The organism is Hyphomicrobiales bacterium (genome assembly GCA_030688605.1).
GTDB lineage: Bacteria > Pseudomonadota > Alphaproteobacteria > Rhizobiales > NORP267 > JAUYJB01.
The window spans coordinates 1-45,476 of sequence record JAUYJB010000060.1 but is presented as its reverse complement, the minus strand read 5'-3'; the positions used below and the strand labels follow the sequence as shown (position 1 = coordinate 45,476).

Below are 45,476 nucleotides of genomic sequence, written 5' to 3'. Positions count from 1 at the left end.
GGTGGCCTGCGTCAAGTCCGGCAGGTTGCCTAGCCCGTCCGCGATGCTCTCGAAATAGCTGTCCGCCCCGTCCACCCGCAGCGTCCGCGTGTCCGGATTGGTCGGGTCGTAGACCGCCGTCCAGCCGTCCGCCGTGGCGAGATCGAGGATTTGTTCCCAAGCGGCGGGTGGCTCGGGGGACGTGAACTCCCCGATCTTCGGCCCGCTCTTCGGTCTCCACGTTGCCATAGCGCCTCCGATGGACATGGCTAAGCCTCGCCGTGGGTCAGCGCCGTCACCTTGATGTTGCCGGTGGCGCTGGTCTGCACCTGGAGCTTCTTGCCGGCGACCGGCAGCTTCATCTTGCCGCGTGGTGTGAACTGCTGCGCGGTCCCCGCCGCCATGTAGAGCGCCAGCATGACGGTGCCGGAGGTCTCCTCCTTCACCGTCACCAGCAGGTCCGTATCGACGCTGAGGAAAAGATCATCGAGGACGATCTTCTCGCCCGATGCCGGTGCTGCGCTGATGTCAGCGGGTGTGGCGCTGGCGTCGGCGGACGCGAGCACCGTGCGCACCGTAATGTCTTGGGCGCCGGCATCCGTAACCGCACCTATCACCGTCAAACCGGCGCCAGATATTTTATTAATTGACATGGTTTCTGTTCCTTATCTGCAAAGCCGATCGAACGTTTTGATCTGGTCGGCCAGCCACCTCTTGACCGCGGGGGAAGCCTTCTGGAAGTCCCGCGGCGCCTGTTGCAGCTTCGCCTCCATGACGGCGCAGTAGCTGTCCGGCGAACTCGTGTCCGGCGGCGCCGAGCAGAGCAGCCCGGTCCCGAGGATCATCACGACGCAGAACCCGCTCATTACGCTCTTTCGCTGAAAAACTTGTCGAGCACGCCATCGACTTCCTCGTCCGACATTTCGGCGATCTGCGCCGTCACTTCGCCGGCGAGGCCGAGGGCGCGGCTCAAGGCCGCCATCTGCCTGGTGACGACCCGCGCCTCGCCCGCCTGTAAAAGCTGCTCGTTTCTAAGGAAACCCGCGGCCTTTACGGCGAACGAAAGCGCGAGCCGTACGATAGCCAGCCAGACTGCAAGCGGGATGCCCACGCTACGCCACGGGGGCCTCGACGCCCTTCTTGTTCCAGTACCACCACCAGATGAATGCGCCGACATTCAGGATGCCGCCGGCAAATCCCTGGAAGACTTCGCCGTTAACCACGGCGTCGCCGAAGACGTAACCGCCGATGGCGAAGATGAGAATGCGCAGCACTTGCTGTATGCTGTCCCAAGTAATAGCCATTTCAAAAGGTTCCTTTTCGTTACCGTTCGAGCAAAAGCTTGAGGTTGAGGGCTATGGCGCCGCGAAAGTGCCACAGTTGGTATGCCGCGGCGGCGAGCGCCGCCGTCGCGATAAACGAGCCGAGGCCGTACAGAAGCGGCTCGGGACCGGCCAGGCCGCCGATAGCGCCGCCCGCTACGGCCAGGCCGCCTATGGCGCGGCCGGCGCGCTGTTCCGAAATCCTGCGGTCCAGGGTTGCCATCGTTGCCGGGCCAACCTTACCGTCGACAACAAGGCCGTTGACGGCCTGGAAGTTGCGCACGGTCGAGGTCACCGAATACGGATATTCGGCGTCGCTTTCCCGGACGGTGGGCGTGTAGCCGACCTTCTCGAACTTCGGCATGTGCTCGTCCGGCCCCGCGGCGGAAGCAGGGGCGTAGCGGCCACGGAAGATCAAAGTCCGCTCGGCCAGGCGCCGGTTAACAAGGCCCTTGACGCGCTTGCCGCCGGCGTTCACCCATTGCATGAGGGAGACTTTCGCCTCGCCGACACGGCCGGTCTTGAGCAGCGTCACCCACGACGCGCCGTCGATCTTGCCGGTGTTGAAGTCGAACGACACGGCGCCGTCGAACACGTGCTGCTTGACCCACCCGAGCACGCGCTGGACGCGGCCCTCGTATTTCGGCAGGTCGTTGCGCAGGAGATCGAACGCCCGCTGACGGGTAATCGTCATGCCGGCCTTCGGCTTCGGCTCGCCGGCCGCCGCCGTATGGCCGACGCCGATCGTCCAGACCCCGGCAACGTCCCGGTATGCGCGGGTGACGACGCCCTCGTGATCGGCGATGAACCGAACGCCCGCTTCGCTCGTCTTCATAGACTTTCTCCATCTCCCCGCCACCGGCCAGGGCATTTAGAATAACACACCGCGGTTAGAATTTCAAACCGCTTTAGTTAGCGGTCGCCTTGGTGTCGTCGAGCCGGACAAGGAGATCGTTGAAACCGTCCTCCATTTCAATCTCGCCGATCGAGACGGCCAGGTTCTCGTAGCCTTCCGCCTCGGCGTAGTCCTCGGCCTCGCGCCAGGTGCGGGCGTGGAAGTGCACCGACTTCGGATGCTTGCCGGGCCGCGGCTTTTCAGCTGCGAATTTCATTCGCTTTTTTCGATGATTTGAAAAGCGCGGCCGACGATTAGCGGAGGGCACTTCTTTCCGATCAGCCGCTTGAGCAAAGCGCCCTCCTCCGCTTTAATCTCGACGATCCCGCCGCTGGATATTTTGACCGCCAGATCGAAACGATCTTCTTTTTCGGTTACGCTGGCGGCAAAGTCCGCCTGCTCAGTGCCGAGCAGCACGGAGTAAGCGACAGTTTTCAGCGTCAGTTCGCCGTCGCCGTCCTTGATCGGCGCGCCGTCGATGTTCAGAATTGGCGCGCTGAAGTCGATTTTCATGGCTTTACTCGCTCCTATGCCGGCGTGTGTGCCGTGGTTCCATCGAGAGCCAGCCAGACCGCTCCCGCGGTGGCCCCGTTTGCGGTTACGATGGCAGCCGTCGTCGTATTGATAACGACCTTGCCTGAGAATTTGTTCGCTGTGTTAATGGCGTTGCCAATCGCTGCGAGCGCCGCCGTAGTCGAGCGCGGCACGGCTTGCAGCCTCCCCACGACATCGCTAACGCTGCCGGCCACAGCCAGTATGTTCCCGCCCGTGGCCTCGATGTCCCCGACGTTAACTTTAAGCTTGTTCGAGGGAATGGTGGTTTGCGTCGACGATATTTGCAGTTCGCTATTATTATTCAGAACAAAAGTATATCCCGGTAAAGTACTGGAATAGGTAATATAGGTTGAGTTCAGTGCCGCGCCGTTGTTGCCCGCGAACCACTGGTCGGAAGCCGCGGAGAAGGGGTCCGCGTTGAAATATATTCTTTGGTTTGCGGCCAGGGCTATGGCCGCCTGCGCCGTTTGGAAATCGGCACCGGCCAGATCGAGACCGACATTGGCGTCGGCGACAACCTGAAAGGCCGCGTCGATAGGGACGCCGCCTACAGCCGTGTTCTGCACTCTAAACCCGAGCCAGGGCGTTTCGTATCCGGCCGTGTTCGCTCCGGTACGCTCCATATCTAAAATGAAGCCAGGGGCGGCCACATTATCGTGGCCGGCATCGGCGAGGTGAAGCTCAATGCCGGCCACGTTCACGTTTTCGGTGTTGGCGTCCACCCGGCCTCCGAGGACCGAAAGAGCATTGTGCCCAAGCCAATTCGTTACCGAGGCCCAACCCGCGTGCCTGGTGATCCCCAACGCTGCCGAATAGGCAGGTGCGTCGCCGTATCCGCTGTGGAGCTTGTAGACACGAATGGTCGGGGCGGTTGTCCGCCCGCCCCCGCTGCCGTCCAAATTCTGCTGGTACCCGGCGGCGTTCACGTGCTCGATATAGAGCGCCGTCAGTTCCGGGACGAACGTATAAACGGTCGGAGTGTCGGTGTAATCGCCGGAGGCGTTGACCTTCTTGAGCCAGAAATAAGGCTCGTCCTTGGTGCCGAAGTCGTACTGGAACCGGGGAAGATACTCGCTGGCATCATCCTTGTAAAAATCAATGCCTAGCCCAACGATGGGACGGGTGAGCGTCGGTGCGGTCGAGAGGCGATAGCCGCCAGTCGGAAAAAAGACGGGACCGGCGCCCGCCGCTTCCGCGAGATCGAGTGCGGCTTTATCGTCGGTGCCAGCGCCGGTGCCGGTACTATCCCCGACGGCGCCGAAGTCCTTGACGCTGACGATTTCCTCGACCTTCGAGCGCAGCGTGCGCGCCACGCCGCCCGTATGCGAGGGGGTGAAACTGTCCGCGAGTATTTCGGTCACGGTCTGGTCGGCCGTAGCGTTCGCCTCGATGCCGGCGAGCTTGGCGATATCGGCCGCGTCGGTGAACTTGTTGGCCGTCGCGCTGTCGTCGAGGTCGTCCGGGTCGAGCACCACGGCGCCGACTTCGCCATTGACCGACAAAACCTGATCGGTGTAGTCGAGCTTCAACCAGTTGGCGGCGTAGATCGTTGTCGATGCGTTGTCGGCGAGCGCCACAATGCGATCGTTGACGCTGAAAACAACCCCGTCCACGGTGCCGCCGGCCGATACGATCCAGCTTTCGCCGTTTTGTGCCGTGCCGCCGCCGGGGAACGTTCCCACCGAGGCGTCCCAGGAGCCCATCAGGATAACCGAAGCATCAAGCTCGTTGACCCGTGTTTCCATCGCGTCGAGATCGACGGCCTGAGTTACCGTCAGGTGCCCGACCTTGGCGCGCTCGGCGGCGGTCATGGCGACCTTCGCCGCGCCGTCGGCCATGTTGTCCATGTCGAAGGCGTCGCCGGCGACAGCCAGCGGGTCATAGGTTGCTTTCAGCATGTCGCCGACGCTCATGATGACGCCGGAACCCCACGCGCCGCCGCTCTTGGGGCCGTATATGCTCTTGGCGGCGGTGTCGATGTAGAAGTCGCCGTCGATGCCGATGCCCGCGGATGGGACGCCGGAGCCGCTGAACATAACCCGGCCGTCGCTGTAAATGATCCGGCCATCGTTGTCGTATACCAGCGCCCGGTTGGCGCGAGCGGCCGCCGTAAAGTCGAACGGATCGTCCTGCACGGCCCGGTCGGCAATCCCTTCGGCCTGCTGCATCATCAAGACAACGCGGTCGAGGGCCTTCTCAAGCTCGCTCGGGGGGACGTATTCGGTATCGCCCACGTCGACGGTCTGCGCCAGCGGCAGGTGGCGGACTATGCCGACCTTGATGCCGTCCGCCGGGGCCGTGTCGAATATGACGTTCGCACCCGCGTACTCGGCCAAAAGCTGCACGGTGTAGTTGGCGGGGTCGACAAGCTGCGGCAGCGTGTCCGTCGCCGGGTCGAACGTAAAAACGCTCAACTCGCTCGTGGCAAAGACGGGCTTGTCGAACGTGAAGTTCTCGGTAACGTCATCGCCTACGGCGGTCACGAACTCGGGGGCTGCTGCGACTGTCACGATTTTTCTCCAGTGGTCATATTATCGTACCATGTTCGACACGTCGGGTAAACGGGAAGGAGCGATCTGGCCCGGCCGCCACCAGTACCCCTGACCGGTCTGGCGCTTGAGCCGGCTTTCAGCACGGCGGAAAGACCGCTCGGCCTTCGGATCGGCCTGGCGCATCAATTGATCCCACATCGTGCTTTGCAAGGCGGCGCGCAGATACCAGATATTCGTTCCCGGCGTCCAATTCTGAGCGAACCTGACCATCTCCCTCCGCAGGTTGGTGTCCTTGCCCTGCACGGCTTCCATGAGATTGCCGGTCGTCAGGTTGTTAATGTCGGTAAAAAGCCGAGCGGGAGGGCCGGCCAGCGTCCCCCCGAGGCCCTGGCCGAAACGGTTGAGGTCGCTAAACAGGAAGTCCCCAAGCAGGGACGCTCCGCCACCCGTAAGCGCGGCCCGAAGCCAGAAGTTCGGGTCGTCCACGGGCGCCGGGTCGCGGCGCTTCAATACCTCGCGCATCTGCACGGTGAAGGCGCCCATCAGCGTCATCCCCAAAAAGAGCGCCGAAAGGTACGACAGGCGCCCTTTTATCGTGGCCCGCGACAGGCCGTGCCGGATATGGGTGTTGAACAGCGTCACCGGAAAGTTTTTGAACAGCGAAACCGACCGCATTATCGAACCGGCGAGAGTGCCGGGGCGGGTGGTCGATTGCAGGGTCATCGTCGCGCCGATCGAGGCTTCGATCGTCGACATTTTTCCCTCGTCGATAATCATCGCCATGAACTTGTCGGCGAGCTCTTGCGCCCTGGCCCCCGGCAACCCGCTGTGCGCGAGGATGTCGTCGGGCCGCAGGAAGCGGTGGCCGCCCTCGGTGATATGCACCGGCACGGCGCGCATGGCGTCCCAATCGGCGGCCTTGATGTTGTATTCCTCGAAAACGCGCTTCAACGGTACGTCGTCGAAACTCTTTCCTGCCCAATCGGCCATCGCCCCCATGAACTCGGCGGCCGTGGAAAAGCGCGACCATTGGGTGTGCGGCGACAGCAGCGAGGCACGCAGCACCACGTCGGCGACGCGCTTCGTAACCGCCGGACTGAGCATCTCAAAGCCCGAGAGCCGCGACCGGGCCATGCCGAACCGCGTTGCGTGCTCGTTGATGAAGCCGGCGCGCATCATGGAGGCGCGGTCGACGGCGTTGTTGGGGTTCATAAAACGGAAATACCAGCCCAGCGACTTCCACAGCGGCAGCCCCGCCAGGTTGCGGCGCAGGGCCTTCGTAAAGAAATCGCCCGGCATCGCCGCGAGCCACGAGGAGCCGAGCAAGGCCGAAGCCGAGATATCGCGCGCGCCCCCGACGGCCATCGCCAGCTTGGACGCGAGACCGTCTTCGGGTCCGCGGGTCTGCCCCGTCACGGCAGCATAGGCGTCCTTCAAGAAAACGTGCGCGGCCTCGGCCTCGGTTTTATAGCTCGACGTTACGCCGTGGATTTTCGGCGGCTTGCTGCCCGCCGCAATGTCGGCGTCGGCCGCGATCTTGCGCGCAAAGCCTCCAATCTGTTCGATCATGGTAACGGGGCTTGGACCGAAGGTCTGGAGCATCGCGATCCGATGCCCCATATTGTCCAGGTGCCCGATCATCGTCTCGAAGACGCCGCCGTCGCTGTACTTCTTGTGCATCTCAAGCCAGGCGCCGCTCGATTTCCAGAACAAGGTCCGATGCTTGTCCAGCGTGTTGCCCATAGCGGCGCCGCGCTTGGCGGCTTCGCCGGGTTTGATGCGCACGTCGCCGCCGGTCTTGAGGGTGCGGTACGCTTCGGAGAGGAACCGGCCGCGATCCCCCGGCGCGATGCGGCTGCCGTCCGGCCAGCGCGTCCGCTGCCAATCGAGGCTGCGGGCAGCATCGGCCGTCCATACGTCCTCGCCGGCCTTGTAAAGCTTCGCCCGGCTGGTGCGCTGCGGCAGCAGAAAATCTTCGAGTTTCGCCAAGCTGCCACCCGCGCGGTTGAAGTCCCGCACGCCGCCGTCCGTGGCGTCGATCCAGCCTTTCGCGAACTCGACCGCCGACAGATCGCCCGTGGATTTGCCGGCCGCCTCGCCGAAATGGGCGCGGTACATCTCGTGCACGATGTTGTCCAAACCGGCCTTCGGATACACCAGCCCCGCTTTCTTCGGGCTGTGTTTCTCGATGAAACCGGCGAGCGACTTCTGCAATCGGCCGATTTCGAGGTCGCGGCGCGTGGCGTAATTCAGGATGCCCGGCGACGATCCCGGCCACTGCTCGATCAGGGCGTGGGCGTTGGCTTTCAGCTTCTTGGCGCCGCCGGCTTTCAGCATCTTCCAGGTTTCGACCGACTTGCGCACATGCGCGAACCGCCGCTTCCTGGCCTCCGCCTTCTCGAGCTCGATAGCCTTGGTTGCCTGGTCAGCCGCCAGGTCCTGCGCGGAGCGCGGATCGAGGCCATCCTCCAAGTGCTCCTTGTAGAGCGCCTCATAGCGGGCGCGGGCCTCGTCGGCCTTCTTGCCCTTGATCTTCTTGGCTTCGAGAGCGCGTTCTATGCAGGCTGCCCAACTCACAAAAGGCACTCCTTCATCTGCTTGACCAGCGCATCGTCGTCGGCCAGATCATCGAGCACGTCCTTGACGGTCATGCGGGCGAACGAGGGGTTGGCCGGGTCGTCGCTCAAGGGCATCAGCAACTCCATATTCGGATCGACCGGCTCATCGAGACCGATGTCGACCAGTTCGCGCTCGCCATCGGGCGACAGCACGCGCTCGGCGGTCGGCGGGGGCTGGTCGTCGAGCGCCTTCCGCGCCTCGTCCATTATTTCCGCGTATTCCCGATCCGGGATAGCCTGCAAGGCCGACGGCTCAGACTGCGCTGGCGTCCGCAAATCGCGCATGACTTGACGCCGGTCTATGTCCCGCGATACGGGCGCGGGCACCTGCTGGCGCGCGTTCTGAATGACCTGCGCCCGCTGCGCCCGAAGATCGGAGGCGACCTGCTCGGCACCGGCGGCCCTGGCCCGCGCGGTTTCTGCGGCGCCGGCCTTCCCGATTGTCGCCCGCAAGCCGGCCCGCTCGGCTTCAAGGGCCTTGACACGCTGCTTGCGCTTCTGAGCGCCGATCTTCCGGTTGGCCTGTACTTCGTCGATCTGCGCCGCTACCGCTTCGACCTCCCGCCGCAGCGCCTCGACGTTCTTTGCCGGATCGACGGCTTGCTTCGCCGTCTCTATCTCTTGCCGCAGATCGGCCGCCTGCTTGTCGGCCACCTCGATCTTCCGGTTAAGCTCCTCGATCCGCACGCCGGCCTTGCCGACAAGACGCCCGATGGCCGGGTCGCCAGGGGCGGCTTTCGAGAGCACGTCTTGCAGCGCAACCGGACTGGCGCCGGCGAACATGGCGTCCGCGTCGCGGGAAACGAGCGCGGTGCGCGAAACGGTCGACGGCAGATCGGCCAAGGTCGTGGGCGGGGGCTCGAAACCGTTGTCGTAACGGGCGATCGTGCGGGCAAGCTCATCGTTATGAATGCCCTTGGCTACGCGGCTCTGCCCAAGCGGCGCTTCGCCGCGTATCTCCCCCGCCTCCTGTGCCACGCGCGCCGCTCGAATGGTGGGGGCCCCGCGTTTGATCTTGCCGGCCAGGGCGCGACCGCCTTTCATCAGGGTCTCGCCGGCGCCCCGGAAAGTGGCCCCGCCAACACCGGCAAAACCAATGCGCATCAGCGCCTCGCCCGGCCCGTTAGGCAGGCCGAGCAGCTTCCGGTTCTCCTGCACGCCGAGCAGTTGGTCCAGTCCCTCGATACCGGCGTTGATGCCGGCGTCGGCCGCCATGCGCGCCGCAAGGGTCTTGAGAACCCCGCCGGCGCCAACCGCGACCGTGGCGACGTTGAACGGGTCGCGGCGGGGCGTGAACATGCCGGCCATTCCGCCAGCAAAACCACCGAGGGTACCCGCCGTACCGGACAGGGCGGCGGCTTTGCCGAAGCGCTCGTGGGCGGCTTGCGACTTCTCGCGCACTTCTCCCCACATTTCGTCGTAGCTCTTGATGTCCGGGTGCTCGCGCCTGATTTGGGCCATACGCGCGAAGCGGCTGCCCATCTCGTCGATGCTTGTCTGGTCTTCCGCGCTCGGTATCTCGTCCTGGTACATCCGCGCCAAGGCCATGAACCTGTCGCGGCGCAGGGGGTTCAGCCGCTCGCCCGTCCGCTCATAAATCTTATCGAGTTCGGCGCGCTCGATGTCCTCGAAAGCGGCCTCCAGGCCATACATGCTTTCGTTGCGAATGCTGTCCTCGTAAGCGGTCGAGAAGGCTTCCGAAAAGGTCGTGCGCGCGCCAGCCGAGCCTTTCGGGCTCGGGCCGAACTCGTCCTCGCCCTGCCGCGCCAGATCGTCGAAGGTGGGCTTGCTGAAAAACGGAGCGGTCATTGCGCCCCCGATCCGAAATAGGTGCCGCCGAAACCGATGGCAGGCGCGCCGGAACTTTCGTCGCGGCCGAGCACGTCGCTGACGGCGGACTTATCGACCTGGAAAAAGTATAGGCTGTTCGGCCCGTCTGGGTTCAGCAAGGGCTCGCCGTCGGCCATGACGATGCTATAGGTGCCGGCGCCGACGGCGCGGAATTTGCCCTCGCGCGATATCTCGTCCGGCGCGGCCACGGCGCCGTCGCCGTACCGCGGCGCCCCGCCGCCGACCGAAAAACGCACCAGATCGAGCGGCGTGAGCGCGTCGAGCATGTTGTCGAACTCGTCCTCGGAGACGCCGGGCGGGAGCACGGTCGGCTCGCCATTGATTTCGGCCAGGCCCCCCTCCCGCTGGCCCGGCGCGGCGCCGAGCACGTCGCGCACCGCCTGGTTGTAAGCATCCTGGTCGAAATTCGCCACGCCCCCGAGGCCGGCGCGCTGCACGTAGAGCGCGTCCGCGGCCAGACGCGCGCCGTAAGCGGCAGCCGGCGATTGGTCGAGAGCGCCGCCCACGATCCCGGCAAACGAGGAAGCCGTGTTGGTGCCGGCGTTCGTGTCGTGAAGCGCGGCCTTGACATCCGGGTTGTCCTGGAGTTTCTGCGCGCCGCGCAAAATCTCGCGCGCCGTCTCCGGCTGCGCTTCGGACAATCCGCCGGCGAAGCCGAACAACGGAGCCTTTTCATTGATCTGCTCGAAAGCCGATTTCGCCCCGGACCCCATCGAGGCCACGTTCGCCAGCAGCGACAGCTTGTCCTCTATCGAGCCGGTGTCCATCGCGTCCTTGAAATGGGACACTTCGTCGGGCCGGAAAGGCGCCGCAGCGGCGTCGAAATACTCGGCGGCGACCGACGCCTGCCTGGCCCGGACCTGGAACGATTGCGCGTCGCTCAGTTCCCCGAGGTCGGCGATACCGGCGTCGGACGCGACGCCCATTAGGTCGCCGCCGGCGATGCGCTTGCGGCGCTCGTCGAGCATGTCGCGGGCGGTCTTCGTGCGCACCCATCCGAGTTGCGAGGGCGCCCGGTCGAATTTGTCGGCCAGCAGATGGTAAACCTCCTCGACCGTCCGAGCCCTGCCGCGCGGCCCCTCCGCGTGCAGTCCCTTTTTATAGAAGATGGAACGGTTCGCCTTGGCCGCCTCTGGCATCAAGGCCGCGGCAGATTGATCCGGGTTGCTTTCGGCCGCCGCGATCAGCTTGGCCGCGCCCCCCGCGCCAGCAAAATGCGCGATGTAAAGCTCGGCCTCGGTCACGTCGCGGCCGAGCTTGTCAACCAGATATCTCTTGTTCTGAGCGGCGAACTCCGCGGCCATGTAAGAGGCGATCTCGGGGTCTTTGCGCAGCGCCAGCATTTCCTCTTTGCTGCTCCCTTCGAGATCAACGCCTACGCGCTCGGCGACCTTCGGGATCAGAGCCATCCAAGTACCAGCGACGAACTGGTAGGGACCTACCGCCGAACTCGTCGTCGCGGCGGCATTATCGTTGCCGCCGCTCTCCAAGCGCCGGGTAGCCAGGAGGTAATTAGACGACACGACGCCGCCGACAAAGGCGCTGGCGCGCGTCGCATTCTCCGCGATGTCCGGCGGCACGCTGGCGGCATCCCGCGTCTCGTCCGCGTAGGTCCGCAGATCGGTAGTGGAAAGCCGCTTGCCTTTCTGCCGGGTGTCGTATTCAACGCGAAGCCGCGCCCACCGCTCGGCCAAGGCGGTATCGGCCGCCTGCCGCACCTTTTCGGTCGTGGAAGCAATATCGGAGGGGTCGATGTCCGCTCCTTGCGTAATGCGGTCGCGGAGCCCGGTCACGTCCGCGGCGGCTTCGTCCTTCAATATCTTGCGCAGGGACTTCTCGGCTTGCCCGCTGACCAGCACGAGACTGCCGAATGCGTCCGCCCCCATGATTTCCTTCCACTTGCCGGCAGCCAGATCGGCGCGCACGGCGGCTATGTCGTCGGGGGTCTTGGCGGCGGTGAACAAAGCCTTAAATCGCGCCGACGCGGCGGCGTTTACGAAATCGCGCTTCAAACCGTCCCGGTCGTCGGCGGGGAGCCCCAGATTGTCGATCAGCGCGATACCCTGCTCGGTAGCCTCGTCGTATTGCGTCGGGTCCAAGAGAACCGTGTTGATGCTCGTGGCAAGCCCGTCGCGCACGTCCGCGGTCTGCTTTGCCGCCGACATCTTGGCTTCCGCGGAAGCGGCGCGCCCATCGAGCGTGGCCCGCAGGCCCGCCATGCCGACCTTGAAGCGGTCCCGCGCCTCGGCGGGCACGCTGCCCGCCGTCTTCGCCTCGTACTCGTCGAACGTCTTGACAAAATCGGTTTTCAGGCCCTCGCCGCCGGCGGGGGCGTTGGCTTCCGCGGAAATCAGTTGCTCGGTCATGTCCGACCGCGCCCGCGCCAGGGCGACATCAGCCGAAGTGTTGGCCTTGCGCTCCTGCCGGGCGCGCAGGTCGTCGGACATCCCAACCAGTTTGCCGCCGATGCCCTGCAACGCGCGGCCGATGCCGGCGCCGAACGCCTCGGGGCTGGCCCGCGTCCCAGGAAGGCTCGTAAGCGGACTGCGCTGTGCGCTGTAGACTGGTATATTGCCCATTACGCTGCCCTCAATATCGACCGGCCGGCACCGACTATGGCGCCAAACGCGCCGAGAACGCCGGCCGAAGACGCGCTTTTCGCTTCCATGCGGTCGAGTTGCGCCTGATCCTTGTAGCCTGCGACACGGACGCTCGTCTGATAACGGACGGTCGCCACGTCAAGCTCGGCCTGCGTCTCGGCATCCTCGAAGACCGTCAGCACGTCGCCCTCGAAGCCGAGGCCGGCGTCGCCGTAAGCGGCGCGCAGCCGGCCGAGGTTCATCTGATTGAGCCGGCGCTGGCGGTCGCCTTCCGCCGCGCCCTGACTGCGGGCAGCGAGGGCGTTGCGATCGTTGACGGCCGCGTTGTAATTCGCGGCGTCGGCTTGAGCCTTCGCCGACTGGAGCGCGCCCGCGGCCTGTATCAGCCCCCCGACTATCGCAAGCGCCATCATTGGCTAGGTTCCTTTACCAACGCATACAGAGCGAAGTCCCGGCCGTCGGGCGAGTACCGGCGCATCCGCGCCGCCTCAAGCTCGAAGCCGAGCAGTTCAAGAAACTTCCGGTCGCCGGGGCTGTCGCACGCGGCGGCCGCCTCGATCCGGCCGCCCGGCAGAAACGGCAGCCGGCCCTTGACGGTGCGCACTACCTCCAGCATGTGCGCGCCCGCGCGGCGCGAAAAGACCGCCCACGCGACGTAGTGATCGAGCCATTTCTTCTGCAAGCCGACGCAGCCGAGCACGGCCCCGTTCTTGACGCCGGTCCAGGCAAACGGCCCCTCCAGCGAAGCGGCCACGGCCGGCGTCAGAAACCGCCCGAACTGCGCCTGATGCGGGTCGATGTCGATCAGGTCGAGATGCTTGGCGCGATATGGAAGCACGAGGATCACCTAATGGTTCTCCGTATCGACGCGCGGCATCGTGGCGATCAGCGTGAACGGGTACGCCGTGTTATTTTCGATAATGAGCCCGCCGTCGCGGTCCCACCCGGACGGGTTCGGAAGGTCGCCGACCTCGCCGGAGAAAGGCTGCAAGGGTATCTGCACCGACTGGTCGATCGTGCGGTACTGAATTGGCGTAAAGGGCTGGTCGTCGGAAGTGCCGTACTTGCCACCGAGCGCGCGGTAGAGCCGCAGGGCGAGCCGGAACACGCGCTTCATGCGGCCCCTGGCCGTGCCATCCGCGGCGCCCGCCTCAAGCGGGAGCGTGTGCAGGCGCATCGTATACGGAAGGCCGACCGTGACCTTGGAACCGGGCGACGATAGGGTAATCGTACCGCCCGAAACGGCCTGCTGCGGTACCTCCGAGCCGTCGACCAGCACGCGAACGGTCTCCCCTTCCAGATGCCAAAGCCCGGAGATCGTGGATACCGGGTCGCCGTCGTAGGTAAGCGCGCTGTCGGAAAACACCGCGTCCTCGATCGCCGTGCTGTGCGAAAACGGGTCGCCGAAATACTCGATATAGCGCCGCGTCTGCCCGTCGATCGACCGGATGACCTGCACCCACAAATCCTCCGACGTGCCGTCCGGCGACGGGATTACGGCGATATCCTTGACCGCGACGATGTTGCCGCCGAGCGAGTGAAGGTGCCATGCAATGACGTTCTGCTCGCGCTCGTAGGTCATGCCGAGCAGCGACCCATCCAGCCGCACCGCCCAATAGATACTGAACGGGTGCGCCTGATACGCCGAGCGCTCTATGCCGGGCTCCAGCAGGTGATCGGCCATTATGCTCATGTCCGGGGCCAGAAAGCCGTCCTCGGCGAACACGTAGGCGAACTCGCGAACCCGCTTGCCGGCCCGCTGCACGAACAGCGTGGAGGTCGGAGTGCGCTGCGGCCTGACCTTCTTGCTGCCGTAATCGGTCGGCCAGGCGACTTCGATGTTGAGCGCCGAAAAAGGCTCGGTAGGCGTCGCTTTTTGCAGCACGGCCTCGCCGCCGGAAGTGCCGATGGCAAGTCCCTTCCGGGTCGGTTCAAGCCAGTGAACCTCGTTGACCTGACGCTCGATAAGCGGCAGGGCGAAGCCGCTGTCCGCGACGACCGTGCCTTCGTCTTCGGACGGAGAAAATTCGTCGTAAATGCCGCTCTTGCTGCCGACGATGTAGCGCCCGCCCGCGGCCAGCATGAGGCGATCGCCGTAGAAGGCCCCGCACGACGGCCACCCGGTCTCGTCGGAATACATGCCGAGGCGCCAGCGGCGGATCGGGGTCGTGCCCGGAAGGGCGTGCCCATACAGCTTAATCGTGACAATCGTCGAGGACGTGCGGGCGACAATCTTGGCCCATCTCCACTGCTGGTCCTCGCCGAGCAGCCGGATCGGCCGCCCCACGTCGGACGCCAGGAAACCCTGATCGTCGTTTATGCCCGTGACCGCGGATGCCGTCAGGTTGAACGCGGTCTGGGTGTCGCCCGCCTGGTGCATCGCGACCTCGGCAAACTGAGCCGAATTGGTGTCGCCCCCGTCATTTGCAAACCACTCGAACCGATACTTGGCAAAAGCCGTCTTGTTGGCAAACGCGAAATACCGCCGATCGCCGGGCGACCATCCGGTCTCGCCGTGACGCTCGTCGAGTATAACCCAGACCGCACCAGTCCACCCTTGCAGCGCCCACGAGGTAGGCGAGCGGCCAACCTGCGCGCCATTTTTAGTGGCCTGCACCCAATAGGCGTCGACGACTTTTGTAGAACCGTCGAAATCGTAGTCGATCCAACCCGCCTGACCGGCAGTGGTGTCGTAATTGGTGGTCCTGTCCTTGTCAAACACCAGGTAGGCGTCCGTCTCGCCGGTGTTCGCCGTGACGATGCCGCTCGGCGCCGTGTTGGATGTCATGATCGGCGTGACGTGGCCCGTCGTCGCCGGCGTCAGCGTGGTGCCGCCGGAAACGTCCTCGGTGAGATAGGGGCCGTCCTTGAACTCGTGAAGCTCGAACTCCCAATCGGTCGCGGCGTTCCTGACCAGGTGGCGGGTCCGGTAGCCCTCATGGAACAGATAGAGCACGTCCGCGCTCTCGATATAAGTCACATCGGCCAGGGCCGCGGCGGCGTAAGGGCAGGCAATCCGGTACACGCGGGCAACCGTAGGCGCCCCGGAGAAGACCGGCAGGCCGGTGCCGTCGAAGCCCGACAACTCGAACGTGTCGTCTGTCTTGTTCGCCACGATAAAGGGCCGGTTTGCGAACTCCGAATAGGGGCCGACATCGACGAACACGACCTGATCGCCGTTCGCGAAGCCGTGACCCGCTGACGTGACGACGGCGGGGTCGTCCTGCGTCACCGCCGTGACCGCCTTCGCCGCCTCCAGCACCAGGCCGCGGTTCGTAAAGAAACGCACCCAATCGCCGTTCATCTCGATCAGGTAGCCCTGGGTCGTGCTGAACTCGAACTCGAAGAACCAGGACGGCTTGGTCTCGTCGCACACCGGCACGACGAACCGCGAGCCGCCGCGCTTCGCGACCGGACCCTGCGTCAGCGGGATGGCGTTGCGGCACTCGCGCAGCGACAGCGCCGACTTCTGCAAGTCGACGCGGCCGTGCAGATACGGGGAGGTTTCGCCGTTGTTGAAGGCGGTCTGGATGGGTGCGGCGCGAGGCATGGGGGTCAGCGCCTCACAAGCACGAAATCGTCCTCGGGCGGCTTTTGGGCCGGCTGCTCGATCGAGTTGGTGAGCTTGGCCTGCGAAACGATACGGCCGTAATCCTTGTCGATGCTTTCCTTCTTGGCGGGGCTGGTCGTGATCTTCTCGGCCAGGTTAAGCGCCAGCGAGCAAGACAGGGCCGCCGTGAACAGCGGGTCGAACTCAGAGGCGTCCACGCCGGTCCTGACATAGACGCAATCCAGGGGCGCGGGCAGGTCCGACAGGATGAACTCGCCCTCCGGCAACAGATCGGCCTCCTGGCCCGCGTCGTCCGGCGCGGCCACGAGCCGGGCGAAATCGGCCGGCTTCCGGTACTTGTGGGCGTAACCGAACTCGGGGGCGTCGATCTCGGCCGCGATCTGCACCCGCGCCTTGGCGAACGTCCAGGCGTGGGCGCGAAGCTCGGCGTCGCGGACCAGCGGGTAGAGAAAACTGCACGTCGCGGCGATACCGGCCGGATCGGTAGTGAAAGGCGGGTCGATGCTGCTGACGCGCGCCTGGCCTAGTCTCAGCAAGGCCCAATTGCAAACGTCGACAGGTGCGGTCATCGACCCGCCTTCTCTTTAGCGTTGTACCGACCCCAAGGAAGGGATCAGTCTTTGACGTAAGCGATCCACCCCGAAAGCGTAGTGCCGGCGGGGATCGTGCCCCCGGCGACCTTCGCTTGAAGGGTAAAGCCGCTCTTGCTCTCGATCTCGATCTCCTCGACGCCATTGGTGCCGGTGCCCATATAGGCGCTGGTGGCACCGGAAACGTCGAGCCCATCGAGCACGAAGTCGACAGAAGCGTTAACAGCTTCGCCGTCGACCTTCGTATAGCCGGTATGCCCGACATCGAGCGTACGGGCCGCCCCGAACGCGGCTGCGACCAGCCGCGACAAAATCGGGACGATCCGAATGCGACCGTGCGGCATTTTGACGAGATCGACCGTCGAGGCCGCGTCGCCAGCGCCGACTTGCGTGAAGTCGAAGCGAGCGAAGCGAACCTTTCCGGTTAGATCGCTGACCTTGTTTTTGACCTCCGGCACCGCCTGCGTATTGGCGATCTGGTCGGAGACCTGTGTGGTGACTGTCATAGTTCAAGTCCTTTCGTGCGATGCCACGGTTATTCGGCGCAGAGGATTTGGAAAACCTTATCCTCGTTAACCCGCGTCGCGGCCCCGGAGAAGCTCATGTGAATTTGGGTCAGATAGTTCTTGTCGGCGCGGTCGCCGATGCGAGTAACCAACCCGTTCCACTGAGCAAAATGAATGCCGGACTTGACCCAGACAGGGCACTTGCGATCGGCGTTCGCGTCCACCTCGAAACCCTCGTTGTGAACGAACTTGAAGCCGAGGAAGGTGTCGATTTCGCCGTTGACCAGGGCCTTGACCGAGTTGTAGTCGGCGCTCGTGACCGTGGTGTTGGCGAGCAGGTCGTCCAACTGAACGGCCGTGACGCCGATATACGGCTGCTCGGCCTTGAGGTCGATATGCTTCTGGAGCATAAGCCTGCGGGCCTTGCGGAGCTTCTCGATAGTCAGGCCACGGTCGGCGCCGGTCGGCAGGTTGACTTCGACCGTGTTGTTCGTGTCGTAGACTGTGGGGGTGGCGCCGTTCTTGCCGGTCTGAGCCGACGCGAAGAAGGACGGGATGATGATATCGTCGATCTTCTTGCCATAGGCCAGGCGGCCGGCCTCGGCGTAGGGCGACAGCGGACTGTCGAGCATCTTAAGCTCGTCTTCCTTGTCGACCGGGATGGCGAGCACATAGTCCGTCGGGAAGACCCACCTTTGCTTGTGGATCAACTCGTCGAATTGCGTGTCGCTGTGCCGAGTGGTTTTCTCGGAGAACTCAACGTCACCGAACTGCTTGACGACCTGCGCGGCCTCGCCGCTGTAGGCGCCCATCGAGACGTAGGGCAGGAGAACCGGCCCCATACGCCGTAGCAACATTTCCACGTTGCTCGTGTAAGAGCGATGAAAATGTGCGGGAATTTCAAAGGGTTCCATGTGAACACCCCATATTCGTGTTGAACCGAAGTTGGCTCGGGGTGTCGGTTGTGCCGGCCCGAAAAGGTCAGCGGCCCGGCAGGGCGCCGGGGTATCGCTCTAGCCCGCGTTTCCGCGGGCGAACCCTCCCGGTCGGGTGCAGGGCGGAAGGAGGCAAGGAAGCCCGCCCTGCACCCGGAGGGGGAGAGGAGATAGACCCGTCGCAACAAAGTGCGACCCATCTATTATTTCAATCGCGGTGCGAAATGTCAATCACTTTCCGCGAACGAATTTCTCGAAGGCGCCCGCGAACGCCACTATGGCCTCGGGACTGTCGCCGATCGAATGCCGCGTCGCGTTGCCGACGGCGAACTCGACGCAACTCAACCGCACGTACTCGGCCCACTTATCCGGCCCGAGGGTTCCGGCCGCCTGCTGCGCCGGGAGCCCCAAGGGTTTACTTCCTCTTGCCATATGCGACCTCCTGCAACTTGCGATAGCGGGCCGTGTTTACGGCGTGCATCGAGTCGTGTATGTCGAGCAGGCTGTCCTGGAAGCCCTTTTCCCCCTGCAACTTCGCAAGCTCGACGCGCGCCATCTCGGGCGTGCTGACCGCATCGAACCCGCCGCCGCGGTCGTCGCCCCGGAACGGCGCCTCGCCGCCGATGCGCGAGCCGATCGCGGCAAGTAACTCCAACGTGGAGGCGACGCCGTGCGAGGCGTCCAGCCGGTCGAGCATGTCCTTCGGAAGCTCCAACCCGGCCACGGCCTTCTGCCCGTTGGCAACGAACTGGTCGAACGCCCCCTTACCCTGCGCGTCGTACTTTTGGCGAAGCTGCGCGACCTGGGTGTCGGCTTCCGCTTGCTTCTCCTGCACGGCTTTCCCGCCGGCCTCGGTGACGAACTTGTTCCAGTCGTTAGCAAGCCCCTGCGCCTGGTCGGGGCGCAAACCGTGGGCGTGGAACCAGCCCTTCGCCGTACCGAGGAAACCTTCGTCGACCTTGACATCCTCGCCGAACTTGAGGTCGTAGCCCTTCGCATCGGCCGGCACGCCATTGACCTTGTTATAAAACTCGGCCAGTTGCTTGGGATCGGCGTCGGCCGCGGGCTTGACCACATAGTCGTCGCTGCCGGAATGCAAGCGGTTGAGATGGTAGTACGCTTCGCCGACCTTCTTGGGATCGTCAAACGCCTTCGCGGCCATCAGGTCGCGCACGGCCTCGTTCTCAATGCCGGCGTACCACAGCCCTGCTCTCTTGTCGCCCTCGCCCGCACCGGCGCCCTTGTCGCCAGCGCCGGCCGCACCGCCGTCGCCCGCACCAGAGCCGCCGCCTTCGCCTTCATGGAGGGCGCCGCCCCAACCATCCGAATATCGGTCATTCCACATCGTCGTCGGTCTCCATCTTGAACGCCCGCGCACGCGGGCTGTGGGAAGTGATGTTGTATTTCTGGAACAGCACGTCGGTGTCTAGCCGGGCGTGGTCGAGGATGCGGTAGAGCACTTCCTGCCGCCCGATCAGGACATCGGTAACGCGCTGGTCAGGGTGAAACGCCGTCTGCCCGAAGCGGCAGAACTGCATAAGATCTTCCAGGACGCGCCCGGCGTCCGCGTTGCCATCGTCGAAGACGCGCGCATAAGCCTGCCGCCGGCGGCTCAAAAAATCCTTGGCGCGCTTAAACGGCAAGCCCCTAGCCCTGCTTCTGGTTCGGTCCGGCAGTCTTCACGAGGCCGGCCATCGCGGGCGCCGCCTCTATCGCCTGCTGCATCTGCGCCTGCTGCGCGGCCTGTTCCTTCAATTCCGCAACCTCGTCCTCCGAGCGCATCCAGTCGGCGGGGATGGCGTTCGTCCACGCGATCGTCGGCATGGCCTTGTCCATGTTGAGATGCATCAGCGGCGTGCGGTCGCCGGTCAGTTCCACGTAGGGCGCTATGATCTGGAGCGTGCGGTTGAGGCCCACGACCTCCTCGGCCCTCTGCATCCGGGCGAGCGGGCTTTCGTACTCGACCTCGTACTCGCCCTCGGCCTCGACCAGTTCGGCCGGCATCGGCGGCAGCAACCCCTGCTCGGCGGCCAGGTCAAGCTCCCGCTCGATCATCGGCCCGGCGCAATCGACTTGCTGGCGGCCGGCGGTCGGGGCGAGCAGAATGCCTTTCTCGCGGACACGCTCCAAAACCTCGGTCGCCGTCATCTGCGGCGTCTCGACGAGGATTTGGAAAAGCGTGACAAGGAACAGATCGTCGATGTCCTTGCGCTCAAGCTGCATCAACTCCAAGCCGACATCGACGCGGGCGTTCTGCCCAAACTCGTGCACGAGCTTCTGCCCGGACGGCGACACGCCGCCGGCGACGAAGTGGCCGGGGCGCAGGCTGAACTTGTCGATCACGCCATCGTCGGCCCCGAGAATGATCGGCTGCACAGCGCGGTGCCCCTGCATCAGCAGGACGCGCTTCTCCTCGTTGAGGGTCTTGATGGCCGGCAGCGCCAGCATGGCGGGCGAGCGGCCGTAGACCTCGCCGGGGCCGGTGACGTAGCGGTTGATCGGAATAGGCCAGGTGCGGTACCCGCCTGTCTCGACCACGTACTTGCTTTCGACGCAGACATATTCCGACGTGAACGGCATCCCCCGATGGTCGAGCGCCCGGCGGTCGCGGGCCTCGTTCGGCATGATGACGTGAATGAACTCGAAGGTCGGCCGCTCGCTACGCTGCCCGACCGGCTTCTCGTATTCCCTCTTGACCGCCTGAGGCAGCTTGTCGAGGTTGCCGTCGGGGGCGAACATCTCGACCGCCTGCCTGGCGGTATAGAAAAACGACCGAATGGCTGTCGTGATCCGGCCCTGATAGTCGGCCATGAAATAGATGCGGCCAAGGTGGATTGGCGTATAACGGAACCCGCGCTCGCCTTTTTCGCGCGGTTTTTCGACCCGGAACTGCCCGGTGCCGAAGGCGCCCATCGACGTGTAGCTTTCGTGCTGGATCGTGGGGTAGTTGGCTTTGGTGGAGTAGCGCAGCCGGAACAGCGTGTCGGTAATGTCGTCGAAATACTGCCGAACCGGCAGCGACTTCATCAGCGTCTTGTCGCTGGCGCGTAGCCGGTGCCAGCGCGAATTGCGCGGCGTGCTGATGCTTTCCATGACCGCCGCGAACCGCTCCAGCCCCTTAGCCGGCCCGGCATCGAGGATACGGTCGGTGCGCTTGCTGCCCTCCGGCAGCGGATGGCCGAAGAAATCGCCCATCTGGCGCGGCAGAATGCGCTCGGCGATCTCCAGGCAGTGCGCGTCGAGTTCCGAGCGCATCGACTTCGCCTGGTTGTAAAGCTGCACGAGCCGATAGCCGCGAGTATCCTGCGGCGTCGTGCCCTGCGCGGCGGAGGTCGCATAAGCCATGTAGCCCTCAAAACCCCGTCAGATAGGTCGTGGACAGCAGCCGCGAACGCAGCAAGGCGCGCGGGGCCTTCCAAACGAGGCGCAATAAACACTCGACCCGGTAGGCCAGGGTGCGCTCGTATTCGGCCTTCGCCGCCGCTCGGTATTGCGCCGCTATGCGCCGGCGGCGCACCGACATGAAGCGTTCCGTGCCGTCCATTACAGCCCCAGCAGCTTCGCGGTCGTCGTGAGCGGGTCCGGCAGGCCCATGCCGCCGGCGCGCACCGTGGACTGATAGCCGCCGGATTGTGCGGCCAGGAGCCGGGCGGACGTAGTGGCGGCGGCGGCCGCCTTCTTGTCCTCGGCCCGCGGCGCGGGCGGCAGGGGGGTCGGTTTGGCTTTCGAGCCGCCGAAAATAGACATCTTCCCGCCTTCCTAAAAATATCGCGATAGGATTATCCTACCACGTTGAACACGTCGTAGTCCACATCTTTCGCCACCGTCTGCCGGCGCAGGCGGTGGGACGCAAGATCGGTGCGGCCGACGCGCCGCGCGAACGTGAGGGCCAGGGCGTCCGCGTCGTCAGGGCTATGAAGGCCGCGGCGGCGCATGTCCCTCTTGCTTTCGATATAAAGCTGCATTTTCAGTGTGTGATCGTAGTGGGGGCCGATCAAGTCGCTAAACAGCCTCTCGTCATCGGGCAGCGCGCCACCCTCGATCATCCACTGCTTCATGTCCGCCCACATCTCCGCTTTCTTATCGCGGAACTTCAACCTGTTGTCCGCGGGCGGCCCGGCGTTGACCGGAATAATCCTGTACCCCAATTGCCGCAAGATGTCGGCAACACCTTTTCCGACGCCGATCTCGTCGACAAACACGGCGTCCGGGTTCCAGGCGTCTATCGCCTCGGCGACCTTCGTGGCCACCGCGATGCTATCGCCGGTGTCCAGGCGAATAGGCGGGATCGAGCGCGCGTCGAGGCCCTTGCGGAAGCGGATGACCGTCAGGTCCCCTCCCCCGACCGCCACGTCGACGCCGGCGATAAGAGGCGCCCCGTCATCTTTCGGCGGTGTGGGCCGGGCGACCGCCTCCCGCACAAGCTCGGCGGGTATAAACTGCAATGCGTCGGAACGCGGGAACTGCCCTAGCACCCGCTTGCGGGCCTCGTTGCTGTCGACCCCGAACATACCCAGAACTTCCTCAAGGTACCCCTTGTTGCTTACCCGTACCTCGCGGCTGTCGACATTTGTTGTCCACCAGTATTTGCGATATTTATGGAAGCACTCGAAAAAATACCCCTCGTTTTTGGTGGGGTTTCCAAACTTGAACCAAAAAGGCTCCCCATCCGTGAACGCGCCCGTGATAACCTCCGAAATCTGATCGTCGATACCCGACGCTTCGTCCTCAATGACCACGACGGCGCCTCCGGCGTTGTGGAGGCCCTGAAAGCCCTCGGTGCGGTCCAGAGACCAGGTAATCGCGTTAAACGTATAGTGGCGACGCTCCCCCTCCGACACGCGCAAGCTGTAGAACTGCGTCGCCGTCCACTTGAACCAGTGCCTGTTGATCGCAAGCCCGTGCCACTTGGCAAGCTCCGGCCATGTTTTCGTGCGAAGCTGGACTTCCGTCATGGCCGTGACGACGCCGCAGCATTTATGGCGCGTCGACATCAGCCACATAATCAGCCAGGCGACCGTCGCCGATTTGCCGACCCCGTGGCCGGACGCCACGGCGGAGCGGAATATTTTCAATTCCTCGCCGCGATCGGCGCGCGACAGGTTTTGCAAGGTGTGCTCGGCCAGGGCCGCGAACAGCCTGCGGGTCCACTTGTCCGGGCCGTCCGGGTATTTTTCGAGCGCGGTCCCCTTTTTGCCCCACGGGAAGGCGAACAGAACGAACCCGAGCGGATCGGTGTAGAAGCGCCCGAACTGATCCGCCAGCTTGCGGTCGAATTCCTGCTGGTTCACTGTAGCACCCTGGCGGCCAGGATGCTGAGAACGAGAAGCGCGACAGCGCCCGCGAGGAGCGCCGCAAGGATGCCGGCTACGAAACCGAAGAAGAACAGGATCATGACGGTATCCATTTTAACGGGTGTTCGCCGGGTCCGCAACGGTTTTCGGATCGCGGCCGGGAAAGCGCACCGGCGGTTACGCTTTAGAAGGCCCTTCCGAGGGGCTCAGAGGGGCCTTGGACGGCAAAGCGCGGTTCCGGGGCGGGAAGGGCGGGGCCGGCGGTTTGGCGGGCCTCCGGGTCTGTCTGCGGGTAAGCGGGATATCGCCCCCTTTGCCAAAACTTTGCCCCCCCCGCCCCCCACGCCCCCCTTCGCCAAAACGAGAGCGGGGGCGGGTCGGCTGATTAGCTATCAGTCGGCCCTTCGCCCGAAAGGTCAACTAGTTCAGTGGCTTGCGAGTTAATCACCTTGGCTTGGTCGCCAGCTGGTCGCGGGATGCGGGCGATGGCCTCTTGCAGCACGGCTGTGAGGTCGGCCGCGTGCTTATCCTCGCCCTGCGATTTATCGCCGTATTTCTGAGTGCGCTTAGCGAGCAACCAGCGCCAATTGGTGCTCAACACGCCAGCCATTCCGGCATCGCGGCAGTATCTGTCGACGTGTTGCAACCTGTCGGCCAGCGCCTCGGCGCCGGTTTCCTTCGCCTGCAAAAATTCTTGGTGTAACTTGGGGTCGCCCCGATAAGTGTCATAGAACGCACTGGGCGAAATGTCTAACTCCTGACATACCTCGGTCAGCGTGTCGCCCAAAGCGATGCGCTCGCAAACGAGGCCGAACAAACCACTAACGATGAGGGCTTTGGTCATGGCCTCTATGATACGCTTTTCTAACCACGATTGCAAACGGGCTTGACAGCCTGCGCTTGTTGTGATTAGAGTTGCGAACCATATAAGGGTAATCGGATCACAGAGGAGATTGAGACATGACCGATATCCGAGACTTCGAGAAACACGATCGAGTGCAAACGCATCCGGCCACGAACGCCTGGATGCAAGGCGATCGTTACGGAAACGTCGTCCATGTGGGACGAAAGCTCGTCTATGTAATCATGGACCGCAGCAACAGGTTCCGCGGGTTTCTTCCCGACAATCTCGTGAAAATTGACAACTAGCCTCGCGCCCTGCCCGGCCAGTGCCGGGCAGCACAGGAAGCTAGACCAAGGAGACTGAGACATGACCTGGATATTCGTCGCAGCGTTTCTTGAGGCCGCTCACCCGGTCATTATACACGATCTGCCGACAAAAGAAATGTGCGAGCAATTGGGTAGCGAACTGACCGCCAACGCGGAAAAAGGCAAAGACCTGGCGAACCGGCTGCGCGATGCCCTTCGCGCCGGCCACGCCAAACCGCATTACACTTTAACCGGCTGGACGTGTTTCAAAGAAGTGGAGATTTAGCCGTGTTTTACCGAGTGCACCTTAACGACGAGGCGCCGGCGATCGGCTCCGGCCGGCGCACGGTCTACGTGGAAAGCATCGGCCCCAAATACGTGCGGCTGCGCTGCCCTTACACCTTCGCCACGGCCCGCCTTGCGCGCGGCGTGTGGGACAAGGAGCTCAGGCCAATCGAATACCGGCCTAACATGCCCGCACTTGCCGCCGCGGCAAATCGGCGCCTGGCGGATTGCGGGCGGGAAATGACCGGCACGCTCGAGGCGATGTTGAAATTCGGCCATGATGGGAAATTATGATTGTGCGCGGCAAGCCGGACGATGCGAAGCGGTAAACACCTCCACCACCACCACCGTCCTGCGCTTATAGCAGGGTACGGACGTGACGGCGGGGCCTACTTGGTGTTGGTGTTCGGTATTTACCGCACAGCAAAACAGCTATGGAAAATTATAACATGTCCTGGTATGAAAAAAAGCACCTCGATCCGCGCGACATCAAAATAGCCTTTCGCCGACACGGCGACGAAGCGCTGTGGTTTATGCCTCCCCGGAGCAACCCCGAGTGGATGAACCTTCGGCTCACGCTGCACGGCAGGGGACGAAAGCGCTATTACTACCTCGGTTGGAACGGCAAACGTCTGGCGCGCGGGCGCGACTTGGCGTTTTTGGCGGATAAACACCCTGATGTTTTGCAATGGGTAGAAGCCGGTCTTCGTGAGAAATGGAGCGGCGGGCAATGGCGCCCCTTGCTTATTCCACCAAATCGTGATACGAAAATCTGACCTTGGAGCGAAAAAGGAGATACGACCATGAGCAATGCCGAGTATCAAATGCCGCTGGCGCGAGAAGCCAAAGCGCTTGGCCGCCAGACCGGCTTGCGGTGGACAGCTTGCAAAGCTTGGATGCAGCACGCCGGCATATCCGGGATTATCGACCTTAAAGACCGATATCCCGGCGCCGAGCACGCCGAATGCATGACCAAGGCGGCAGAGGAAATCGAAACCTACATATTGACCCGCTAAGACCTAAAAGGAGATACGACCATGACCCTACCATTGATAACACCTCAATTGCTACGTGAGATGGGCGCCTGCGAAAATACGGTCAAGCGTTTGGAGCAGGTATGGCCGAACGGCGCCAAGCCGACTCTGCGTAACCTGCGGCGCGCGCAGCGCCTCAATGCCGATCTGGATTGGTTCGCCAACGAGTACTTGCGGGGCAGCGCCTTCCATGCGTACAGCAAAGCGGTGGCCTCCGCCCGGAAGGCGTACGAAGAAGCGGTGGCTCCCGCCGGGAAGGCGTACGAAGAAGCGGTGGCTCCCGCCTGGAAGGCGTACGAAGAAAGGGCGAAAGACACGTTTGTTTTGTCCGATCGCGGATGGCAAACTTTGATCGAGTGCGGCGCAGACCTCACGGGAATTAAGTTGCCGCGCCGTTTTGCGATCCCCGCCGGTACGAAAATCTGACTTTGGAGCGAAAAGGAGACTAAGACCATGACGACGAATAGAAGCTTGCGCCAGTGGGCGCGCGACCGCGCCGAGGCGCGCATCGCCATGCACGCCTTCGACCTGGCCGCGGCGGCCTATGCCGGCGCGATCGTGTTCGCCGCCTTCCTGTTGTTTTTCGCGGCGTAGGTGACGCGCCTTTAGCCGGGCGCCTCCGACTGGCGTCCGGCTACGGCCGCGGCATTCGCGGAACATGGAATGGAGCAAACCCCAATGAAGTATGACGAAAGAAAATGGCGCCCGGTCGTTTATGCGCCCGGCGAAAGGCACTGGTACGTGGCGCGGCGGATTGCCGGGCGCAAGGAAGTGCGGCAAAACAAGTGTGGGGGCTGCCTCCGGTGGAGAAGTTTCAAAACCGCGCAGGCAGCGGCCGATGCCGCCAACCAGGAAGCCAGCGGGGATTGATCGGCCTGCCCCTACAAATCATAACTTTCATTACTTTCATAGCGTGAAAGTTATGCGCTATTATGCCGCTCGCGTATGAACGTAAGGAGACAGACGAATGAGACGGATTAGAAGCGCTCGGCTGTTGCTCGGCGTTGTCGCCGCGGTGACGGCTCTGGCTATACTGGCTTTTATAGGCGACCCGCATAGCCCGGTGACCCGCGCGTTGATGGCCGGCACGGGCGCCGCTTGGTTCGCGCTTGTTGCGTCGGCGGCGGGGGCCGCCGGGCACTGGCTGATAAGCAGATTTTAGAACTCTTGCCAGCCGGGATTTTACGACCCGTCCCTTTACTGGCCTTCTGTCCTGATCCACAGTACCGGCGCCGCCGAGCGCACGACGACGCCGCCCACCATAAGGTCGCCCCGGAAGGCGTGGAGCAGATCGTATCTGCCGCGCTCGATGCCGCGCCGGATTGCACACACGTAGGCGCCCGGCTTGTCGCCAACCTCGACGACGCACAGCCGGCCGAGCGTGTCAGCATCGACCGCCCGCGGGCGCGCTGGCTGCTCGTAGAAAAGGGCCCAGCCGTGCATCCAGTCGTGACCAGTCCCCGCCGTCTCGAAGACCACGGCGCGCAGCGTGCGCGTGAGCCGGAATTGGCTGGGCGCCGCCACCCGCCGCGCCGCCGTCTCCGGCGTTATCCGGTCCATCTCGTCGACGGTGCCGATAATTTCCACGTCGCCGTCGCGCACCGTGCCCGGCGTTTCCGCGCCGAGTCGTTTCAGAAGCTCATCCGGCGTGGTATCGAGAAACTGCGCCAGACGCGGCAACTCCTTGTGAGACACCCGGCGATGGCCGGTAAGGATAAGCGAGAGGGTGTTGGGGCTGCGCTCTAGAAGCTTGGATACCCGGCGCTGCGAAAGCCCTAAATCCCTTATCCGGTCTTGAAACCACTTCACGTCGATCAACGGCACGTCCGCCTCCCCTGGTTGCATTATTGTACCGGCGCCCTTTATATACTATCGGGCGCGATTGCGCAACGTATGGTTATCGGGTTGTTAACAACTTTTTTCTTGCATCGCGGTTCGATTTGTGGTGCAGTAGATGGGTCTGGCCGTTTCATGAACGGCACCGCGGAGAGGCGATATGACAAAAGAGAACGCTTCCGGCGCCCCCGCCCCGTGCGACGAAACATGGGGCGAATGGGCCTTTTCCTTCAAACGGCACTACGAGCAATTCGGCTTCGGCATCTACCGCTACGCCGGCCTCGGCATCGCGGTCGCCAAGCTCGGCTGGCATGTCGCCGTGCTTACCTGCCCGGTGCGCAGATGATCGCCGTGCTCGGGATCGACCCCGGCGTAAGCGGCGCCCTGGCTTGCGTCGACGAGCACGGCGTCGTGCAGGCGATGTACGACATGCCGGTACTCCAGGCGGAAGGGGCGCGTGGCCGCCGGATCGTGGATGGTCCGGCCCTTATACGGCTTCTTCGTAGAGAGCGGGTATTCTTCTCGGCTTGCAATTTCCGTGCGGTACTTGAGAGCGTACGTTCGATGCCGCGGGACGGCCACGTCGGAGCGTTCTCGTTCGGGCGCTCCTTCGGCACGATCGAGACCGCCCTTGCCGCGGTGGAAGTCCCCTTTGTGCCCGTCCGGCCACAGGTCTGGAAGAAAGCTCTGTCGGTGCCGGCCAGCAAGGACGGCGCCCGCGCGGCGGCCTCCCGGCTGTTGCCGTCCGGCGCCTCTATGTGGCCGTTGAAAAAGCACGACGGCCGGGCCGAGGCCGCCTTGATCGCCTATTATGGAGTGCGCCATGTCTTCCCAAAGATATGACCATGATGATTCTGAAATCGTACCGCAGGCGGAAAACACCGCCGCCTACCCCGACGACAATCCCAAGACGGTCTTCGGCTTGGCGAAGCCCGGCCTGTCGGCCATACCGCCTGTCGCCCTGCTGGAATTGGGGCGGGCGATGGAGTGCGGGCGCCGCAAGTACGGGCTTATGAACTGGCGCGGCAAGCGCGTCTCGTCGTCGGTCTATTACGACGCCGCCCTGCGGCATTTGCTGGCCTGGTGGGACGGCGAGGACATCGCCGCCGACAGTCATATTCTCCATCTCAGCCACGCAATGGCGTGTCTAAGCATCCTTATCGACGCTAACGTGAGCGGCGCACTCAACGACGATCGGCCAATGCCCGGCACGGCCGCGGATTTGATTGCGGTGCTGACCGGGGAGGTCTCCGAATGAGCGCGTCCAGGCACTCGGCCGGGTTTACCCTCCCGCCTGAGATGCCGGGCATGAAGCAGATGGCGAGCGGAGCGATGGTCGATCTTGGCGCGGCGTCGCCCGAGCAGGTCGACTTCGACGACATCGCTATTGCCTTGTCCTTGATATGCCGTTTCAACGGCGCCCTGAGCAGCCCGTGGATGTTCTACTCGGTCGCGCAGCACAGCGCTCTGGTGGCCGACCTGCTGCCGCCAGACCTGGCCGTTTACGGGCTCCTGCACGACGCCCACGAGGCGTATTTCGGCGATGACATCACGCCGAAGAAGCGCCTGTTGAAGCGGTTTGCGCCGGTCGAGGCGTGTGCCTTGGAGATGTACAAGGAGCAGTGGGACTACGCCATATGGATGGCAGCCGGGATTGATCCGCCTACGCCCGGCATCCGTGTGCTTGTCAAGAACGCCGACCTCGTTGCGGCTGCAACCGAACGGCGCGACCTTCTGTCGCGGCCGAAGGCGCCGGAACTAAAGGCGCACTGGGCCAGCCTGCCCGAGCCGGACGCCAGGGAAATCGACCCCCTGCCGCCTTGGGAAGCCTGTGAGGATTTCCTTCGCCGATTGTGGGACGCGGGCGTGAAGCAATGAGCGCCTACCGCTTCATGGACCGGAACGCGGCCGACGATTACGCCGTGCATCTCAACGGCTCGATCGAGAGAGCCGGCCTGCGCGGGGTTTATCGTGCGTTCGCCGATCCTCTGCCGGGGTCGCTCGACGGCAAGCGGGAATACGGCGTGCGTCTTGAACACCGGCTGAATTCGGGCGCTAACCACTGGTTAGACCAAGGTTTCATAACCCGGCTCTTGGAGGAGGTGTGATCGTGCTCAAGCTCGACCCCTACCAGGAGACCGGCGTTGCTTGGCTTGCCGGCAACAAGCGCCCGGTCCTGTATCTGGCCGACCAGATGCGCGTCGGCAAGACGCCGCAGGTCGCCGCCGCGGCCGGGCGCATCGGCGCCAAGCGCGTGCTCGTGATCTGTCCCGCCATCGTGCGTCCGAACTGGCTTGCTGACTTCGTGCGCTTCGGCGCCGGCGTTAGCGAGGCCAACACCGTGCTGATCTACTCGGCCAAGGATGTCGAGCGCGTGACGCCGGAGACGCGGCTGATCGTGTGCAGCTACGATCTTGCCGGCGCGCCCGACGTGTTCTCTAAGCTCTATTCGTTCGGCGCCGTGTACGGTTTCGACCTGCTAGCGCTCGACGAGGGGCATTTTCTCAAGGACAACCGCGCCAAGCGGACGCGCGCCATTCTCGGCCCCAAATGCAACGGCGACGAGGGACTGGCCGGCTGCGCGCGCCGGACATGGTGGGTCTCCGGTACGCCGATGCCGAACGACCCCTCGGAACTGTTTCCGTTCATGCGCCAGGCGGGCCTGTGGCCGAAGTCGAAGACCGACCTCATAAGCCGCTATTGCTTCGGCTTCCACGATGGCTACACGTTTAAAATCACCGGCGCGAAGAACCTGCCGGAATTGAAGCGCCTGCTGGCCCCAGTCACGCTGCGCCGGCTGCGCGGCGACGTATCCGAGGCCGGCCTGCGCATCGGCGCGCTGACGATCGAGCCGCGCGAGGTCGACCCCCTGTCGCCGGTACTTAAACGGCTGGCGAACGAGGAGCCCAAGCATTTCGAGCTTATACAGCGGCACCTGGAGACCGACACGCTCGACCGTCTTCCGATCGAAAGCGCGTCGACCGTGCGGCGCCTGGTCGGCATTGCCAAGGTCGCCGGCACGGCCGAGATCGTGAAGGCGTCGCTCGATGCCGACCCCGGCAAGAAGATCGTCGTCTTCGGCATTCACCGCGCGCCGCTGCGCTACCTGCGCGGGGCGCTCGACGAATATAAGCCGGTGCTGATTTTCGGGGGCATCGCGGCCAAGCGCCGCGAGAACCTGATCATGTCGTTCAGACAGAACCGGAACCGACGCGTGGCGCTCGCCAACATCCGTGCCGCCGGCCTCGGTATCGACCTGTCCGCCGCCGACGAGATGTACATTTTCGAGCCTTCGTGGACGCCCGTCGACAACGAGCAGGCGCTTTCCCGCATCATCGACGTGCGCCGGCCGTGCGTCAAGGAGGCGTGGTTCATCGGCCTCGCCAGTTCGATCGACGACGCCGTGACGCGCGTCTGCGAGCGCAAGGCCCGCGACATAAAGAGCTTGTTTTCCGCTGTGTGACGTGATACGGAAAATGCACCGCGACTTTTTAATCTAACCGCTAAAGGAAGAGATAGCCATGAAAGCGACCATTAATCTGGAAATCGAAAGCGGCGAAGACCTCGCCCTGCTGGCTCGGCTGATCGACAGTTGCGGTCTGACGGCCGCCGAAAGCGTTGTGGAGCCCGCGCCGAAGAAGCCGCGCAAGCCGCGCGGCAAGAAGGCCGAGGAAGCGCCCGCCATCCCGCGCGAGACGGTGGCCGAAATACCTGAGCCGGAGCCGGACGACGCCGAGGTCGTCACGCGCGAGATGGTGGCGCACGAGCTTCGCAAGTTCATAACCGATGCCGGGCAAGAAGGCCCGCGCAAGGCGCTCGACGTATTGAAAACGTTCGGCGTCGATCGGTTCGACCATCTTCCCGAGGAAAAGTACAGCGGCTTTTTGTCGAAGCTCCGGCGGGCATAGAGGAGTTCGATAGATGAATGACCTGACCGCTTTCCGCAGAGGGCGTATCGAAAAGTTACTGTATGAACTCCGTCACGAAATCGGGCGGGGCATGTTGGAGCACGAAATCGACGAGCGCATGGGCTTCCGTTTTTATGTGCCGCTTAGTCGGATCGTCCCGGACGGCGTTGTGTTCTGCGAGTTTAGAACCTTTCCGATCCATAGAAGTGAGATGGGCGCGGAAGACGCCGGGCCGCGTCTGCGGTTGGTGAAGTCGGATTTGGAGGAAAAGGCATGACCGGCCACAAGCAGCGGGCGCACGCCGCGCTTGGGGCGTCCGGTGCCCACCGCTGGATGAACTGCCCCGGCTCGGTGCGCATGTCGGCCGGCATCGAAAGCCGGTCGAGCGTCTATGCCGACGAAGGCACGGCCGCGCACATGCTTATCGAGCGTTGTTTCGACGTGGGGTTGTCGCCGTTCGATCTCCTAGGCAGCGTCGTCGATGTCAACGGCGATTGCGCGGCTGCGCGGATTTTGAAAAAAGGGTCGCCGCTTGTCCCCGGCCGCTTCGAGATTACCGAGGAGATGGCCGAGGCCGTGCAGATTTTCATCGACACGGTGTTGGCCGAGACCGCGGCGGAAGGCGGGGCGGTTCTGGAAGTCGAGAGCCGGGTATCGCTCGGCGAGGATATGTTCGGCACCGCCGACGCGACGGTTTGGCTGCCGAAGTCCAAGGCGCTCAAGGTTTTCGACTTCAAGTACGGTGCGGGTGTGCTCGTCGAGGTCAAGGACAACCCGCAACTGATCTATTATGGCGAAGGCGCTTTAATGGAGCGCGTCGGCATGCCTATTTCCAGTCTGGAAATCGTCATCGTCCAGCCCCGGATGCCGCACGACGACGGCCCGGTGCGCCGCGCGACGGTCGACCCGCTGACCCTGCTCGACTGGTCGCTGCAATTCCAGGAGGCCGCCGCGCGCACGCGCGACCCGGACGCACCGCTGGTGCCCGGCGACTGGTGCCGCTGGTGCCCCGCCGCCGGCGTCTGCCCGGCGCTCGCCGAGAAGGCCCTGGCCGTGGCGCGGCAGGACTTCGACCGTCTCGACACCCTGGAGATTACGCTTCCGGTGCCCCGGCACATGACGCCGAAGCAAGTGGCGCGGGCTATGGACGGTTTCAAGCTGCTGGAGGGCTGGATCACGAGCGTTCGCGAGCACGCCTACGACGAGGCGCGCGCCGGGCGCTGCCCGCCGGGCTGGAAGCTCGTCGACAAGCGGCCGACGCGGCAATGGGCCGACGAGGAGCGGGCCGAACGCATCGCGGCCAATATGTGCGTGACGCGGGCCGACATGTTCACCGAGCCCAAGCTGAAATCCCCGGCGCAGATCGAGAAGCTGGTCGGCAAGAAGGATTTTGCCGCCCGTCTCGCCCCGCTCGCCCCGCCTGTTTCGTCCGGCATGACGCTGGCGCCGGAGGGGGACAAGCGGCCGGCCGTCCTCCTGATCGAGGATCAATTCGAGGCTTTGGACGATACGATTTCAGTACACCGGAAGGAAAAGGAACCCACACCATGACGCAATACCAATGCAAGAAGCTTGACAACGGCAACGTGCGCACCTGCGAAGTGCGGTTGTCTTTCCCGAACCTGTTCAAGGCCGTCTCGCGGGACGAGGACAAGGTGCCGAAGCGCTCGGCCGCCATCCTGTTTCCGCGCGGCGCCGACATCGCCGTGCTCAAGCAGGCCGTGGCCGACTGCGCCAAGGAGACGTGGGGCGACAAGATACCGAAGGGCCTGCGCCTTCCCTTCCGCGACCAGGGCGAGAAAGACTTCGAGGGTTACGAGGAGGGCTGCGTTTTCTTCAACGCCTCGTCCACGCAGCGCATTCCCGTGGTCGACCGCAAGCTTGAGCCGATCGTGGACGAGGAAGACGTGTATCCCGGCATCTGGGCTATCGTCACCCTCCGGGCGTTCCCCTACGGCAGCAAGAAGGGGTCGACCTTCTCGCCGGGTATCGGCTTCGGCCTGCAAGCCGTTCAGATCGTCAAGGACGGCGAGCGTTTGGGCGGCGGCCGCGCCGATCCGAACGAGGAGTTCGAGACGCTGCCGGACCTGGAGGAAGGCGAAAGCGCGGACGCCGTGTTCAACGGCACCGGCGTCGAAGACCCGTTGGCGGCCCTCGGCCTCGACGATTAACACCCGTTATGATCGTGAAGCCGGGCCTTTATAATCGGTTGACCGATCTTCTGGTCGATCTCGATCTGGCGCCGCTCGACGACCGCGAGCGGCGGTTCGTCGATCTCATATCCGCCGCCGTGGAGATGCGCCGGCGCCGCCTCGCGGTGACGCCGGAGCATTGGCGCGAGTTGTTGCGCATCTGGCGCCACTACTACGGCCCCGACGCGCCCTATTTCTAGGACGCCGCGGATGCCCGCCTATTACAACGAGGTCGATCCTTACGCCGCGGCGTGGTTGAAAAACCTGATCGCGGCCGGGCACCTGCCGGCAGGAGACGTGGATGACCGGGACATCAGAGACGTTTGCGCCGCCGACCTTCGGGGATACGGCCAATGCCATTTCTTCGCCGGCATCGGTGGCTGGCCCTACGCGCTCCGGCTCGCCGGATGGCCCGACGAGCGCCCCGTGTGGACCGGCTCCTGCCCTTGTCAACCTTTCAGCGCGGCAGGCAAGGGTGCTGGGTTTGCCGATGAGCGGCACCTGTGGCCGGACTGGTACTGGCTCATTGCCGAGCACGGCGCGCCTGCAACGATTTTTGGAGAACAGGTTGCGAGCCCGCTTGGGCGCGAATGGCTGGCCGGAGTACGCGCTGACCTGGAAGCATTGGGGTATGCCGTCGGGGCCGCCGATCTGTGCGCTGCGGGCGTCGGCGCTCCGCACATCCGGCAACGGCTGTGGTGGGTGGCCGACGCCGACAGTCGGCAACGCGACCGGATCGCAGGCGGCGAAGGAGGCGAGCGCAACGGGCAGGCGGCCGGATGGCAGCAAGGCGACGGTGAGCCTGAATGCGGTAGGGAAGTTGGCGGGGTGGTCGACCCCACAGGCGCACGACACGACCGGGCGGTCAAAGGGCCAGAAGGAAATTCACGGAACGAAGCACGGTTGCGCCTGTCTGGTGCGGGATGCGGACAAGATCGACACGAATTCTCCGGCCCGTCTGACGGCTTCTGGCGAGATGCTGACCGGCTCCTCTGCCGGGATGGAAAGTGGCGGCCAGTTGAGCCCGGCACATTCCCGCTTCTTGATGGGGCTGCCTTCAAGCTGGGATCGGGCAGCGCCCTTGAAGGCAAGTCGCGGGTCGGCATGTTAAGAGCTTATGGAAACGCGATAGTGCCTCAACTGGCAGCAGAATTTATCGCGGCATTCATAGAGGCTACGGGCTTGCTATGACGGTGAAGGTTCACTCCGATTTCGAGACCCGCAGCACGGTCGACATCAAGACCGCGGGGGCCGACGTGTACGCCGAGCACCCGTCAACCGATATCTTATGTATGGGTTATGCCTTCGACGACGAGGAACCGCAATCGTGGGCGCCCGGCGACCCGCTGCCTAAACGCCTGTTCGCCGCCTTGGAAGCCGGCGCCAAATTTGTCGCCCACAACGCTTATTTCGAGCTTGTCATCTGGCACGAGATCGCGATGCGCCTCTATGGTTTCCCGCCGCTGAGCCCCGACCAGTGCATCGACACGATGGCGATCTGCTACGCCCACGCCCTGCCGGGTTCTCTTGCGGCTGCCGGCCCGGCTATCGGTCTCGCTACTGGCAAGGACGATGAAGGACGGCGCGTCATGCTCAAGCTGTGCAAGCCCCGGAAGGCGCACGAGGACGGCACGGTCGAATGGTGGGAAAAAGACGATTACCCCGAGCTATACGAGCGGCTGTACGAGACCTGCAAAAAAGATGTGCGCGACGAACGCGAAATAGAGAAGCGCCTGCCGGCCCTGAAAGCCTCCGAGCAGGAGCTTTGGGAAGTAGACTTCCGCATCAACCGCCGCGGGGTGCCGATCGACCTGGTTTCCGTGCGCCGCGCCCTGGCGCTTGTGGAGCGCGAGGCCCGCGAGGGCAACGCCGAATTGCGCCGGATCACCGGCGGCGCCGTTCCCGCCGCCACCAACGTTTTGAAGCTCGGCGCTTGGCTGCGCAAGGAGTTCGGCCTGCCGGTGACCAGCCTGACGAAGGCCGACATATTCGAGTTATTGAATATGGACGGCCTGCCAAACGCGGCCCGCCAAGCGCTGTCGATACGCCAGTCGGTCGGCAAGACCTCGGTCAGGAAGCTCCAAGCCGCGCTCGAATGCACGTCCCCCGATGGCCGGGCGCGCGGTCTGCACCAGTTCCACGCGGCGTCGACAGGCCGGTGGGCGGGCCGGCGCATTCAGACGCAGAACCTCCCCCGCCCGGCGAAAGACGTGGATGTCGATTGGTGCCTCGACATGCTGGAGCGCGAGGACGCATACGAGGCAATTTCCCTCGTGCACGGCGGCGTAACGGTTCCGCTGTCGTCGAGCCTGCGCGGCATGATCGAGGCGCCGGAGGGGATGAGGCTGATCGCCGGCGACTTCTCCGGCATCGAGGCGTGCGTACTGCCGTGGCTGGCCGGCGAGCAATGGAAGCTCGACGCGATCCGCGCCGTGCACCGGGGCGAGGGCAAGGACATGTACCTCGTTGCCGCCGAGGGTATTTTTGGGGACCGGATCGACGATAAGGGCGACCCCCGGCGGCAGGTTGGCAAGGTGTCGGAACTGGCGCTCGGGTATCAGGGCGGCGCCGGCGCTTTCGCCAGCATGGCCGCTGGCTACGGTATCGACGTTGAAGAAATCCTGCCGCTCGTATGGCCCTCCTCCTCGCGCGAGCGGCGCAAGGCGGCCTTGCTGTCGTGGCGTTCGCGCGGCAAGGCCGCCGGCCTCATGTCGCACCGGGCATGGGTTGCCGCCGAACTGGTCAAGATACCGTGGCGCGAGCGGCACCCGGCGACGGCCGCTTTCTGGCGCGATATGGAGGACGCGGCCGTTCACGCCGTCGAGCGTCCCGGATCGATTACGCAGGCCGGAGCGCACATCGCTTTTCGTAAGGCCGGCTCTTTCCTGTTCATGCGGCTGCCATCCGGCCGCTGTCTCGCCTATCCGTACCCGCAACTCGTGCGCCGCGAGATGCCGTGGAAGAACGACGACGGCAGCCCGGCCACGAAGATCGCGCTGACCTACTTCTCGAAGATCGACGAGAACCGCAAGAAGAAGATCGTCCCCGACCGAAAGAACGGCTCCCGGTGGGCGCGGGTCGCCACCTACGGCGGCGAGTTGGCCGAGAACGCGGACCAGGCCGTCGCGCGCGATCTGCTGGCCTCGGCGATAAAGCGCCTGGAGGCCGCGGAATACAAGACCGTCATGCACACCCACGACGAGGTTGTGTGCCTGGTGCCGGAGGGCGAGGGAACATTGGCCGAACTGCTGAAAATCATGTGCGTTCTTCCTGCCTGGGCGAAGGGCTTGCCCGTTGCCGCAGACGGGTGGGAAGGCGCGCGCTATCGCAAGTGACGAAAGGAACAGAACGATGATCGACGATCCCGACGAGATGCCTGGTTTCCTCGACCGCGCGGCCGACCCGTTGGCCGATGTCGTGGGCGACGCCCTGAACACCGGCCCGGTCCCGGAGCCGGAGCCTGAACCCGTCGCTATAGGCGGTAACTCCGGCGTTGCCGGCGAGCTATTGCGCGATGTCATCGAGCGCATCGAACGCATGGAGGAGAAAAAGAAGGACATCGCCGACCTTATACGTATCCTCTACTACGAAGCCAAAACCGAAGGTCTGGATGTCAAGACGATCCGCAAGGTGGTTAGTCTGCGCAAGCAGGACGCGGGGAAGCGCGCCGAGGAGCAGGAGCTTCTCGACCTTTACCTGTTCTCGATCGGCATGGCCTGAGCATGAACCGCCCGCTGCCAACAAGGCTGGCGGTCGCAAGGAACCTTGCCGAACGTGGCCTTCACCTGTTCCCGGTGAAGCGCAACGGCAAGGCTCCGGCTATATCCGCTTGGCAGGAAAAGGCCACGACGGACGAGGGCATGTTGTCACGGTGGTTCGGCACAGGCAACCCCCATAATATCGGGATCGCCACAGGGAAAAAGCTTCCTGATGGTCGCTACCTGCTGGTCGTCGATTTGGATTGCAAGCGCGGCGTCGACGGCGAGGCCAATCTGCGCGCCCTCGTCGGCGAGCTTGCCGTGACATTTACTGTCGGCACCCCAAGTGGCGGAAAGCACCTGTACTTTGCCGCCTCCGAACTCGTCAAGAGCACGGCGGGCGTCTTGGCTCCGGGGGTCGATATCAGATGCCGCGGCGGTCTTGTCGTGGGGCCTGGCAGCACCATAGACGGGCGGCCTTATCGTGTTCTGCATAATACGCCACTTGCCTCTGCCCCGGCGGCCCTGATCGATGTCATAAACGCCACGGCCACGGCAGCCAAGCCGGTGAAGCTGGAGAGCTCTGTGGAGCTTGACACTCCGGCCGCCCTGGCCGTGGCGGAAACATACATTGAGGAGGCGGCCCCATCGATCGAGGGCCAGGGCGGGAATGATAGGGCGTATAAAACGGCAGCACATCTGCGCGACCTGGGCATCTCGGAATGGATGGCCGCGACGATGATGCTCGGCACTTGGAACAAGCGATGCGAGCCGGAATGGTCGCCGGAAGAACTGGATACGATCTGCCGTAACGCCTACGCCTACGGGCAGAATAGCCCCGGCTCGGCGTCCGCTGCCGCCGAGTTCGATGTCCTGCGGGATGCCGATATAGCGCGCATCGGCAAGCCGGCAATCAAGTCCGTGCGCCTGCACCCTATCGAACAATTTGCCGCCGATGCCCTGCCGCGCCGGCGATGGGTGCTCGGGCGCCTGCTGATGCGCAACAAGCTTTCAGTTCTCGTCTCCCCTGGCGGCGTCGGCAAGTCGACCCTGGCGCTCGCCGCCGCCGTGTCCGTGGCGACCGGGCGCGACCTGCTCGACATGACGGTTTACGAGCCCGGCCACGCGATCGTCGTCAACAACGAGGACGACGAGGAGGAGATGCTGCGACGCCTTGCCGCCGTCCTGCAACGCTTCAAGGTGGCGTGGGGGGAGATCGAGGGCCGGCTGACGATCTATTCGGGCGCCAGTAGCCAGCGGTTCCTGGTCGCGCGCCGGGTCAAGGGCGGGCAGCTTCGCGTCGCCCCGGACGTAGAGATGCTGACGCGGTACTGTCTGGAGCATCGCGCCGCGGCCGTGTTCGTCGACCCGTTGGTCGAGACCCACGAGGCCGACGAGAACGATAATGTCGACATCAACCTGGTGGCCCGGCTGTACCGCGACATCGCCATGAATGGCGACACGGCGCTGATGCTGGTGCACCACAGCCGCAAGCCGCCGCAGGCGGCCTCCTCGGGGCACGCCGGCAACGCGGATAGCAGCCGTGGCGCGTCGGCGCTCCCGAACGCCAGCCGGATCACGGCCACGCTTTACGGGATGGACCAGGCGGACGCCAAGATATACGGCGTTCCCGAGGACAAGCGCTTTAGGTTTATGCGTCTTGACGACGGCAAGCTGAATTTCTCTCTGAGCGACGGCAAGCCCTCGTGGTTCGAGAAAGAGAGCGTGCGGATCGGCAACGGCGACGAGGTGGGCGTGGCGGTCCCGATCCGGCTGATCGAGCGCGAAACGAATATCGAAGCGATGGCGCTGAAACTCGTCTGCGCGCTGCTCGCCGAGGGGGGCGGCTCGGTGGCGCTGCACACCGCCTCGGAGCGCCTGGCCGATGACACCGTGTTGGAGTTGAGCCAGTCGACGGCCCGGCGCAAGCTTGTGGCTCTGTTGAAGGACGGGGCTTATTTCGACGGCTGGCGCATCTGGGTCGAAGGTGACGGCAACCAGCAGAAAACAATTCGCGGCGAGCGCGACGAAGGGGCTTGACACGAAATTATAACCGCGCTATGTAAATCGTACCGGAATGGATGGAGATTTGGAGGAAAGGAAGATGGCTAGGGTTTGCAAATTCAAACCGAAGAATTGTGCGGTCTGCGGCAAGGAATTTATGCGGCGGACCAATAACGCCAAGTATTGTTCGGAGAAGTGCCGCCACGAAGCATGGAAAGGGCAGGGGCGTCGGTGGGCTGCGGCGAACTCGGAAAAAGCAGGAATATACTTTCGGCAATGGGCCGCGGCGAACCGGGAAAAGTTGGTGGAATACGGACGCCAATATCGCGCGGCGAACCGGGAAAAACTGCTGGAAAAGGGGCGCCAATATCGCGCGGCGAACCCGGAAAAATGTCGTGAACAGGCCCGTCGGCGGCGTGAGATGAACCCAGAAAGAGACCGCCGCCAAAGCGCTATGCGCATCGTGGCAGCGGCTTTGTTTAATGCGGCGCGCAAGGCCGACCAGGAGTACATCGAAAAACTAATCGTGGAAGAAATGCAAAGGAAGGAGAGACTGACATGCAACCCGGATTGAACACAGGCGAAATGGGGGCCAAGCGCGCTTCTTACGAGAGCGGCCCCCGCAAGTTGCTGCGTCTGCTTTTGGAAAATCACCCTGCGATGGGGAAAACCGAAGCGATTGAGGTTTTCACAGAAGCGGTATTCCCGGAGAAAGCACACCGCGCTATCGAGCTTGCCGACCACATTGTGTATATACTGGAGTGGTGGTGCGCAAACGAGTACGACCGTCTCGTCACGGAGCCTAAAACTAAGCTGCCGCCGGCTACAGCCAAGTGGCTGGACTTGGAATACGCGCCCGACGATGCCCCGAACGGCAACGGCAGCGCCGCCGTGGTGCGCGGGGCGCCAACGCGCCCGTATAAGCCGGTAGACCGCAAAGTGCTTAAGGCCCAAGAAAAGGCGCGCGAGGAATTAGCGGCTAGCTTCGCCAAGCATTTCGGCTTGGTGTCGAGGCAAACGGTCATGCCCAATGGCAAGGCCGCCGGTGAGTGCACTTCCGCCGAGATGTTCATTTTTGCCAGGGCCTACGGCAATAGGGGTGCTGTTTGCGTGCGCCTCGCCCTGGCGGGAAAGGCGACGCCGGACACTCCGCTCGGCAAGGTTATACCCGACGACGCGCAGTGGCAGCGCGTCGTGAGCACCGACTGATGACCCGACGCATCCTCGACGAGCCGGTCCCGCACGGGGACCGGCGCCTCACCACCAAGGAAGTGGCCGAGCGGCTGCGCTGCACCGAGCAGGGCTTGGCGAACCAGCGCTCGCAAGGGCGCGGGCCGCGCTACATCAAGCTGCCGAACAGCCGCGTCCTTTACCCGGAAAGCGAGATATTCGCATACGAGATGGGGGTTGCGCGGTGACCCGCCGCGCCCCTCCCGTTCCAGACGACCCGCTCGAATATATCTGGCAAGAGGGTTACACCGCCGGCCTGCGTGCGACCAATACGCGACCAGGGGCCGCCGCCGCTTCACCCACGCAAGACCCTAAGCTATTGAAAAAGCTGGTACAGCCGGTGGGGCTCGAACCCACGACCTCCTGATCCACAGTCACACGAAATAACCTAATCAGTCATAATTTCGTATCGCCGCTCTTGCATTCCCGCGGTTTTTCCTATACGTTGAGCTACGCAGGCATACCATATCGGTGCGACCTGTGTGCGACCAGGAGGACCGGGAGAATGACCACGGACGAAAAAGCGACCATAGCGCGCGTCGCCGATTACCTCGACGCCTTGGAGCAGAAAATCGTTTTGGCGGCGGACGAGGGCGTGCTGATTATGGACTTCGCCGCCCCGAGCGCGGTGGCCGAAAAGCTGCGGGGCCTTCTGGCGGGAGGCACAGCGAAATGACCCTCACCGCCAAAGAGCTCGCCGCCCTTCCGCCGGGCGGCGTCCTGCGGGACGGCGAAGTGCTGGGCCTGCACGTCCGCGCCTTGCAGACCCGCAAGAGCTTCTATCTCTATTACCGGAGTTCGCTCGGCGAGGAGCGCAGGCCGAAGATCGGCGATTGCTCCGTGCTGACCGTCAACGAGGCCAGGCGCATCGCCCGCGAGATGCTGTCGAAGGTGGCGGCGGGCCAAGACCCGGCGGGCCAGCGCCGTGCCGGCAAGGCTGGCGCCACCGTGGCCGAACTTGTCGGCCATTACCGCGAGACGCAACTGCCGAAGAAGAAATCCGCCCGCAACATTGGCCTGCTCCTCGAAGGGTACATCCTGCCCGAACTCGGGAGCCGCAAGGTCGCCGCGCTCGACTTGGACGATGCGGAGCGCCTGCACGCCCGGATAAGCCGGACAGCGCCGATCCAGGCGAACCGGGTGCTCGCCACGCTGTCGACGCTCCTGACCCTGGCCGAGCGGCTGCGCCTGCGCCCTATAGGATCGAACTTCTGCCATCTGGTCGAGCGCAACCCGGAAAGGCCGCGCCGCCGGTATCTGGTGCCTGGCCCGGAAGCGAAGGCCATTGGGGAGGCCCTGGGAAGGCGCTGGCGGGGTTCTCAGCACGAGGCGGTGCTATTCACCTACTTGCTGCTCTTAACCGGCGCTCGCGTCTCCGAGATCGGCCAGGCGCGCGGGGAGTGGCGCCGCGGCGACCTGCTGGTCCTGCCGGAGCACAAAACGTCGCGCACGGCGGGGGACAAGATGGTGCATCTGCCGCGGCTGGCGATCGAACTGCTCGACGATCCCGAGCGGGGGCCGCACGCCCGCCCCGGCTACCTTGTCGGCGTCGCCAGTCCGGTGAAGCTGTGGAGGGCCGTGCGCAAGGAGGCCGGCTGCCCGGACCTGCGGCTGCACGATCTGCGGCATACGTTCGCCTCGTTCGGCGTGGCGGCCGAAATCGCGCTCGATACGGTGGGAGGGCTTCTAGGCCACGCGCGGACGCAGACTACCAAGCGTTACGCGCATTTGCTGAACGATCCCGCCTCGGCGGCGGTTAACCGGATTGCCGGCGGCGTCGCCGAGGCGGTCCATATCGAGGGAGTAGACAGGTAGGGCTAGTTGTAGCCCTGATCGCCGCCCTTGTCGCCATGATCGCCGGAGCCGGTTTTCTGGCCGCTGTGGACGCTTCCGTTGCCGCCGGGATTGCCAGACCCGCAGGCATTCTCCGGGTCGGGGCAGATCGTCGGGCCGCCGCCGAATAGAAAACCGATAATCGAAAGTGTCGCAAGAAAGCTCATAGTCTCATTCCTTTTGCTGGTGATGAAGTTATGTTTACTTTTTACGTGGCCTAGCGCCGCCAAGACAATGTTCCCCAATTGTGATAGCCTCGGCCATCCCGTTGCTGCCTGGGAATAGATCAATCAGTTCGTCAGTATGTTTCCAGTTTAGGAGGCCGAGCACCCACTGATTAAAACGCAGCGGTTTTACTCCGCAAAGACCTTTTTTGAGCGTAATGTTTTCAGAAAGATGGTCGCGGCAGGTAGGGTCTTGCCTAGTGCGTTTGCGCCCACCTACGACTAAGACCGGCTCCCAAGTATATGCCGTCCCGACGTTCGGCTTAAAAATAGCAAAGGGCTTTACCCAAACGCAGACCCGCGCCAGCGGAGCCGCGGCTTGATAAACAGGCAGGGAGGGCGCGGAAAGCGATACCGCCCACCCATCGGGGTAGTCCGTTTGTAGCCGGCTAACTAAATCTGCGTGGGCCGCTTCGTCGTTCCATAAGCGCGCGTCAGGATGATCGTACCTGGCGCCGCAGCCAAGATACGGCGGGTCGGCGTAACAGAACTTCATTGCTCGAACACCGTGACCCACGGGGGCAATTCGCCCTTGCCCGCGTCTTCGGCGTAGACTTCCCATCTGCTCGTGATGCCGTATTTCGGATGCACGAAGAACAGCGGTTGCGACGGCGTGCTCGGGGGCGCCCGCAGGACGTTTTGGGCATACTCGTCGAAGCCTTTAAGGCTATTGCAGACGATCGCCCTCGGCAGCCATAGCTGCTGGTGGTAGTGGCCGACGAACAAAATGTCGAAGTCGCGGCCCGCCGACATCTGCTGTTGGCGGGTCTTGATCTCGCCGCGCATGATCGGCCCGATAGCCCCGATCATGCCGTCGCCGCCGCGCGCCCCGAGCATGTCGCCGTGGGCCAGCAAAAACCGCTTGTTGAAAACGCGGAACAGGACGACGTTGCTGGCCGGAATGTCGAAGACGATCCGCTTGTCGTCCTTGAAGTGCCGGGCGAGCAATTGGTAAATAAGCCAATCGAAGTTCTTATAAACATATCGTTTATGCTCGGCCTTGAACGTATTGCGGCCGTGGTTGCCAGCGACGGCGGGGACGTAGACCGCCCCGAACTCGTCGGCCAGGGTCTCGATAGCCCACACGAGGAGGTCTAGCACCTCTAGCGTGGCCGGGATGTTTTCGTACTCGTCTGTTTTCGCAAGCTCTGGGTGGATGCCGCCGGATACGAAATCGCCGACCAGGGCGAGCACGATGCCTGGGAAGCTCTTGACGTGGTGGTTGCGGCACAGGTTGACGACCGAGGACACGATCCGCCGAACGCGCTTTCGCGCGATCTCCGGGTTGTATTCGTTGATGCCGTCGGTCTCGTCATAGCTGACGATTTCGCCGAAGTGCCAGTCCGCCAGCCCGAGCACCGGAACCTCCGGCGAGCCGCCGTTGTGGCGCTCCTTGCCGACGAGCCACTTGGGCGGGTGCGCTGGCGAGGCGACGATGCCGCCTATGATTTCGGCGATAGCCTCGTCGGCGGCCGTGGAGCGGTGCGCGTCGGCAAGCGCCCTGCGCAGCCGGCCTACCTCGTCGCGCAAGGAGACGATCTGTTTGTCCTTGGGCGACCCGCCGAGCGCAACGGCGGTTTCCCGCGGGCTCGTGGGGCCGCCGGCCAACTGGCGCTTGATTTTCCGAACGGTCTTTACGTTAACCCGTTCTTCGTTGGCGATCGTCTTGGCTAAATCGCCAGCGGTTATGCGGGCAATCACGGTGGCCCGCTTCTCCCCCGACAGCGGAGGGAACGCTTTGCCGGTCATCGCGCTATGCCTGCACGATCTTGTCGCAAAGCGGGGCGACCGGAGCGGCTATGGCAAGCGAGCCCCGCACACCCGGCTGCCCGGCCACGCCGACGATTATGCCGACGATCCGGCCGGTGTCGGAGTTGATGATCGCCGCGCCGCTCAGTCCGGGAACGACGCCCGGAGCGGCGAACACGAAGGCGAAAGCCCACGGGCCGACAGAGGGCGCGGACACGCTGCCGATTATGCCGGCCGTCTCGACGACGATCGGGAAGTTCAATGGGTATCCAGCCGCCGTGGCCGGCGTGGCGCGCTCAAGGGCACCCTCCTCGCAAGCGAGGGACAGGTAGGGCGCGCCTTCCGGCGCGGCAATCCGCAAAAGGGCAAGGTCCAGCGACGCGTCGATCCAGACCACGGCCGCCGGCAGAACCTCGTCGCTGCCCGAAAACCGGACGGTCAGTTCGGCCTGCTCGTTACGCGCGACATGCGCGGCCGTCAGCACGAGGCCGTCGCCAAGATAGGCGCCGGAGCCGTGCGAGCCCCTTGCTGTATCCGCCACGAGCACCGCCGCGTCGGCCGCCGATACCCGCGGCTGCGGGGCGTAGGTCAGGACCATCGTCGCCGTAACGATCAAAACTGCCAGCGTTATGTCGCGCCACCACATGCGAAGAACCTCCGGTCTTTCGTGGCGCCTCCTTTTAATCTCCAGGGTCTCCCACCCCTATTGGCCGAGCTTCCATTTAAAAGCGGCCCAAAGCATTGCCAGTGCGCCGACCACGACGACGCTGACGATCGTGCGTATTCCGGTTTTCCCGATCGCGTCGCGCGTCTGGCGCAGCGACCTCAGATAGGACAAATCCTTTCTAACCTCGATGAACTCGGCGGGCACCTGCGGGTCGATCCCGAGGCGCAGCAGAACCCGGTCGACCGCCGCCTCGGCCGCCATCTTGGCCGCCTCGCGGATCAGGCGCGTATCTTCTCTTGCGGTTCGGGGCATGGCTACGCCTGCGCTATGCCGGAGAGGGAGTGGAGAAGATCGAACATGGCGGCGATCTTGGCAGCGCCGGGATCGCCTTCATAGAAGAGCATCGCTCCAAGCGGTCCTGTCCAATTTCCAGCGCCGGAAACATTGCTACCTATGGTA

The 45,476-nt window shown here is 63.8% G+C and carries 60 protein-coding genes; 29 read left to right on the top strand and 31 right to left on the bottom strand.

The window, feature by feature from the left end; genetic code table 11:
* The 26 genes from Q8P46_07050 to Q8P46_06925 form a co-directional block, all read right to left on the bottom strand.
* Positions 1 to 228, bottom strand: a 228-nt coding sequence (locus tag Q8P46_07050) for a hypothetical protein (protein ID MDP2619922.1), incomplete at its 3' end; no start/stop codon positions are given.
* Positions 229 to 248: 20 nt separating this feature from the next.
* Positions 249 to 632: a hypothetical protein gene (locus Q8P46_07045; protein MDP2619921.1), complete on the bottom strand. Its 384-nt coding sequence runs from the start codon at positions 630 to 632 to the stop codon at positions 249 to 251.
* Positions 633 to 644: 12 nt separating this feature from the next.
* Entirely contained in the window at positions 645 to 845 is a 201-nt protein-coding gene (locus tag Q8P46_07040) for a hypothetical protein (GenBank protein MDP2619920.1), read from the bottom strand.
* Positions 845 to 1,090 carry a hypothetical protein gene (locus Q8P46_07035; protein MDP2619919.1) on the bottom strand — a complete coding sequence of 82 codons (246 nt, stop codon included), beginning with the start codon at positions 1,088 to 1,090 and terminating at the stop codon, positions 845 to 847. Before Q8P46_07035 ends, Q8P46_07040 begins: the two co-directional genes overlap by 1 nt.
* Before the next feature lies 1 nt (position 1,091).
* Positions 1,092 to 1,283, bottom strand: a complete 192-nt coding sequence (locus Q8P46_07030; GenBank protein MDP2619918.1) for a hypothetical protein — start codon at positions 1,281 to 1,283, stop codon at positions 1,092 to 1,094.
* A 19-nt stretch (positions 1,284 to 1,302) separates the two neighbouring features.
* The gene (locus tag Q8P46_07025; GenBank protein ID MDP2619917.1) at positions 1,303 to 2,136 is read right to left on the bottom strand and encodes a glycoside hydrolase family protein; all 834 of its coding nucleotides are present in this window, start codon (positions 2,134 to 2,136) and stop codon (positions 1,303 to 1,305) included.
* Positions 2,137 to 2,209: 73 nt separating this feature from the next.
* On the bottom strand, positions 2,210 to 2,413 hold the full coding sequence (locus tag Q8P46_07020; protein ID MDP2619916.1) for a hypothetical protein: 204 nt from the start codon (positions 2,411 to 2,413) through the stop codon (positions 2,210 to 2,212).
* The gene (locus Q8P46_07015) at positions 2,410 to 2,709 is read right to left on the bottom strand and encodes a hypothetical protein (protein MDP2619915.1); all 300 of its coding nucleotides are present in this window, start codon (positions 2,707 to 2,709) and stop codon (positions 2,410 to 2,412) included. The genes Q8P46_07020 and Q8P46_07015 overlap by 4 nt, the downstream gene beginning before the upstream one ends.
* A 14-nt stretch (positions 2,710 to 2,723) precedes the next feature.
* Complete coding sequence (locus tag Q8P46_07010) at positions 2,724 to 5,261, bottom strand: hypothetical protein (protein ID MDP2619914.1); 2,538 nt, start codon at positions 5,259 to 5,261, stop codon at positions 2,724 to 2,726.
* Positions 5,262 to 5,282: 21 nt separating this feature from the next.
* Positions 5,283 to 7,580, bottom strand: coding sequence for a hypothetical protein (locus tag Q8P46_07005; GenBank protein MDP2619913.1), 2,298 nt, complete (start codon positions 7,578 to 7,580; stop codon positions 5,283 to 5,285).
* A gap of 236 nt (positions 7,581 to 7,816) precedes the next feature.
* Positions 7,817 to 9,670, bottom strand: coding sequence for a hypothetical protein (locus tag Q8P46_07000; protein MDP2619912.1), 1,854 nt, complete (start codon positions 9,668 to 9,670; stop codon positions 7,817 to 7,819).
* Complete coding sequence (locus tag Q8P46_06995; GenBank protein MDP2619911.1) at positions 9,667 to 12,291, bottom strand: hypothetical protein; 2,625 nt, start codon at positions 12,289 to 12,291, stop codon at positions 9,667 to 9,669. Before Q8P46_06995 ends, Q8P46_07000 begins: the two co-directional genes overlap by 4 nt.
* Complete coding sequence (locus Q8P46_06990) at positions 12,291 to 12,725, bottom strand: hypothetical protein (GenBank protein ID MDP2619910.1); 435 nt, start codon at positions 12,723 to 12,725, stop codon at positions 12,291 to 12,293. Before Q8P46_06990 ends, Q8P46_06995 begins: the two co-directional genes overlap by 1 nt.
* On the bottom strand, positions 12,722 to 13,159 hold the full coding sequence (locus Q8P46_06985; GenBank protein ID MDP2619909.1) for a hypothetical protein: 438 nt from the start codon (positions 13,157 to 13,159) through the stop codon (positions 12,722 to 12,724). Before Q8P46_06985 ends, Q8P46_06990 begins: the two co-directional genes overlap by 4 nt.
* Entirely contained in the window at positions 13,160 to 15,862 is a 2,703-nt protein-coding gene (locus Q8P46_06980) for a hypothetical protein (GenBank protein ID MDP2619908.1), read from the bottom strand. It lies immediately after the preceding gene.
* A gap of 5 nt (positions 15,863 to 15,867) precedes the next feature.
* Entirely contained in the window at positions 15,868 to 16,452 is a 585-nt protein-coding gene (locus Q8P46_06975) for a hypothetical protein (GenBank protein MDP2619907.1), read from the bottom strand.
* A gap of 44 nt (positions 16,453 to 16,496) precedes the next feature.
* Positions 16,497 to 16,979: a hypothetical protein gene (locus Q8P46_06970; protein ID MDP2619906.1), complete on the bottom strand. Its 483-nt coding sequence runs from the start codon at positions 16,977 to 16,979 to the stop codon at positions 16,497 to 16,499.
* A 29-nt stretch (positions 16,980 to 17,008) separates the two neighbouring features.
* Entirely contained in the window at positions 17,009 to 17,893 is an 885-nt protein-coding gene (locus tag Q8P46_06965) for a phage capsid protein (protein MDP2619905.1), read from the bottom strand.
* 252 nt (positions 17,894 to 18,145) lie between these two features.
* Entirely contained in the window at positions 18,146 to 18,325 is a 180-nt protein-coding gene (locus Q8P46_06960) for a hypothetical protein (protein ID MDP2619904.1), read from the bottom strand.
* 4 nt (positions 18,326 to 18,329) lie between these two features.
* Positions 18,330 to 19,259 (bottom strand): hypothetical protein, encoded by a 930-nt coding sequence (locus Q8P46_06955; protein ID MDP2619903.1) that lies wholly within the window; start codon positions 19,257 to 19,259, stop codon positions 18,330 to 18,332.
* Complete coding sequence (locus Q8P46_06950) at positions 19,249 to 19,557, bottom strand: hypothetical protein (protein MDP2619902.1); 309 nt, start codon at positions 19,555 to 19,557, stop codon at positions 19,249 to 19,251. Before Q8P46_06950 ends, Q8P46_06955 begins: the two co-directional genes overlap by 11 nt.
* Before the next feature lie 4 nt (positions 19,558 to 19,561).
* Positions 19,562 to 21,259 (bottom strand): portal protein, encoded by a 1,698-nt coding sequence (locus Q8P46_06945; GenBank protein MDP2619901.1) that lies wholly within the window; start codon positions 21,257 to 21,259, stop codon positions 19,562 to 19,564.
* A gap of 7 nt (positions 21,260 to 21,266) precedes the next feature.
* The gene (locus Q8P46_06940; protein MDP2619900.1) at positions 21,267 to 21,458 is read right to left on the bottom strand and encodes a hypothetical protein; all 192 of its coding nucleotides are present in this window, start codon (positions 21,456 to 21,458) and stop codon (positions 21,267 to 21,269) included.
* Entirely contained in the window at positions 21,458 to 21,661 is a 204-nt protein-coding gene (locus Q8P46_06935; protein MDP2619899.1) for a hypothetical protein, read from the bottom strand. The genes Q8P46_06940 and Q8P46_06935 overlap by 1 nt, the downstream gene beginning before the upstream one ends.
* A gap of 32 nt (positions 21,662 to 21,693) precedes the next feature.
* Positions 21,694 to 23,205 (bottom strand): terminase, encoded by a 1,512-nt coding sequence (locus Q8P46_06930; GenBank protein MDP2619898.1) that lies wholly within the window; start codon positions 23,203 to 23,205, stop codon positions 21,694 to 21,696.
* A gap of 388 nt (positions 23,206 to 23,593) precedes the next feature.
* Positions 23,594 to 24,052, bottom strand: coding sequence for a hypothetical protein (locus Q8P46_06925; GenBank protein ID MDP2619897.1), 459 nt, complete (start codon positions 24,050 to 24,052; stop codon positions 23,594 to 23,596).
* Positions 24,053 to 24,168: 116 nt separating this feature from the next.
* On the opposite strand from Q8P46_06925, the gene Q8P46_06920 reads away from it, so the two are divergent.
* The 9 genes from Q8P46_06920 to Q8P46_06880 all read left to right on the top strand — a co-directional run bounded on the left by Q8P46_06920 (position 24,169) and on the right by Q8P46_06880 (position 26,838).
* Positions 24,169 to 24,357 carry a hypothetical protein gene (locus tag Q8P46_06920; GenBank protein ID MDP2619896.1) on the top strand — a complete coding sequence of 63 codons (189 nt, stop codon included), beginning with the start codon at positions 24,169 to 24,171 and terminating at the stop codon, positions 24,355 to 24,357.
* 61 nt (positions 24,358 to 24,418) lie between these two features.
* Positions 24,419 to 24,643 (top strand): hypothetical protein, encoded by a 225-nt coding sequence (locus Q8P46_06915; protein MDP2619895.1) that lies wholly within the window; start codon positions 24,419 to 24,421, stop codon positions 24,641 to 24,643.
* Positions 24,644 to 24,645: 2 nt separating this feature from the next.
* Positions 24,646 to 24,936 carry a hypothetical protein gene (locus Q8P46_06910; GenBank protein MDP2619894.1) on the top strand — a complete coding sequence of 97 codons (291 nt, stop codon included), beginning with the start codon at positions 24,646 to 24,648 and terminating at the stop codon, positions 24,934 to 24,936.
* Positions 24,937 to 25,091: 155 nt separating this feature from the next.
* Positions 25,092 to 25,418 (top strand): hypothetical protein, encoded by a 327-nt coding sequence (locus tag Q8P46_06905; GenBank protein ID MDP2619893.1) that lies wholly within the window; start codon positions 25,092 to 25,094, stop codon positions 25,416 to 25,418.
* 27 nt (positions 25,419 to 25,445) lie between these two features.
* Positions 25,446 to 25,658 (top strand): hypothetical protein, encoded by a 213-nt coding sequence (locus Q8P46_06900; GenBank protein MDP2619892.1) that lies wholly within the window; start codon positions 25,446 to 25,448, stop codon positions 25,656 to 25,658.
* A gap of 21 nt (positions 25,659 to 25,679) precedes the next feature.
* Positions 25,680 to 26,102 carry a hypothetical protein gene (locus Q8P46_06895; GenBank protein ID MDP2619891.1) on the top strand — a complete coding sequence of 141 codons (423 nt, stop codon included), beginning with the start codon at positions 25,680 to 25,682 and terminating at the stop codon, positions 26,100 to 26,102.
* A gap of 27 nt (positions 26,103 to 26,129) precedes the next feature.
* Complete coding sequence (locus tag Q8P46_06890; GenBank protein ID MDP2619890.1) at positions 26,130 to 26,270, top strand: hypothetical protein; 141 nt, start codon at positions 26,130 to 26,132, stop codon at positions 26,268 to 26,270.
* A gap of 84 nt (positions 26,271 to 26,354) precedes the next feature.
* The gene (locus Q8P46_06885) at positions 26,355 to 26,546 is read left to right on the top strand and encodes a hypothetical protein (protein MDP2619889.1); all 192 of its coding nucleotides are present in this window, start codon (positions 26,355 to 26,357) and stop codon (positions 26,544 to 26,546) included.
* 97 nt (positions 26,547 to 26,643) lie between these two features.
* The gene (locus Q8P46_06880; protein ID MDP2619888.1) at positions 26,644 to 26,838 is read left to right on the top strand and encodes a hypothetical protein; all 195 of its coding nucleotides are present in this window, start codon (positions 26,644 to 26,646) and stop codon (positions 26,836 to 26,838) included.
* 35 nt (positions 26,839 to 26,873) lie between these two features.
* On the opposite strand, the gene Q8P46_06875 is transcribed toward Q8P46_06880, so the two are convergent.
* Positions 26,874 to 27,500: a helix-turn-helix transcriptional regulator gene (locus Q8P46_06875; protein ID MDP2619887.1), complete on the bottom strand. Its 627-nt coding sequence runs from the start codon at positions 27,498 to 27,500 to the stop codon at positions 26,874 to 26,876.
* A gap of 172 nt (positions 27,501 to 27,672) precedes the next feature.
* On the opposite strand from Q8P46_06875, the gene Q8P46_06870 reads away from it, so the two are divergent.
* The 20 genes from Q8P46_06870 (at position 27,673) to Q8P46_06775 (ending at position 42,359) form a co-directional block, all read left to right on the top strand.
* Positions 27,673 to 27,858 (top strand): hypothetical protein, encoded by a 186-nt coding sequence (locus Q8P46_06870; GenBank protein MDP2619886.1) that lies wholly within the window; start codon positions 27,673 to 27,675, stop codon positions 27,856 to 27,858.
* On the top strand, positions 27,855 to 28,355 hold the full coding sequence (locus Q8P46_06865; protein ID MDP2619885.1) for a hypothetical protein: 501 nt from the start codon (positions 27,855 to 27,857) through the stop codon (positions 28,353 to 28,355). The genes Q8P46_06870 and Q8P46_06865 overlap by 4 nt, the downstream gene beginning before the upstream one ends.
* Positions 28,336 to 28,770, top strand: coding sequence for a DUF5664 domain-containing protein (locus tag Q8P46_06860; protein MDP2619884.1), 435 nt, complete (start codon positions 28,336 to 28,338; stop codon positions 28,768 to 28,770). The genes Q8P46_06865 and Q8P46_06860 overlap by 20 nt, the downstream gene beginning before the upstream one ends.
* Positions 28,771 to 28,820: 50 nt before the next feature.
* Entirely contained in the window at positions 28,821 to 29,390 is a 570-nt protein-coding gene (locus tag Q8P46_06855) for a hypothetical protein (GenBank protein MDP2619883.1), read from the top strand.
* Complete coding sequence (locus Q8P46_06850; GenBank protein ID MDP2619882.1) at positions 29,387 to 29,620, top strand: hypothetical protein; 234 nt, start codon at positions 29,387 to 29,389, stop codon at positions 29,618 to 29,620. Before Q8P46_06855 ends, Q8P46_06850 begins: the two co-directional genes overlap by 4 nt.
* Positions 29,621 to 29,622: 2 nt before the next feature.
* Positions 29,623 to 30,975: a DEAD/DEAH box helicase gene (locus Q8P46_06845; GenBank protein ID MDP2619881.1), complete on the top strand. Its 1,353-nt coding sequence runs from the start codon at positions 29,623 to 29,625 to the stop codon at positions 30,973 to 30,975.
* A gap of 58 nt (positions 30,976 to 31,033) precedes the next feature.
* Positions 31,034 to 31,420: a hypothetical protein gene (locus Q8P46_06840; GenBank protein MDP2619880.1), complete on the top strand. Its 387-nt coding sequence runs from the start codon at positions 31,034 to 31,036 to the stop codon at positions 31,418 to 31,420.
* A 13-nt stretch (positions 31,421 to 31,433) separates the two neighbouring features.
* Positions 31,434 to 31,697: a hypothetical protein gene (locus Q8P46_06835; protein MDP2619879.1), complete on the top strand. Its 264-nt coding sequence runs from the start codon at positions 31,434 to 31,436 to the stop codon at positions 31,695 to 31,697.
* Complete coding sequence (locus Q8P46_06830; protein ID MDP2619878.1) at positions 31,694 to 32,971, top strand: DUF2800 domain-containing protein; 1,278 nt, start codon at positions 31,694 to 31,696, stop codon at positions 32,969 to 32,971. Before Q8P46_06835 ends, Q8P46_06830 begins: the two co-directional genes overlap by 4 nt.
* Entirely contained in the window at positions 32,968 to 33,591 is a 624-nt protein-coding gene (locus Q8P46_06825; protein ID MDP2619877.1) for a DUF2815 family protein, read from the top strand. The genes Q8P46_06830 and Q8P46_06825 overlap by 4 nt, the downstream gene beginning before the upstream one ends.
* 8 nt (positions 33,592 to 33,599) lie before the next feature.
* Positions 33,600 to 33,812 carry a hypothetical protein gene (locus tag Q8P46_06820; GenBank protein ID MDP2619876.1) on the top strand — a complete coding sequence of 71 codons (213 nt, stop codon included), beginning with the start codon at positions 33,600 to 33,602 and terminating at the stop codon, positions 33,810 to 33,812.
* A 10-nt stretch (positions 33,813 to 33,822) separates the two neighbouring features.
* Positions 33,823 to 34,803 carry a DNA cytosine methyltransferase gene (locus Q8P46_06815; GenBank protein ID MDP2619875.1) on the top strand — a complete coding sequence of 327 codons (981 nt, stop codon included), beginning with the start codon at positions 33,823 to 33,825 and terminating at the stop codon, positions 34,801 to 34,803.
* Positions 34,800 to 36,947, top strand: a complete 2,148-nt coding sequence (locus tag Q8P46_06810; GenBank protein MDP2619874.1) for a hypothetical protein — start codon at positions 34,800 to 34,802, stop codon at positions 36,945 to 36,947. Before Q8P46_06815 ends, Q8P46_06810 begins: the two co-directional genes overlap by 4 nt.
* 139 nt (positions 36,948 to 37,086) lie before the next feature.
* Positions 37,087 to 37,332 (top strand): DUF2312 domain-containing protein, encoded by a 246-nt coding sequence (locus Q8P46_06805; protein ID MDP2619873.1) that lies wholly within the window; start codon positions 37,087 to 37,089, stop codon positions 37,330 to 37,332.
* A 2-nt stretch (positions 37,333 to 37,334) separates the two neighbouring features.
* On the top strand, positions 37,335 to 39,350 hold the full coding sequence (locus Q8P46_06800; GenBank protein ID MDP2619872.1) for a bifunctional DNA primase/polymerase: 2,016 nt from the start codon (positions 37,335 to 37,337) through the stop codon (positions 39,348 to 39,350).
* 49 nt (positions 39,351 to 39,399) lie between these two features.
* Positions 39,400 to 39,888, top strand: coding sequence for a hypothetical protein (locus Q8P46_06795; GenBank protein ID MDP2619871.1), 489 nt, complete (start codon positions 39,400 to 39,402; stop codon positions 39,886 to 39,888).
* A complete protein-coding gene (locus Q8P46_06790; GenBank protein ID MDP2619870.1) occupies positions 39,873 to 40,523 on the top strand; it encodes a hypothetical protein in 651 nt (216 codons plus the stop codon). Before Q8P46_06795 ends, Q8P46_06790 begins: the two co-directional genes overlap by 16 nt.
* Positions 40,523 to 40,732, top strand: a complete 210-nt coding sequence (locus tag Q8P46_06785; protein ID MDP2619869.1) for a helix-turn-helix domain-containing protein — start codon at positions 40,523 to 40,525, stop codon at positions 40,730 to 40,732. The genes Q8P46_06790 and Q8P46_06785 overlap by 1 nt, the downstream gene beginning before the upstream one ends.
* Before the next feature lie 317 nt (positions 40,733 to 41,049).
* Positions 41,050 to 41,220: a hypothetical protein gene (locus tag Q8P46_06780; protein MDP2619868.1), complete on the top strand. Its 171-nt coding sequence runs from the start codon at positions 41,050 to 41,052 to the stop codon at positions 41,218 to 41,220.
* Positions 41,217 to 42,359: a site-specific integrase gene (locus Q8P46_06775; GenBank protein ID MDP2619867.1), complete on the top strand. Its 1,143-nt coding sequence runs from the start codon at positions 41,217 to 41,219 to the stop codon at positions 42,357 to 42,359. Before Q8P46_06780 ends, Q8P46_06775 begins: the two co-directional genes overlap by 4 nt.
* Positions 42,360 to 42,361: 2 nt before the next feature.
* Here Q8P46_06775 and Q8P46_06770 read toward each other — a convergent pair whose 3' ends face one another.
* The 4 genes from Q8P46_06770 to Q8P46_06755 form a co-directional block, all read right to left on the bottom strand.
* Positions 42,362 to 42,607, bottom strand: a complete 246-nt coding sequence (locus Q8P46_06770; protein MDP2619866.1) for a hypothetical protein — start codon at positions 42,605 to 42,607, stop codon at positions 42,362 to 42,364.
* A gap of 486 nt (positions 42,608 to 43,093) precedes the next feature.
* Positions 43,094 to 44,350, bottom strand: a complete 1,257-nt coding sequence (locus tag Q8P46_06765) for a hypothetical protein (GenBank protein MDP2619865.1) — start codon at positions 44,348 to 44,350, stop codon at positions 43,094 to 43,096.
* A 4-nt stretch (positions 44,351 to 44,354) separates the two neighbouring features.
* On the bottom strand, positions 44,355 to 44,996 hold the full coding sequence (locus tag Q8P46_06760; protein MDP2619864.1) for a serine protease: 642 nt from the start codon (positions 44,994 to 44,996) through the stop codon (positions 44,355 to 44,357).
* Positions 44,997 to 45,053: 57 nt separating this feature from the next.
* On the bottom strand, positions 45,054 to 45,329 hold the full coding sequence (locus Q8P46_06755; GenBank protein ID MDP2619863.1) for a hypothetical protein: 276 nt from the start codon (positions 45,327 to 45,329) through the stop codon (positions 45,054 to 45,056).
* Between the last annotated feature and the right edge of the window lie 147 nt (positions 45,330 to 45,476).

What these genes read in the sequence shown, in the direction of transcription:
- Q8P46_07045 (MDP2619921.1), bottom strand. Translation starts at nt 632, where the DNA reads ATGTCAATTAATAAAATATCTGGCGCCGGTTTGACGGTGATAGGTGCG.
- Q8P46_07040 (MDP2619920.1), bottom strand. Translation starts at nt 845, where the DNA reads ATGAGCGGGTTCTGCGTCGTGATGATCCTCGGGACCGGGCTGCTCTGC.
- Q8P46_07030 (MDP2619918.1), bottom strand. Translation starts at nt 1,283, where the DNA reads ATGGCTATTACTTGGGACAGCATACAGCAAGTGCTGCGCATTCTCATC.
- Q8P46_07025 (MDP2619917.1), bottom strand. Translation starts at nt 2,136, where the DNA reads ATGAAGACGAGCGAAGCGGGCGTTCGGTTCATCGCCGATCACGAGGGC.
- Q8P46_07020 (MDP2619916.1), bottom strand. Translation starts at nt 2,413, where the DNA reads ATGAAATTCGCAGCTGAAAAGCCGCGGCCCGGCAAGCATCCGAAGTCG.
- Q8P46_07015 (MDP2619915.1), bottom strand. Translation starts at nt 2,709, where the DNA reads ATGAAAATCGACTTCAGCGCGCCAATTCTGAACATCGACGGCGCGCCG.
- Q8P46_07005 (MDP2619913.1), bottom strand. Translation starts at nt 7,580, where the DNA reads ATGCTGAAAGCCGGCGGCGCCAAGAAGCTGAAAGCCAACGCCCACGCC.
- Q8P46_07000 (MDP2619912.1), bottom strand. Translation starts at nt 9,670, where the DNA reads ATGACCGCTCCGTTTTTCAGCAAGCCCACCTTCGACGATCTGGCGCGG.
- Q8P46_06995 (MDP2619911.1), bottom strand. Translation starts at nt 12,291, where the DNA reads ATGGGCAATATACCAGTCTACAGCGCACAGCGCAGTCCGCTTACGAGC.
- Q8P46_06990 (MDP2619910.1), bottom strand. Translation starts at nt 12,725, where the DNA reads ATGATGGCGCTTGCGATAGTCGGGGGGCTGATACAGGCCGCGGGCGCG.
- Q8P46_06980 (MDP2619908.1), bottom strand. Translation starts at nt 15,862, where the DNA reads ATGCCTCGCGCCGCACCCATCCAGACCGCCTTCAACAACGGCGAAACC.
- Q8P46_06975 (MDP2619907.1), bottom strand. Translation starts at nt 16,452, where the DNA reads ATGACCGCACCTGTCGACGTTTGCAATTGGGCCTTGCTGAGACTAGGC.
- Q8P46_06970 (MDP2619906.1), bottom strand. Translation starts at nt 16,979, where the DNA reads ATGACAGTCACCACACAGGTCTCCGACCAGATCGCCAATACGCAGGCG.
- Q8P46_06965 (MDP2619905.1), bottom strand. Translation starts at nt 17,893, where the DNA reads ATGGAACCCTTTGAAATTCCCGCACATTTTCATCGCTCTTACACGAGC.
- Q8P46_06955 (MDP2619903.1), bottom strand. Translation starts at nt 19,259, where the DNA reads ATGTGGAATGACCGATATTCGGATGGTTGGGGCGGCGCCCTCCATGAA.
- Q8P46_06945 (MDP2619901.1), bottom strand. Translation starts at nt 21,259, where the DNA reads ATGGCTTATGCGACCTCCGCCGCGCAGGGCACGACGCCGCAGGATACT.
- Q8P46_06940 (MDP2619900.1), bottom strand. Translation starts at nt 21,458, where the DNA reads ATGGACGGCACGGAACGCTTCATGTCGGTGCGCCGCCGGCGCATAGCG.
- Q8P46_06935 (MDP2619899.1), bottom strand. Translation starts at nt 21,661, where the DNA reads ATGTCTATTTTCGGCGGCTCGAAAGCCAAACCGACCCCCCTGCCGCCC.
- Q8P46_06925 (MDP2619897.1), bottom strand. Translation starts at nt 24,052, where the DNA reads ATGACCAAAGCCCTCATCGTTAGTGGTTTGTTCGGCCTCGTTTGCGAG.
- Q8P46_06920 (MDP2619896.1), top strand. Translation starts at nt 24,169, where the DNA reads ATGACCGATATCCGAGACTTCGAGAAACACGATCGAGTGCAAACGCAT.
- Q8P46_06915 (MDP2619895.1), top strand. Translation starts at nt 24,419, where the DNA reads ATGACCTGGATATTCGTCGCAGCGTTTCTTGAGGCCGCTCACCCGGTC.
- Q8P46_06905 (MDP2619893.1), top strand. Translation starts at nt 25,092, where the DNA reads ATGTCCTGGTATGAAAAAAAGCACCTCGATCCGCGCGACATCAAAATA.
- Q8P46_06900 (MDP2619892.1), top strand. Translation starts at nt 25,446, where the DNA reads ATGAGCAATGCCGAGTATCAAATGCCGCTGGCGCGAGAAGCCAAAGCG.
- Q8P46_06895 (MDP2619891.1), top strand. Translation starts at nt 25,680, where the DNA reads ATGACCCTACCATTGATAACACCTCAATTGCTACGTGAGATGGGCGCC.
- Q8P46_06890 (MDP2619890.1), top strand. Translation starts at nt 26,130, where the DNA reads ATGACGACGAATAGAAGCTTGCGCCAGTGGGCGCGCGACCGCGCCGAG.
- Q8P46_06885 (MDP2619889.1), top strand. Translation starts at nt 26,355, where the DNA reads ATGAAGTATGACGAAAGAAAATGGCGCCCGGTCGTTTATGCGCCCGGC.
- Q8P46_06880 (MDP2619888.1), top strand. Translation starts at nt 26,644, where the DNA reads ATGAGACGGATTAGAAGCGCTCGGCTGTTGCTCGGCGTTGTCGCCGCG.
- Q8P46_06870 (MDP2619886.1), top strand. Translation starts at nt 27,673, where the DNA reads ATGACAAAAGAGAACGCTTCCGGCGCCCCCGCCCCGTGCGACGAAACA.
- Q8P46_06865 (MDP2619885.1), top strand. Translation starts at nt 27,855, where the DNA reads ATGATCGCCGTGCTCGGGATCGACCCCGGCGTAAGCGGCGCCCTGGCT.
- Q8P46_06860 (MDP2619884.1), top strand. Translation starts at nt 28,336, where the DNA reads ATGTCTTCCCAAAGATATGACCATGATGATTCTGAAATCGTACCGCAG.
- Q8P46_06855 (MDP2619883.1), top strand. Translation starts at nt 28,821, where the DNA reads ATGAAGCAGATGGCGAGCGGAGCGATGGTCGATCTTGGCGCGGCGTCG.
- Q8P46_06850 (MDP2619882.1), top strand. Translation starts at nt 29,387, where the DNA reads ATGAGCGCCTACCGCTTCATGGACCGGAACGCGGCCGACGATTACGCC.
- Q8P46_06840 (MDP2619880.1), top strand. Translation starts at nt 31,034, where the DNA reads ATGAAAGCGACCATTAATCTGGAAATCGAAAGCGGCGAAGACCTCGCC.
- Q8P46_06835 (MDP2619879.1), top strand. Translation starts at nt 31,434, where the DNA reads ATGAATGACCTGACCGCTTTCCGCAGAGGGCGTATCGAAAAGTTACTG.
- Q8P46_06830 (MDP2619878.1), top strand. Translation starts at nt 31,694, where the DNA reads ATGACCGGCCACAAGCAGCGGGCGCACGCCGCGCTTGGGGCGTCCGGT.
- Q8P46_06825 (MDP2619877.1), top strand. Translation starts at nt 32,968, where the DNA reads ATGACGCAATACCAATGCAAGAAGCTTGACAACGGCAACGTGCGCACC.
- Q8P46_06820 (MDP2619876.1), top strand. Translation starts at nt 33,600, where the DNA reads ATGATCGTGAAGCCGGGCCTTTATAATCGGTTGACCGATCTTCTGGTC.
- Q8P46_06815 (MDP2619875.1), top strand. Translation starts at nt 33,823, where the DNA reads ATGCCCGCCTATTACAACGAGGTCGATCCTTACGCCGCGGCGTGGTTG.
- Q8P46_06810 (MDP2619874.1), top strand. Translation starts at nt 34,800, where the DNA reads ATGACGGTGAAGGTTCACTCCGATTTCGAGACCCGCAGCACGGTCGAC.
- Q8P46_06800 (MDP2619872.1), top strand. Translation starts at nt 37,335, where the DNA reads ATGAACCGCCCGCTGCCAACAAGGCTGGCGGTCGCAAGGAACCTTGCC.
- Q8P46_06790 (MDP2619870.1), top strand. Translation starts at nt 39,873, where the DNA reads ATGCAACCCGGATTGAACACAGGCGAAATGGGGGCCAAGCGCGCTTCT.
- Q8P46_06785 (MDP2619869.1), top strand. Translation starts at nt 40,523, where the DNA reads ATGACCCGACGCATCCTCGACGAGCCGGTCCCGCACGGGGACCGGCGC.
- Q8P46_06780 (MDP2619868.1), top strand. Translation starts at nt 41,050, where the DNA reads ATGACCACGGACGAAAAAGCGACCATAGCGCGCGTCGCCGATTACCTC.
- Q8P46_06775 (MDP2619867.1), top strand. Translation starts at nt 41,217, where the DNA reads ATGACCCTCACCGCCAAAGAGCTCGCCGCCCTTCCGCCGGGCGGCGTC.
- Q8P46_06765 (MDP2619865.1), bottom strand. Translation starts at nt 44,350, where the DNA reads ATGACCGGCAAAGCGTTCCCTCCGCTGTCGGGGGAGAAGCGGGCCACC.
- Q8P46_06760 (MDP2619864.1), bottom strand. Translation starts at nt 44,996, where the DNA reads ATGTGGTGGCGCGACATAACGCTGGCAGTTTTGATCGTTACGGCGACG.
- Q8P46_06755 (MDP2619863.1), bottom strand. Translation starts at nt 45,329, where the DNA reads ATGCCCCGAACCGCAAGAGAAGATACGCGCCTGATCCGCGAGGCGGCC.